Raw genomic sequence first — 56,255 nt, 5'->3', positions numbered from 1 at the left:
GGAAGAGAGCGAAGATGCGGCGCGAGCCGTGTGGTGAGTATGATTGCGGACATGCGATGCGGCTCCTGATCGTCGAGGACAATGCCGAGCTGTCGCGGCTCGTGGCCAGCGGGCTGTCGGCGGCCGGCTATGAGAGCGACATCGTGGGCAGCGCGGCCGAGGCGCGCGAGGCGGTGAGCAGCGTCAGCTATGCCGCGATGATCCTCGACCTCGGGCTGCCCGACGGCGACGGCCTGTCGGTACTGCGCGAGCTGCGTCGGCAGATGGAACCGCTGCCGGTGCTGGTGCTGACGGCGCGCGGCGGCCTGCAGGATCGCGTGAGCGGCCTGCGCAGCGGCGCCGACGACTATCTCGCAAAGCCGTTCGCGATGGAGGAGCTGGTGGCGCGGCTGGAGGCGATCCTGCGCCGGCCGGGCCAGCTGCTCGGCCGCTCGCTGCATCTGGCAAATCTCGTCTACGATACCGAAAGCCGCCAGATCTTCGTCGACGACCAGCCGCGGATCATCTCCGCGCGCGAGACCTCGGTGCTCGAAATCCTGCTGCGCCGGCAGGGGCGGGTGGTGCCGAAGAAAAACGTCGAGGACCACATCTTCGGCCTCGAAGGCGAGGTCGCCTCCAATGCGGTCGAGGTCTACGTCTCGCGGCTGCGCAAGCAGCTCGCCGAGCACGGCGCGAGGGTCGTGATCCACACCATCCGCGGCGTCGGCTATTTGATGGCCGAGGAGAAATAGCGTGTTCGCCGCCCGGTCATCCGCCAGGCCGACGTTCAAATCGCTGATCTGGCGCATCGTGTTCCTGCACATCGTCGCCGTCGCGGTGGTCGCGATCTTCCTGCCGCTGGTGCTGTTCTGGCTGCTCAACTCCGAGGTCGATCAGCTCCATCGCGACGCGATGCGTGCCCAGGCCGAAGTGCTCGCCGAGCGCATCGTCCCGCAGGCGGACGGCAGCCTGACGTTCAACCTGCCCGACAGTCTCAGGGGGCTCTATTCGGAAGCCTATGGCCGGTACCTCTACGATATCCGCGACGAGGACGGACGCGTGCTGTTCTCCTCGCGGCGAAAGAGCGGCGACTTCGCGCCGCCGCGTCTGTCCGAGACGATTTCCGGTGCCGGCGTCAGCCGCGTGATCGAGGGCAAGACGGTGCGCATCCGCGTCGCCGAGGACCTTTCGCATCGCGACGTCATCATCGACGACATCATCTCGAACTTCTTCCGCCGGGTGGGATGGATCACCATCCCGATCCTGCTGGTCCTGCTCGCCACCGACATCATCATCTTCCGCCGCGCGATCGCGCCGCTGTGGAAGGCCTCTGAGGAGGCCAGCAATATCGGCCCGGCGCGCACCGACATCCGCCTGCCGACCGAGCAGATCCCGCGCGAGATCATGCCGCTCGTCACCGCCGTCAACCAGGCGCTCGATCGCCTCGAGGACGGCTTTCGCGTGCAGCGCCAGTTCACCGCGGATGCCGCGCACCAATTGCGCACGCCGCTCGCGATCCTGCGCACGCGAATCGAGACGCTGCATGACGGCGCGGCAAGACAGGCGCTGCATGCCGACATCGAGAGCATGAGCCGCATCGTCGCTCAGCTGCTGGAGATCGCCGAGCTCGACACGCTGGTGCTCGATCCCGGCGAGACCGCCGATTTGCGCGCCGTCTGCACCGAGGTGGTCGGGTCGATCGCGCCGTTCGCGCTCGCCCAGCAGAAGGACATCGCGCTGAAGGGCGCCGATGCGCCGGTGCTGATCCACGGCAATGCCGAGATGCTCCAGCGCGCGATCTTCAACCTCGCCGAAAACGCCATCAAGTTCACCGCGAAGGACAGCTCGGTCGACGTCGAAGTCGGCGAGGACGGTTCGGTACGTGTCCGCGATTGCGGTCCGGGCATTGCCGATGCCGAGCGCGACCTGATCTTCCAGCGCTTCTGGCGCGCCGATCGCCAGCGCAGCGACGGCGCGGGCCTCGGGCTCTCGATCGTGCGCGGCGTTGCCGAAGATCACGCCGCGACGGTGGCGGTGGAGAACCTTCCGGGGGGCGGGGCGGAGTTCACGCTGCGGTTCAGATTGGCGGAGGGAGGCGGCGACGTCGCGTCGAAGATGGCGCGGCATTGACGTTGCACCCTCTCTCCTGTGGAGAGGGTGGCTCGCCGCATTAGCGGCGAGGCGGGTGAGGGGTTCTCTCCGCGAGTCCGACTGCGAGTTCATTGCGCGGAGAGAACCCCTCATCCGGCGCCATAGCCGAAGCTTCGCTTCGGCGTTCTTAAGAAGGCAGCCGTGTGCCGCCTCTGCCACCTTCTCTCACAAGGGGAGAAGGGAAGAGAGCGGCGGCGAGAGGATTATTTCACCTTGCCGTTGGACAGATCCATGATCATGCGCGTGGTCAGGTAGAGGCGCGGCACGATGGAGTCGAGCTTCACATATTCGGCATCGTTGGAATGCGCGCCGAAGCCCGAGAGGCCCATGCCTTCGACCACGGCGCCCTTGGTCTTGAGCGCGGCAAAGGCGGCGTCGGTGCCGCCGCCGGTCGCCTTCTCGTCGACCTTGAGCGACATTCCGAGCTCCTGATAGATGGTCTTGCCGTAGGCCGCCACGCGGCGCGAGGCGTCGTTGGCCTCGAGCGGTGGGCGACGCACCTCGAATTTCAGCTCGACCCTGGAATCGGGCAGCAGGCGGTTCTTGATCTTCGCCTGCAGCGCTTTTTCCAGCTCGTCGAAATCCGTGACCTTGAGCGCGCGCGCATCGGCCTGGGCCGTGGCTTCGGCCGGGATCACGTTGCGGTTGGTGCCGGCCTTGGAGACAGTCCAGTTCAGCTTCAGGCCTTGCTCGGGCTTGGACAGGTCCTTCATCTGGAGCACCTGGTGCGACAGCTCGTAGAGCGCGTTGATGCCGCCCTCGGGCCGTGAGCCCGCATGCGACGACTTGCCCTGCACCGTGAGATAGGCCGAGCCGATGCCGCTGGTGGCGAGCCGCAGCGTGCCGTCGGAGCCACCGCCTTCGAACGAGAACACCACGTCCTGATCCGAGGCGAATTTCGTGATGGTGCTGCGCCAGCCGGGCGAGGAGATCTCCTCGTCGCCATTGGTGAGCACCGTGAGCGTGCCGTACTCCCTGAAGTTCAGTTTCTGCAGCATCGCCACGGTGTGGAGAATGAGCGCGACGCCCTGCTTGTCGTCGGCAATGCCGAGGCCATAGGCCTTGTCACCGTCGATGCGGAACGGCTGGTCCTTCAGCATGCCCTTCAGGTACACCGTGTCCATGTGGGCGATCAGCATGATCTTCTTAGCTCCGGTGCCCTTGAAGGTGGCGTGCACGGCCGGACCGATCTTCTCGGGCGTGTCGTCGAGGCGATAGATGTCGGTGGGCTGCAGGATCTCCACCGTGCCGCCGAGTTGCCTGAGCTGGTCGGCCACCCGGGCGGCGATCTGGTTCAGGCCGTCGAGGTCCCTGCTGCCGGATTCGATGCCGACGAGATCGCGCAGCGTGTCGAGCAGCGGCTGCTGCTCCTTCTGTGCAAGCGCATGGAGATCGGCCACCGGCTCGGCGTGGGTGACGGTGGCGGCACATGCCAGCCACAGCGAGGCGATCAAGGGAGCAACGAGCGAGGGAACAGGGTGCGATCGGGGCATGCGCGGCAGTCCATCGATTGGAGGATGGGCCGGTATGCCCGTCTTCGCGACGCTTGTCACGCGGCGGGGAAACACCTCTCCCCCCTGTGGGAGAGGGTGGCTTCGCGATAGCGAAGCCGGGTGAGGGTTCTCTCCGCGAGTCCGACTCTCACTTGAGCTCGCGGAGACAACCCCTCATCCGGCGCATAGCCGAAGCTTTGCTTCGGCGTTCTTAAGAAAGGCGACCGAAGGCCGCCCATGCCACCTTGTCCCACAAGGGGAGAAGGAAGAAAAGCGCGCACTTACTTCTGCGGCGGGCCGAGATCCAGCGGCGGCAGCTCGATCTGCGGGACCTCGATCTTGACCTTGTCGAGGTCGACGTTGAGCGGCTTGTCGAGCAGGCCCGTGACCACGGACGGGAAGATGATCACCAGCAGCACCATGATCATCTGCAGGCCGATCCAGGGCATCGCGCCCCAATAGATGTCGGAACTCTTCACTTCCTTCGGTGCGACGCCGCGCAGGTAGAACAGCGCGAAGCCGAACGGCGGATGCAGGAACGAGGTCTGCATGTTCACGCACAGCATCACGCCGAACCAGATCAGCGCCGCGTCCGGTCCGACCACGGGCGCGAGGATCTTCTGCGCGATCGGCGCGATCATCGGCAGGATGATGAAGGCGATCTCGAAGAAATCGAGGAAGAAGGCCAGGAAGAAGATGAAGAGGTTGATGAAGATCAGGAAGCCCCAGACGCCGCCGGGCAGCGAGGTCAGGAGATGTTCGAGCCATACGCCGCCGGAGACGCCGAGGAACACCACCGAGAAGCAGGTCGAGCCGATCAGGATGAAGGTGACCATGCAGGTGAGGCGCATGGTGGACTCGTAGCCCTGCTTGATGAGGTCGCGCAGGTCAGGAATGCGCGCGGCCTGGAAGCAGATCCACGCCACCGCGAGATAAGTCACCGCGAAGGCGAGCTTGAAGATCAAATTCTCGCTGAACAGCATCGCGACGATGGTGCCGATGCCGGCGGCGATCACGCCGATGACCAGAACCTTGCGGTCGGTCGAGGTGAAGTCCTTGTGGTGGATCGCGGCGAGCACGATGGCGCCGACCGCGCCCATGGCGCCGGCTTCCGTCGGCGTCGCAAGGCCCATCATCATGGTGCCGAGCACGACGAAGATCAGCACGGCCGAGGGGATGATGCCCATCAGGCATTTCTTCCACAGCGCCCAGCCGGTCAGCGTACGCGCTTCCTTCGGCACCGCGGGCACGTGGCCCGGCTTGATCAGGCCGAGGATGAAGGTGTAGCCGGCGAACAGCATGATCTGGAACACCGACGGGCCCCAGGCACCGAGATACATGTCGCCGACCGACTTGCCGAGCTGGTCGGCGAGCACGATCAGGACCAGCGAGGGCGGCACCAGCTGCGTGATGGTGCCGGAGGCGGCCAGCACGCCGGTGATGTAGCGCATGTTGTAGCCGTAGCGGATCATCACCGGCATCGAGATCAGCGCCATGGCGATCACCTGCGCCGCCACCGTGCCGGTGATGGCGCCGAGGATGAAGCCGACGATGATCACGGAATAGCCGAGGCCGCCGCGAACCGGGCCGAACAGCTGGCCCATCGAATCCAGCATGTCTTCGGCGAGCCCGCATCGCTCCAATATCGAGCCCATGAAGGTGAAGAACGGGATCGCCAGCAGCAGCTCGTTGGAGAGCACGCTGCCGAACACACGGCCGGGAATGGCCTGCAGGAAGTTGAGGTCGAAGAAGCCGAGATGGATGGCGAGGAAGCCGAAGGAGAGGCCGACCGCGGCGAGCGTGAACGCCACCGGGAAGCCGATCAGCATCGCCAGAACCAGGCCGCCGAACATCAGCGGCGGCATCATTTCCAGCGTAATCATTGGGTCGGCCTCTCGTACTTGGCGTCGATCGTCACATAGCCCTGGAGAGCCGCGATACGCTTGATGACTTCGGAAATACCCTGGAGCGCCAGCAGGACGAAGCCGGCGGGAATCACGAACTTGATCGGCCAGCGGATCAGGCCGCCGGCGTTGCCGGACATCTCGCCGACGTCATAGGCCTGCATGAAGAACGGCCAGGACAGATAGGCGAGCAGGAGGCAGGCGGGAATGAGGAAGAACAGCGTGCCGATCAGGTCGAGCAGGAGCTGGCCGCGCTCGGACAGCAGCAGATAGAAGATCTCGACCCGGACGTGCTCGTTGCGCTTGAAGGTGTAGGAGGCGCCGAACATCACCAGGATCGCGAACATGTACCATTGCATCTCCAGCCAGCCGTTGGAGGAGTAGCTGAAGGCGTAGCGGATCATGGCGTTGGCCGCGCTGACCAGGCAGGACAGAAGCACAAGGAGGTTACAGACGTAGCCGATCTTCTCGTTGAGAAGGTCGATGGCGTTGCTCACCGCCAGCAATGGACGCATCTTACTTTTTCTCCGTCGCCGTCGCGGCCAAACACTTCACGGGAGGCTTCAGCGCGCATCGCCAGGCCGGCGTGCGAAAAGCACGCGGCCGCAGGAATCGGTTTTCCGAAAGCGATTGCGGCGTCCGTCCTCCCCTCGTGCCTTGCCGTCTTGACCGCGACCGCCAAAAGGGGCGGGGCCGGCTTATGCTGCCGGGCAAGCAAAGGCGCTGGCACCAAACCAGCGGGCCAACGCGCCGTCAATCGGAAAATGGACAAATTGACGCGCAGTCAAAAGCTTAGGTTGGCGACCGTGGCGCGAATCCGGTCAGCCTCCGGTGACGCTCATGTGCCTGGAGACGCTGGGGCGGTCGTGGCGGCGGTCGATGATGAAATCGTGCCCCTTGGGCTTCAGCCCGATGGCGCGGTCGATCGCATCCGCAAGCAGCATATCGTCGCTCGACGCACGCAGGGGTTTGCGCAAATCGGACGCATCCTCGTGCCCGAGGCAGGTGTGCAGTGTTCCGGTACAGGTGATGCGCACCCGGTTGCAGGATTCGCAGAAATTATGGGTCATCGGCGTGATGAAGCCGAGCTTGCCGCCGGTCTCGGCGACGCTGACAAAGCGCGCCGGTCCGCCGGTGCTCTCCGCTAAATCCGTCAGCGTGAATTGCTGGGCGAGCCGCGCGCGCACCAGCGACAGCGGCAGATACTGGTCGATGCGGCCCGATCCGATCTCGCCCATCGGCATCACCTCGATCAAGGTCAGGCCCATGCCCTTGCCGTGGGCCCAGCGCATCAGCGAGGGCAACTCGTCCTCGTTGAGGTTCTTCAGCGCGACCGCATTGATCTTGACGGCTAGCCCAGCGGCCCGCGCGGCCTCGATGCCTTCCAGCACCTTGTCGATCTCGCCCCAGCGGGTGATCTCGCGAAATTTTTGGGGATCGAGCGTATCGAGCGAGACATTGATGCGGCGGACGCCGCAATCGGCAAGCTCTTTTGCGTATTTCGCGAGCTGGGTGCCGTTGGTGGTCAGCGTCAGCTCGCTCAAGGCGCCGCTCGTCAGATGCCGCGACAGCGAGCGCACCAGCGTCATCACGTTGCGCCGGACCAAGGGCTCGCCGCCGGTGAGGCGCAGCTTCTTCACGCCCTTGGCGATGAAGGCCGAGCAGAGCCGGTCGAGTTCCTCCAGCGTCAGCAGGTCCGCTTTGGGCAGAAACGTCATGTCTTCCGACATGCAGTAGAAGCAGCGCAGGTCGCAGCGGTCGGTGACGGAGACACGCAGGTAGGTGATGGTCCGCCCGAACGGATCGGTCATGGCGCTCGACAGCGCTGCGCGGGGATTCGCAGAAGATCCGTTCATACCAAATGCCTTGTCACTTACGGCGGCGGGCGCACCTTTGCTTCAGCGGTGCTCTGGAAGCAATCTAAGCATCGGACGCGTCAAGGACAATCGGGTGGCATACGTAACTCAGCACCTTTGGATCAGCGTTTACCCGCGTTCGGATCGGGGAACGGCGAGCCTGCGGCGGGTGCCGCGTCGGCCGGTGCCGCGGCGGTCGCGGCCGGCTTCGGCTTTTTCGGCCGGTGCGGTTTCCTCGCTGGCTTGGGCGGCACCGCCGGCTGCAGTTCCGCAAACACCGGGTTCGGATCGGTGGTGACCGAGGCGGGCGTGGTGAAATCGCCGGGATTCTTGACCACGTTCACCGACACGCTCGCCGGCTGGTGCTTGGGCAGCGCGAAGGCGACCGTGAACGGCGCGTCAGGCGCGGGAACAGACACCGAGCAGGGGGTCTTGCAGCCCTGGCCGAGCGAGGTGGTGGCGTCAGCGCCGGGGGGATTGGATTCGAGCCGGACCTGAACGGTCGGCGGGGCTGACTTGAACATGTCCCAGGACATCGAGGAGCAGCCGCCAAGACTTGTTGCCCCCAGGAGGCTCGCTCCCGCCAGCGCAATCGCGATCACACGACGCATGAACCACCCACATTGACTGCGGCGAACCGCCACATCCCCGCGCGGACCATAGGGGCGTCGCGGGGGGCGGGCAACCGGCGCGCCGCGCATGGTTAACAGTTGATTAATGCGGGGGTAGCGTCGCCTTTTTACTGGAGTTTCAGGGCCTTGCCGAACCCCTAGGCGGTCATCAGGCTGCTGGCGGCCGCCGGCAGGTCGCGCATGTGATGGATCAGCCGGTCCGGCTTCAGCTCGGCGATGGGCACGTCCGTGTAGCCGAAGCTGACCCCGATCACGGGAACTCCGGCCCGCCGGGCAACCCCGACATCGGTTCCGGCGTCGCCGACCATGATGCTGGCCTTCACGTCGCCGCCGGCCCGGGCCACCGTCTCCCGGAAGATGGTCGGATCGGGCTTCTGGACGCCAAAGGTGTCGGCGCCGCAGATCGCCGCGAAGCGGCGGCTGAGGTCGAGCTGGTCCAGGAGCCGCTTGGACAGCCATTCCAGCTTGTTGGTGCAGACCGCGAGCCGATGGCCCTGCGCCGCAAAATGGTCGAGCGCCGCCTCGAGCCCGTCGAAGGGGCGGGATTCGACTGCAATATGCTCGGCGTAATAGGCGATGAAATCCGCCGTCATCCGGTCCATGTCCTTTGGGGTGACGGTGCGGCCCTCGGCCTCCAGCCCCCGCTCGATCAGCTTTCGGGCGCCGGCGCCGATCATGTTGCGGGCGGAAGCCATCGGGACCGGCGGCAGGCCTTCGCGGGCGAGCACGTAGTTCAGCGCGGTGATCAGGTCCGGCGCTGTATCCACAAGCGTGCCGTCGAGATCGAAAACGAGGGTGTAGGGGGAGATCGTGGAGGACGAGGTCATGGGCCAAGCGCTATCGGGCCGGCCGGATCGGCGCAAGAGGTGGCGCCATAAGATCAGCTTATGGGCCTGTTCCCGCGCGGAAAACGAGGCTACATAGGCCGCCGCAAGCGGCTATACCGGCGGCACTCTCAAGCCAGAGGCGGGCGCAAATTGAACATGGACCAGTTGAAGCGGCAGGCGGCGGCACGTGCGCTGGAAGAGGTGCGTGACGGCATGCAGCTCGGGCTCGGCACCGGCTCGACCGCAAAGCACTTCGTCGAGCTGCTCGGCGAGCGCGTGGCCGGCGGGCTCAAGGTGATCGGCGTGCCGACCTCCGAGGCGACGCGGGCCGACGCCGAGCGTTGCGGCGTAAAGCTGACCACGCTCGACGAGATCGACCATCTCGACATCACCGTTGACGGCGCGGACGAGATCGATCCCGAGCTCAACCTGATCAAGGGCGGCGGCGGGGCGCTGCTGCGCGAGAAGATCGTGGCCGCCGCCTCGGATCGCATGATCGTGATTGCCGACGACAGCAAATGGGTGCCGACGCTCGGCAAGTTTCCGCTGCCGGTCGAGGTCATCCCGTTCGGGCTCGGCGCGACGCGCCGCGCGATCGAGAAGGCATTTGCGGACTGCGGCGTTTCCGGGCAAATGGCGGTCCGCAAGGCCAAGGACGGCCACGTTTTCGTCACCGACGGCGGCCACTGGATCGTCGATGCCCAGCTAGGACGCATTGCGGATCCTGCCAGCCTTGCCAAGGCGTTGAGCGCGATTCCCGGCGTGGTCGAGCACGGATTGTTCATCGGCCTGGCCAGCTCGGCCGTTTTGGCGGGCGGCGGGGGAATCCGCGTGATTGAACGGCGAAAGCCCTAAGGAGACTAGAAATGAAGAGCGTTTTGAAATTGTTGCCGGCCGCGGCCGTTGCTGCTGGCCTCGCCGTCTCGGCGGTCCCGGCGATGGCACAGCAGGCGGCACCGGCCCAGCCCAAGGCGGCCGCCGCGCCGGCCCAGCCGAAGTCCTCGCCTGCAGCGATTGCCGCGGCCAGGGAGATCCTGCAGATCAAGAACGCCACCGGGATGTATACGGGCGCCGTGCCCGGCCTCGTCGAGAAGACCAAGATCGCGCTGATCCAGCAGAACCTGAATTACCAGAAGGACCTCAACGAGGTCGCACCGATCGTGGCCCAGCAGCTCCAGGGCCGCCAGAACGAGATCGGTGAAGGCATGGCGCAGATCTACGCCAGCGAGTTCACCGAGCAGGAGCTGAAGGACCTCGTCACCTTCTACAAGTCGCCGCTGGGCAAGAAGCTGATTGACGCCGAGCCTCGCGCCATCGGCCTCAGCATGGCCTTCATGAACTCCTGGGCCCAGAACTTCTCCGAGACCGTGATGGGTGCCTTCCGCGCCGAGATGCGCAAGCGTGGCAAGGAAATCTGACAGTACCTATCTGAGAGAGGTAGCTGATCGGAACGCCCTGGAAGAGGTCGGAGTGGACAATGGCTGAATTCGACGTCGACCTCTTCGTCATCGGTGGCGGCTCGGGCGGCGTGCGTGCCGCCCGCATCGCGGCCGGTCACGGCGCCCGCGTGATGATCGCGGAAGAGTACCGCATGGGCGGCACCTGCGTGATCCGCGGCTGCGTGCCCAAGAAGCTGTTCGTGATCGGCTCGCATGTCCGTCACGAGATCGAGGATGCCGCCGGATTCGGCTGGACCATCCCGTCGGTGAGCTTCGACTGGGCGACGCTGATCGCCAACAAGGACAAGGAGATCGCGCGTCTTGAGGCGGCCTACACGACGAATGTCGAGAAGTCGGGCGCGCAGATCGTCAAGAGCCGCGCGGTGATCGAGGACAAGCACACCGTCCGCCTGCTAGCGGACGACAAGAAGATCACGGCCAAGTACATCCTGATCGCCACCGGCGGCGCGCCCAACCACGGCGCAGCGATCCCCGGCATCGAGCACGTGATCTCGTCCAACGAGGCATTTCATCTGAAGAAGCTGCCGAAGCGGATCGTGATCCAGGGCGGCGGCTACATCGCGCTGGAGTTCGCCGGCATCTTCGCCGGCTTCGGCTCCGACGTCACCGTGATCTATCGCGGCGACAACATCTTGCGCGGCTTCGACGAGGACGTGCGCGCCCATGTCCGCAGCGAGATGGAGAAGCAGGGCATCACCATCCTCACCGGCTGCACGGTGGCGAAGGTCGATCGCCATGGCGACGAGTTCACCACGCATCTGTCGAACGGCTCGAGCGTCGCCTCGGACCAGGTGATGTTCGCGATCGGCCGCCATCCCAACGTCGCGAGTCTCGGCCTCGAGAACGCCGGCGTCGCCATCAATCCGAAGAATGGCGGCATCGCGGTCGATCATTTCTCCAAGAGCTCGGTCGACAGCATCTATGCCATCGGCGACGTCACCCACCGGTTCAACCTGACGCCGGTCGCGATTCGCGAGGGCCATGCCTTCGCCGATACCGTGTTCGGCAAGCGCGAGGTGCAGGTGGATCACGCCAACATCCCGACGGCCGTGTTCTCGCAGCCGGAGGTCGGTACGGTCGGTTTGACGGAAACCGAGGCGCGTGCTCAGTTCAGCCACGTCGACATCTACAAGACGACGTTCCGTCCGATCAAGGCGACCATGTCGGGCCGCGACACCCGCGTGCTGATGAAGCTCGTCGTGGACGGTTCGACCGATCGCGTGCTCGGCTGCCACATCGTCGGCGATTGCGCCGCCGAGGTCACCCAGGTGGTGGCGATCGCGGTGAAGATGAAGGCGACCAAGGCCGATTTCGACGCGACCATCGCGCTGCATCCGACCGCGGCCGAAGAGCTCGTCACCATGCGCACCCCGACCGCGCGCCATGTGCGGCAGGCGGCGGAATAGCGCCTACCCGTACAGGTACCCGACCGGCTTGCCTTCGGTGCGGAGGGGACGGATGTCCTTGTGGGTGATGATCTGGCCGGCGAGGCCGTCGATCTCGTCGCGCTGCGTCGGCGTCCAGCTGCGCAGCTCGTTCATGCCCTTGAGCAGGCCGAGGCGGAGGACCTGGGTGTTTTCGCCGACGCCGACCAGGCTGATGGACTCCTTGCCCGCCGTCACCACGTCGCCGGCTGAGAGCTCAAAGCTCTCGCCGGACTTCTTCTTGAACTCGGCGGTGCCGCGAATGACGCGATAGATAACGACCTCGCCCTTGGCGAAACAGGTCGCGTCCGCAGCGGCAGACGTGCTCTTCGGCAAAAGTGCGTGGCCCCGCGGGTCGGTGGCGATGATGTGGCCGGTGACGAGATGCCCGCTCGGAATTTCGATGCCGATGTCGCGGACGTAAACCGGCATGCCCGATTTGATCGAACCGTCGGTCAGTGGCTTGAACAGAGCGTCCAGTGCCAGGGGATCCTGAAGCCAGAAGCCGGCGTCGGCCGGACGATCATGCAGCGGATGGCTCCAGGCCACGCGCGGCGTTTCGTCCTCGTTGATCTGATCCGGGCCGACAATGGTGGGGTTCGGAAAGGTCGTGGGATCGGTGATGAAGGCTTCGAGGAATTTGCCCGAATAGCCCATCGAGATCGGATCGGGCACCACCGTCTGCGGCGTCTTCAGGTTCTCTTCGGTCGACAGGCCCGACCAGGTGTAGAACAGCTGCCGATGCACGATCGCGCTTTGCAGCATCACCGCGCCGGGGCCAACATTGTACCAGCGCCCGTCATAGTCGAAGGTGAACGCGCCCGAAGTGACCAGCACGAGCTGGAAGCCGCCGGGCGGAAGATGCAAATGGAAATCGGTGGGGCCGGTGTCCGGACGATAGATCGGAAGGTTGGTCGCGACCTCGTGCAGCAGGAAAGTTTCGTTATTGGCGTGAAAGCCCTCGTTGGCGCGGTTGTAGAGCGCCTGCGGCCGGTAGGTTGCCTCGAACTTTGCATTCTTGTCGCGGTCAATCGCGACGAAGTCCTGATCGTTCAGGCGAAGGGGTGCGCCATCCGGACGAGTGAGGCCGGTGAATTTGAGATCGCCCGCAGCATGCACGTTCATGGCATTCTCCGATGTGAGGCCGTCATCCCGGAGCCGGGCGCACGCATCTTGCTGCTCCTGTGGAGGGAGGGCAGGGAATTCGGCGTAACGCTGTCTTGCGAATTTTGGGCCAGTCGGCGCGAGGCGCCGCGCGCGGGCGCTCCGGCCTCGCGCGGCGAGAGAAAAATCGAGGTCGCGCCTGAGGTTAGATAGCGCGGTTCGCCGGCCGGCGGCCCCTGTTCGCAAAGCCTGCACGCCAGGTCGAGGAGCGCATTTTGTCTAATTTGTCGGCATGTCCTGCAAAGGACATGCAGGCGCGCAGGTCGCGGGGACTGGCAAACGCCGTCGGTTCAGCTACCGGGACGACTCATTCGAACGATTGACGCACGCTCCGTTCGGGCTTGCCGGACGGGCTGTCCGCCCACTTCGCCATGTCCATCGCGCGCGCGTCGATGCCTTCGCACCAGAGGCAGCTCAGCTCCGCGCGGCCCTTGGCCGTCAGCATCGGGACAAGGGGATGGCCGCAGCCGGCGCAGGACGTGATGCTATGCATGCGCTTCTCCGCGATCATCGAACTCATGGACGGCATTTTCGCTGCCGAAGCTTGCGCGGGCGCTATGACGCATAAAAACTCTCCCGTATCCATCGCTGATGACTCCTACAGATCGATCACGATGTCACCTCGCGGGCGTGAGCAGCAGATCAGCACATTGCCGTCCGCCGGCGGGTCGAGCGGATCGGGTACGTAGCTGACCTCGCCGGCGACAAGCCCGCTCTCGCAGTTGTGGCAGACCCCCGTGCGGCACGACCAGCGCACCGGGACGTCGCAAGCCTCTGCGAGCTCGAGCAGGCTGGCATAGGATGGTGCCCAGTGGACATTGAGGCCGCTGCGCGCGAACGACACCATCGGTCCCGGGCCGGGAGCTCCGGCCGGCAAATGTGCTTGCACTTTCGGCGCAGCGGCGATGCCTGGTGTTAGCGAGGGCTTGCTGCCGAACAGCTCGGTGTGGATGCGATCGGACGCGACGCCCAACTCCGACAGGCTGGCCGTGAGGTCGCTCATGAAGGCGGCCGGTCCGCAGAGATAAAAGTCGCCGTCGCGAGGTACGTTGAGCCGTTCGAGCAAGCGCCGGTCCAGATGTCCGGTGCTGTCGAAATCCGCACCCGGACGGTCGGCCGGATCGGGCGCGCTGAAGCAGATATTGGTGTGATGGTGAGCGAGCCGGGCGAGCAGCCCGCGCGCCTCGGCGGCGAACGGATGCTCGCGGCCGTTGCGAGTGCCGTGCAGCCACCAGACGTCCCGCGTCGCGCCTTCAGCGGCGAGCGCGTGCAGCATGGCTAGCACTGGCGTCACGCCGATGCCGGCGCTGAGCAGGACGACGGGCCGGGTATCCTGCCGGAGCGTAAAACTGCCGCGCGGCGCACCGAGCTCGACGACGTCGCCAGACCTGAGCTCGTCGGCGACATAACCGCTGGCCGCGCCGTGCGTCTCCCGCTTGACACTGATGCGATAGGACACGGCATCGGTGCGCCGCGACAGCGAATAGCTCCGCGTCATCGCGGATGGGCCGAGTCGCACGATGACGAACTGGCCGGGCAAGGCGGTGGCGACGGCGCCTCCGTCGGCGGGTTCGAGGATCAGCGATGTCACAGTGCTGCTCTCGGCGATTTTGTGCGCGACGCGGAACGGCCTGAAACCCCGCCAGGCCGGCGGCGGGCTTGCGGCCGGCCCGAGCCCGGCGTTCCCCGAAGCCGGTTTGTCCTTCTGCTGCTCGAGCAGCGCCGCAAAGGAATGATTCCAGCCGCGACTCAGCGCCGGAATTTTCAGCGCGCGTTCCAGGCGCTCGCGCGGATGAGGCGGCAGGTAAAGCAGCGCATTGATCTCGGACACGCTCATGCTCTCAGGACCGCTCGTGATCCGCGTGATCTCGTCGCCGGCCTCGACGTCGCCTTCCTCGATCACACGAAAATAGAAGCCGGGCCGGCCGTGCTTGACCAGCAGCGAGGGCATGTCAGGCTCGTCCATGCGAATACCGAGCCGGTAGCAGGTGACGCGCGGCTGCGTGACTTCGAACAAGGCCGAGCCGATCCTGTAGCGGTCTCCGATGCACACGTCGGTGTCGGCGAGTCCTTCGACGGTGAAATTCTCGCCGAACTGACCATGAACGAGATCCGGTCGGCCCAGTTGGCCCTGCCAATAGCGATAGGATTCGACCTGATAGACGAAGACTGCGCGATGCTCGCCGCCGTGACCCGCGGTATCGCCCTGGCCGTCGCCGTCGATGTTGAGGCGGCGTACCCTGCGTCGTCCTGAGACGGGACGCTTCCAGATGCCGGTGTGGACGGTTCTGCCTTGCCAGGCGACGTCGCGCGGCAGGCCGACATTGACGGACAGCAGACGGGCCATGAACAATTCCCCCGGGTAACCAGCGCGGCTCCGCAACCCGGCGAATTCCAGATTGCTGCAGCGTCAATCTGCATCCAGATCGGGGTTTTAGCCCGTTAGTGATTGTTAGACGTTGCTAGATTGCCTTGCGACCGGCCCGGTTCGCTCTGTCAGGTAGCAGCGGTGCTCCCGCGCACACGCCGTCATTGCGAGCGCAGCGAAGCAATCCAGAGTTTTTCCGTGGAGGGCTTCTGGATTGCTTCGCTGCGCTCGCAATGACGGTGTTGAAACAGGCATGCAGCCCCCGTGCCCCGGACGCGGCGCTTCCCCGGCGATGCGAAGCATCGTCCAGTAGCGGTGCGCTGCAGAGCCCGGGCCCATGTTGCAGCGGAACGCGTGGCTTTCCGGTGCGCAGCAGCGTTGTACGCTGCAGCGCGTCCGGGGAGCGGCGTGCGCAACTGCTTAACCAAACATGGCAACACGGAACCGATGCGGCGGCTGGTCGCAGCCGCATCGCCTTGATTCCGACAGACCCATCTTTATCTCTGGCGCGAACAAGAATCCGGGCCCCTCTGGCGAGGACGTCGACCAATGTCGGCAAACCTCGCGATGTCGGATGACCTGTCCCGCGCCAATGCGATGGATCGGCCGATCGTCGGGCCTTCTCGAGTTCCTTCCGACACGTCGTCCCATCGCAGCTCCGCGGCCATTTCGCTAGCCAAGGGTGCAACGATGTCTGACGCAAAATACTCAAATCCAATCGAGCTCGAGATCGCCGAGCCGTCAAGCCTGAACGAGCAGGCCGCGGCCGCGTTGGTCATTGCCGGCGCGCTGGTCGCGGTGGCCGACCGGCGTGTCTCGCCGGTCGAGCGCGACGAGGTGATCCGCTTCATCAGGGATCGCGGATTGGCGCCCCATATCGGCGACGAGCGGCTGTCCGCGATGTTCGACGAACTTGCGGAACGATTGGAGGAGCCGGATTTTGCCAATGTGGTGATTGATACGCTGCGGCCGGTTTCGAACATGCCGCTGTCGTCGCATCTGATCGAGCTGTCGGAGCGCGTCGCGGCCGCGGACGAGGACGTGCATCCCCATGAAGTGCAGGCGATCAAGCTGCTGCGGCTTTTGACGCTGGTACTGCCGCGGGCAAAGCAGGTTGGGCCGGGTGCGGTGAGCATCGCCCCAAAGGAGTGAACATGAGTACAGCTTCGGACGAGTCTACGACCGGGACCGAGGGCGCGGCCAGCCAGATGGCTGGCGGCGACCCGCGCCTCGACAAGCTCGTCCGCCGCCTGCCACCGCGCATGGGCGACACCGTCACCTATCTGCTCAAGCCCTCCAGCCGCTGGGTGCGCATCCCCTCGGGCGCGCTGCTCGTCGTCGGCGGCGTGTTCTCCTTCCTGCCGGTGCTCGGTGTCTGGATGCTGCCGCTTGGACTTGCGCTGCTCGCCGAGGACGTGCCGGCGCTGCGCTCCTCGCGGTCCAAGGTCCTCGACTGGGTCGAGCGCAAGAAGCCGGGATGGCTCGATCCGTCCGCAGCGAAACATGATCAATCATGACCGAATTCATCACCACTGACGCGCTGACTGCGCTGCTTCAGGTCATCCTGATCGACCTCGTGCTCGCCGGCGACAATGCCGTCGTCATTGGCCTTGCCGCCGCGGGCCTTCCGGCCGGGCAGCGCCGGCGCGCCATCATCGTCGGCATTGCCGCCGCCACCGTGCTGCGCATTGCCTTCGCCGGCGTCGCGACCCAGCTCCTGCAAGTGATCGGCCTTCTGCTCGCCGGCGGCGTGCTGCTGCTCTGGGTGTGCTGGAAGATGTGGCGTGAACTGCGCGAACAGGCGCATGCGGGCGAGCTCGCGTTCGGCCATGCCGGCGGGGCCGGTGCCGCGCCGGTGCAGCGAAAGACCTTCGGCCAGGCCGCGGTGCAGATCGTCGCCGCCGACGTCTCGATGTCGCTGGACAACGTGCTCGCGGTCGCGGGCGCCGCGCGCGAGCATCCCTACATCCTGGCCTTCGGCCTGCTGCTGTCGGTCGCGATGATGGGTGTTGCAGCGGATCTGCTCGGCCGGGTGCTGCAGAAGCAGCGCTGGATCGCCTATGTCGGTCTCGCCATCATCGTTTACGTCGCCTTCGAGATGATCTATCGCGGCTCGCTCGAGCTTGCGCCCGTGATCGCGAGTCTCTAAGCGCACGCGTCCTGCCTGCATTCCGGAGTGATCAATGAAGTCTGAACCCAAAGCACATTTGGTTGCGCCGTCGCCGCGGCCGCAAATCGGCCCATTCGCGCAGCTGATCTTCGGCTCGCGCTGGCTGCAGGTGCCGCTCTATGTCGGCCTGATCATCGCGCAGGGCGTCTACGTGCTGCTGTTCCTGAAGGAGCTCTGGCACCTCGTCGTGCATTCCTTCGACGCCAGCGAGCAGCAGATCATGCTGGTCGTGCTCGGACTGATCGACGTCGTGATGATCTCGAACCTCCTGGTGATGGTGATCGTCGGCGGTTACGAGACGTTCGTCTCGCGGCTGAACCTGAACGGCCATCCCGACGAGCCGGAATGGCTGAGCCACGTCAACGCCAGCGTGCTCAAGATCAAGCTGGCGATGGCGATCATCGGCATCTCCTCGATCTCGCTGCTCAGGACCTTCATCGAGGCCGGCAATCTCGGCACCACGCGCAGCAATTTCACCGAGAGCGGCGTGATGTGGCAGGTCCTGATCCACCTGACCTTCATCATCTCGGCGATCGGCATTGCCTGGGTCGACCGGCTCAGCGAGAACGGCCACCGCAAGCAGGCAAGCCACGGCTGAGCGCGAGCGCGCTTGACGCGATCACGAGGTCGGCGGATAGGCCGCGTTCTCCCGACGCTCGCGCTCGCCCAGTTCGCGCACCAGCTCTTGAAGAAATGACTCGGTGTAGGCGGGCAGGGTGCGCTCGGCGCGGACATAGATGCCGAGGTCGGACCAGACCGGGCTGCCGGCATTGTCGAGCGGCAGGAAGACGAGCTGGCTGTCGCGCGACAGACGGCCGATGCCGAGCTGGGTCTGGAAGGCGACGCCGACGCCGCGCGCGGCAAGCTCCCGCATCAGGTCGATCGAGTTGGCCTGGATCGCCGGCTCCGGCGTCTCCGAGAGCTGCGCGATCAGCGGCTGCAGCAGATGATAGATCGACAGCTCCGGCAGCGCGTTGATGACGGGGAAGGCGAGGCATTGCTCCAGCGTGACCGTCTTGCGGCGCGCCAGCGGATGCTCGCGCGCGACCACGGCGCCGAGACGAAACCGCTTCAAGGCGACCTGCCGCAGGTCGGGCGGATGGCGGAGCGCCATGGCGATGCCGATGTCGGCCTCGCCTCGGCTCAAGGCCTCCAGCACGTCCGCCGATCCCTTCACCTCGGTGGTGAAGCTGACGCGGCGGNNGGGCGCGGCCGCGATGGGCCGCGATCAGGTCCGGCAGCACGGATTCCGTCAGCGATTCGATGCAGGCGATGCTGACGCTGCCGTGCCAGGCGCCGGACAGGGAGGCGACGTCCGAGCGGAAGCGGTCAAGGTCCTGGAGCACGTTCATGACATGCCGGGCCAGCATCTCGCCGACCGTCGTCAGCGTCAGCCCGCGCGCATTGCGCTCGAACAGAGGTGATCCAACCTCTTGCTCGAGCTTGAGAATCTGGCGGCTGACGGCCGAGGAGGCGACGTTCAGGACGCGCGCGGCCGCCCGGATCGAGCCGGTCCGGCGGACGGCATGGAAGTACTGGATGGACGGTGAGTGAAAGCGCATGGGACCCCCGTCCCAACTATAGCCGCTGCCGAAACGGCATCAACCCGTACGAAATTCTCTGCTTTTCGAGAGCGCTCCATCACCCTAGGTTCGCCGCCGGCTTGGCCGGCCCTGCCGGGGGAGACGCCACGCCTTGCGCAACGACGCGCCAGGGGATTTGGGGTGGACGAGAACATTGTTGTTTGCGAGCCCGAGGCCGTGCCGGAGACCCGTCTGGTCGACCGCCGCCGCGCCGCGGCCTATGTCGGCGTGACCGCCGGCCGCTTCGAGCAATTGGTGCGCGACAGCGTCGTGCCGCCGCCGGTGATGGTGGACAACAAGCGGCGCTGGCCGCTGGCCTTGCTCGATGTCGCCAAGGCGGCGGTCATCAGCAGCATGCCGTGCCTGCCGGCCATCGTGGCTGACGCCGTCATTGAGGGGCGTCCTTTCGAGCGCGACCCGACGCCGCCTTCGCACGAATTGCCCGATCAGGAATGGTTCGAGCAGCGCGCGCGGTTCGTGCAGCGCGTCCGCCGCTCGCTGCTGTCGGGCAACGAGATCCGCCTGCTGCGCGAATTCAAGCTGCTGAAGCAGAACGAGATCAGCATGTTCGGCTATTACGGCAGCTTCGAAGCCCTGATGGTGCGCGGCTACATCGTCGAGACCGCGCGCAAGCCGCCGTCGAGCCGTCCGCTGGTGACCTATCGCCTGACCGAGCGCGGCGAGCAGGTGGTGGCGGCGCTGAAGGACGAGCCGCTGATCTGATCGGCCGCGTGGCGCTGCCAGGACCGTGTCGCCGTCAGAAATCGAAGCCGCGCTCCCCGGGTTCGAGACATTCCAAAAGAACCGGCTGGACCCGATCGCACGTATCGCTATATCGTATAGGATATAGCGTAACTGCGCTCCGGGGTTCTCGATGGAAATCAAGGTCAGATCGCTCACGACCTGCGAAGTGGCCGCCGATGGCGGCGCGATCTCGCTGGGCTTCGAGGACGTGACGGGGAATCCTGCGGCCGTCAGCGTCTCGCTCAACCAGGTCGGGGCCCTCATCATGACCCTGCCCGGACTGCTCGAGGCGGCGCTGAAGGCGCGCTACGGCGACCAGGGCCTGCGCTACGCCTATCCGCTGGCGTCCTGGGTGCTAGAGCAATTGACCGACACCACCCAGCGCATCATCACGCTGCAGACCGAGGACGGCTTCAAGGTGCGGTTCTCGATCCCGAAGGCGGAGCAGAGCCTGCTGGGGGAGGCGCTGACGCAGCCGATGCCGGAAGCGGCGGTAAGGCCGAACTAGCTGCCATCACGATTTGCGCGACCTGGCGATGTCGCTCCTGAGCGCTTCCAGCTCCTTGTGCACGGCGCGCGCGGCCTCGCGCTCGATCTTGCGGTAGCGCGCGACAAGCTTCTCACCGAAGGGCGTCAGCATTGCGCCGCCGCCGTTCTTGCCGCCGGCCTGCGGCTCGACCACGGCATGTCCGCAGATGCGCTTGATCTCGTCGACGAGGTCCCAGGCGCGCTTGTAGGACATGTCCATGGCGCGGCCGGCGGCCGAGATCGAGCCCTGCTCGCGGATCTGTTCCAGCAGCTCGATCTTGCCGGGCCCGATCCGGTGGTCGCTGTCGAGGTCGATGCGAAGGCTCAACTGGGGAAGCGGTTTGGCGCTCGCGCGCGACATGATTGGGATCTCTTGAACTCTGCTTGATGACATTGCCACTCTTGCCCACCGCGGACAAGGTGAGCGCGCGCCATCACCGCACGGCGTGCAGCTCCAGGAACGCCTTCACGCCGGTGACGGTGCCGGTGTCCGACGGCACGTAGCCGGGGAGGGTGGCGACGGCGGCGCGAAAATCTGCGCTGCGGATGATCTCGAGGATGCGCTGCATCGGGGCGGTATCGAGGAAGGCGCGCTTGCAGACGAAGAAATAATCCTCGGTGAGGATGCGGATGAAGTCGAGGCCGAATTGTCGCGCGGCCGCCTCGACGCCGAAGCACGCATCGGCCATGCCGCTCGCGACATAGGCGGCGACTGCGGCATGGGTAAACTCGATCTGCTGTGCGCCGTTGATCCTGCTTTCGTCGATGCCGTTTGCTGCGAGCAGCTGGTCGAACAACAGGCGCGTGCCGGAATCATGGTCGCGGTTGACGAAGCGGACGTTCGGCTTGATGAGGTCGTGAAGCGAGGCGATCCGCAGCGGATTGCCGCGGGCGACCATCAGGCCCATCTCGCGCGTGACGAAGCTGATGATGCGATGCTCGCGCGGATCGAGCCATTCGCGCGCGGCCTTGATGCCTTGCGCGCGCAATGCGCCGTGCGGCAGATGCAGGCCGGAGAGGTCGCAGGCGCCTTGTGCCAGCGAGACCAGCGAATGCTGGTTGCTGACATAGCGCAGGTCGACGCCGATGCCGGGCTCGCGGTCGAGGAATTCGCGCAGTTTTGCCACCGCAAAGCCGTGGCTGGCGTGCACGCGGATCACGGAGGGGCGCTGTTCGAGGAACGGCTTGATCTCGCTGGCGAGCTCCTGAGCGAGGTTGTCGAGCTGCGGCCCGAGCCGCGCCTGCATGCGCTCGCCGGCCCAAACCAGCCGCTCGCCGAACGGCGTGAGTTTTGAGCCCTTGCCACGCTGGGTCTCGACCAGCGGCGTGCCGAAGAACTCAGACCATTGCTCGATCAGATTCCAGACATGCCGGTAGGACAAATGCGCGTCGCTGGCGGCGCTGGTGATCTTTCCGGTCTTCCGGATTTCGTTGAGCACGCCGAGCATGATGACGGCGGTGCGCGGGCTGCCCTCGCGGCGAAACCGCCAGACGGCCTCGATCTCGATCTGAAGCATTGGCCTACCTTATGAACTCGGATTCATATGTGCGGCGCCCATTTGCACATCATATCATATTTACTCCGGCCAATAGGCGCCTAGTCTGGTATACCAGAATAGGAGGAAATATGATGTCTGTTGCATATGACTTTGCGCATTCGCCGGCGACCGAGTTCATGGCCCGGCCACAGCATCTGCTCATCGACGGCCGCCGTGTCCCCGCGAGCTCCGGCCGCACCTTCAAATCCCTCAATCCCGCGACCGGCCAGATCATCGCCACCGTCGCCGAAGGCGGCGAGGCCGATGTCGAGCATGCGGTCGCCGCGGCACGCCGGGCTTTCGAAGGCCCGTGGCGGACGATCCGCGCCTCCGAGCGCGGCCAGATCCTGCTGCGCTGGGCAGATCTGCTCAAACGTAACGCCGAGGAAATCATCGAGCTCGAGTCGATCGACGCCGGCAAGCCGATCTCGGCGACGATGCGCCAGGACTTTCCCGCAGCCGTTGACACGCTGATCTATTACGCCGGCTGGGCCGACAAGATCAGCGGCGACGTCGTCCCGGTGCGCGACGATGCGCTGACCTACACGATGCGCGAGCCGGTCGGCGTGGTCGCGGCGATCGTGCCGTGGAATTTCCCGTTGATGATCGGGATGTGGAAGCTCGCTCCTGCGCTGGCCTGCGGCTGCACCATCGTGATGAAGCCGGCCGAGCTGACCTCGCTGTCGGCGCTGCGCATCGCCGAGCTCGCGCTCGAAGCCGGCCTGCCGGCGGGCGTGTTCAATGTCGTGACGGGGCCGGGACGCATCGTCGGCGACGCGCTGGTCAACCACCCCGACGTCGACAAGGTCACCTTCACCGGCTCGCCGGGCGTGGGCCGCGGAATCATGAAGGGCGCGGCGGGCAACTTCAAGCGCGTCTCGCTCGAGCTCGGCGGCAAGTCGGCCAACGTCATTTTCGACGACGCCGACCTGGAAGCCGCGAGCAAGGCTGCGGCCTCCGGCATCTTCTTCAATGCCGGCCAGGTCTGCTCGGCCGGCTCCCGCGTGCTGGTGCAGGAGAAGGCTTACGACGAAGTCGTGGAGAGGCTGGCAGCGCGCGCGAAATCGCTCAGAATCGGCGATCCGCTCGACCGCAAGACGGCGCTCGGGCCCGTCATCTCCGAGAAGCAGATGAAGTCGATCCTCGACTATGTCGATATCGGCCGGAAGGAGGGCGCGAGCCTCGTCACCGGCGGGACACGGGTTGGCGAGCGCGGCTACTTCATCAGCCCCGCGGTGTTTGCAGGCGTCGCGCACGAGATGCGGATCTCGCAGGAGGAAATCTTCGGCCCGGTCGTCAGCGTCATCAAGTTCAAGGACGAGGCCGATGCGCTGCGGATCGCCAACGGCACCGCCTACAGCCTCGCCGCCGGCGTCTGGAGCCGCGACATCGGCAAGCTGCAGCGCTTCGCCAAGCGGGCCCGCGCCGGCACGGTCTGGATGAACACCTACGGCTATACCGATGTCCGCCTGCCCTGGGGCGGCGAGCGCGACTCCGGGCTCGGCCGCGAGCACGGCACCGCCGCGCTCGACAATTTCACCGAGCCCAAGGCTGTCTGGATGAATCTGGCCGTCTGAGTACCTCCCGATCGGCCAATCCTGGGCCCGCCTGATCGTCCGGTCAGGCGGGCTCTTTTTCGGGATCGATAAAATCGTCTGCATTCGGCTCAGCGGCCGCAAACCCTCTCGACAAGAAGCAAGGCGCCTTAAACCAGAGCTTTGGAACCGGGATGCATCCTGCCCGCAAAAGGGCAGGGCATCATCATGTCAATCTTCAGGGAGATCGTCGTGGCGGTTGCGGGAGTGTACGCACTCCTGTTCGCCTGCGACGCAGTGTTCGGGGTCGGCGAGGCGCGCTTCGACGATGCCTATTACAGCGCCAGCTTCTACGCGCCACGGCCGAAGGAGTTTCGGTTCGCGAGCGACACGCCGCCGGCGGTCCGAGTCAGCGACGCGTTTGCGCAGTTCTCTGCGACCGACGCCAAGCCGAACAGGCGCTATTCGTCGCTGACGACGATCATCCGCTGACGCCTCACTCGCCCTGAATCCACTCCGCCACCCCGCGCCACAGCGTGTCGCGGTGCTCGGGGCGGAAGAAGCCGAAATGGCCGATGGCCTTGGCGCCGACGTCGGAGGGCTTCACCGTCAGCACCTCCGGCTTGATCGCGGTGAAGCCGCCCGTGAGCAGCTCGACCGCGGGCCGTGTCGCCCAGGGATCGTCGGCGAAGCACAGCGCGCGCAGCTCGCCCTTGAAGTTCGCGAAATTGTCCAGCGCCGGCAGCTTTGAATCGAACAGATAGCGCGGGCTCCGGACCCACTCGGCCCATTGCAGGAACACGCCCTTGGGCAGATCCTCGCCGATGCCGGCCCAGCCCGGTGCATAGCCGAGCGCGTGCGCGAGCGGAACGCCGATGAGGTTCATGAAGGCGAAGACGCGGTACTTCTCCGGCGAGGTCATCAGGCGCCAGGTCGCGGCCTGCGAGGCCACGAAGGCGGCACGGGAGATCTCGCTGTTGTTGGCGATCAGGCCGAGCGCCTGGCCGCCATAGGAATGGCCGACATAGGCAAGCGGCAGCGTGTTGTACCGCTCGCGCATCCAGCGTACCGCGGCGGTGACGTCGAGCGCGGCCCAGTCCGACATCGAGGCCTTGAACCCGACCAGCGATTTCGGCTGGTTGTAGCCGACCATCGCCGGCAGCCGGGAGTCGCCGATGCCGCGATAGTCGTAGGTCAGGACAGCGCAGCCGCGATGGGCGAGGTAGGAGGCAAAGCCCCGATATATCTTGCGTGGGACGGCGGTGGCCGAGTTGATGAGGACGGCGTGGCGCTTGGCGCCGCGCGGCAGGAACAGGGTGCCGGTCAACCCATACCCATCGGTCGCCGGTAAGCTGATCTCGTCGATGAAAACGTCGTCGCGTGCCGCGTCCATGGGCGGAAAGTGTCTTGCCGGTTTCCTCGTCACCCCTAGCAAATGCGAATTCGGCTTTCCCCGCAAGGGCTTGCAATGCGAAACGGATTTACAACTGGCGATGTCGTGCCAGCCTGTGTATAAGGCGGCCCTCGCAACCCCTAGATCAGGTTGTGCTTTTTGCTTCACGGAGAGATTGCGATGTCCGAGCGGTGGACGCCCGAGTCCTGGCGCAGCAAGCCGGTGCTACAGGTGCCCGATTATCCCGACGCCAAGGCCCTGGCCGACGTCGAGGCGCAGCTTGCGACCTTTCCGCCGCTGGTGTTCGCGGGCGAGGCGCGCAATCTGAAGAAGGCGCTGGGCCGTGTCGCGGCCGGCGAGGCCTTCCTGCTCCAGGGCGGCGACTGCGCCGAGAGCTTTGCCGAGCACGGCGCCAACAACATCCGCGACTTCTTCCGCGTGCTGCTGCAGATGGCGGTGGTGCTGACCTATGCCGGCGCCGTCCCCGTGGTGAAGGTCGGCCGCATCGCTGGACAATTTGCAAAACCGCGGTCGTCGCCGACCGAGAAGGTGAACGGCGTCGAGCTGCCGAGCTATCGCGGCGACATCGTCAACGACATCGCCTTCACCAAGGAAGCGCGCGTGCCGGATCCGCAGCGCCAGCTGATGGCCTATCGCCAGTCGGCCGCGACGCTGAACCTTCTCCGCGCCTTCGCCACCGGCGGCTACGCCAATCTCGGCAGCGTGCATCAATGGATGCTCGGCTTCCTCAAGGACTCACCGCAGTCCCGCCGCTACAAGGAGCTGGCCGACCGCATCTCGGACGCGCTCAACTTCATGCGCGCCTGCGGCCTTGATCTCGAGGCCCACCCCGAGCTCCGCGCGACCGACTTCTACACCAGCCACGAGGCGCTCTTGCTCGGCTACGAGCAGGCCATGACCCGCGTCGATTCCACCACCGGCGACTGGTACGCGACCTCGGGCCACATGATCTGGATCGGTGACCGCACCCGCCAGCTCGATCACGGCCATGTCGAATATTTCCGCGGCATCAAGAACCCGATCGGCCTGAAGTGCGGGCCGTCACTGAAGCCCGACGAGCTCCTGAAGCTGATCGACGTGCTCAACCCCGACAACGAGCCGGGCCGGCTGACGCTGATCGGCCGCTTCGGCTCCGACAAGATCGCCGAGCATCTGCCGAACATGATCCGCGCCGTGAAGCGCGAGGGCAAGGTGGTGGTCTGGTCGTGCGATCCGATGCACGGCAACACCATCACCTCCACCACGGGCTACAAGACGCGGCCGTTCGACCGCATCCTGTCCGAGGTGAAGTCGTTCTTCGCGATCCACGCGGCCGAAGGCACCCATGCCGGCGGCGTGCATCTGGAGATGACCGGCAAGGATGTCACCGAATGCCTCGGCGGCGCCCGCGCGATCACGGACGAGGATCTCAACGACCGCTACCACACGGTCTGTGATCCCCGCCTCAATGCCGAGCAATCCATCGACATGGCCTTCCTGGTCGCCGAGCTGCTGAAGCAGGAGCGTGCCGGCAAGACCAAGCCGATGCCGGTCGCAGCGGGGCTCTGAAACCTTGCTGCGAATCTGGAAGGCCACGATCAATTCCCGCAACGGTCTGGCTTTTGCGTTCCGCTCGGAACAGGCCGTTCGCGAGGAGATCTTTGCGCTTCTCGTGTCGCTGCCGTTGGCCTGGTTCATCGGCGCGACGGCGATGCGGGCGGTTGAACTGGTTTGTGCGGTCGCGTTCGTGCTGACGGTCGAGCTGCTCAACACCGCCATCGAGAAGCTCGCCGACCGCCTGACCTTGGATCACGACAAGCAGATCGGCCGCGTCAAGGACATGGGCTCGGCCGCCGTCGGCGTGGCGCTTTTGATGGCGGGCGCATTCTGGATCTTCGCCATCGTCGAGCGGTTGGGTTTCGTCTAAAGCACGATCTGATTTGGATGAATCGTCATCGCGCTTTAGGTCGTTGTTTACGCATGATGTTTTCGGAAAACCGCTTCGCACTTTTCCGGATCATGCTTTAGCCACGGGAAAACGGATAAGGGCGGCCATGACCGAACGTCTCAACGCATTCGCGGTCACGCTCGCCCAACTCAATCCGACCATGGGCGATATCGAGGGCAATGCCGCCAAGGTGCGCGCCGCGCGGGCGCAGGCCGCCGGCGACGGCGCCGATCTTGTGCTGTTTCCGGAATTGTTCATCGCCGGTTATCCGCCGGAAGATCTGGTACAGAAGCCGGCCTTCCAGGCCGCCTGCCGCGCCGCGATCGAGGCGCTCGCCCGCGAGACCGCGGACGGCGGGCCGGCCATGCTGGTCGGCACGCCCTGGGTCGAGGACGGCCGGCTCTACAATGCCTGCGCGCTGCTCGACGGCGGCCGCATCGCCGCGCTTCGCTTCAAGTGCAATCTGCCGAATTACGGCGTGTTCGACGAGAAGCGGCTGTTTTCGCGCGGTCCCGCGGCCGGCCCCGTCACGGTGCGCGGCGTCCGCATCGGCGTGCCGATCTGCGAGGACATCTGGCTGGAGGAATCCGAGGACTACGAGAACGTGGTCGAGACGCTGGCGGAGACCGGCGCCGAGATCATCCTGGTGCCGAACGGCTCGCCTTACGCCCGCGACAAGAACGACATTCGGCTGTCGGTCGCGGTGGCGCGCATCACCGAGAGCGGCTTGCCACTGGTCTATCTCAACCAGGTTTGCGGCCAGGACGAATTGGTGTTCGACGGCGCGTCTTTCGCGCTCAACGGCGATCTGTCGCTCGCGGCGCAACTGCCGGCGTTCGAGGAAAGCGTCACCACACTGCGCTTTACACGTAACGGCGACGACTGGCGCTGCACGGGGCCGATTGCGCAGCAACCCGAAGGCGACAAGGCCGACTACGCCGCCTGCGTGCTGGGCCTGCGCGACTATGTCGCCAAGAACGGCTTTCCCGGTGTGCTGCTCGGCATTTCCGGTGGCATCGATTCCGCGCTGTGCGCAGCGATCGCCGTGGACGCGCTCGGCGCCGACCAGGTGCATGGCGTGATGCTGCCCTATCGCTATACGGCGGCACACTCGATCGCCGACGCAGGCGAGCTCGCCGGCCATCTCGGCATCCGCTACGAAGTGTTGCCGATCGCGGAGGCCGTGAACGGCTTTGAGACGATCCTCTCGGGCATCTTCAAGAATCTGCCGCCTGACATCACCGAGGAAAACCTGCAGGCCCGCACCCGCGGCACGCTGCTGATGGCGATCTCCAACAAGACCGGGCTCATGGTGGTGACGACCGGCAACAAGTCGGAGATGTCGGTCGGCTACGCCACGCTCTACGGCGACATGAACGGCGGCTTCAACCCGATCAAGGATATCTACAAGACGCAGGTGTTTCGCCTGGCGGCGCTGCGCAATGGCTGGAAGCCGGATGGCGCGCTCGGGCCCGCGGGCGAGGTGATCCCGCCCGACATCATCACGCGTCCGCCGACGGCGGAGCTGCGCGAGAACCAGACCGATCAGGACTCGTTGCCGCCCTACGACGTGCTCGATGCCATCCTCGAGCGGCTTGTCGAGCGCGAGGAGCCGCTTGATCAGATCATCGCCGCCGGCTTCGACCGCGACACGGTCACCCGCATCGACCATCTGCTCAACGTCGCCGAATACAAGCGCCGCCAGGCCGCGCCCGGCGTGAAGGTGACACCCAGGAATTTCGGCCGTGACCGCCGCTATCCCATCACCAACCGTTTTCGCGACAAGGGCGAGGGGCTGCCCGCGCCGGACGAGGCGCTGGTCTCGCGCGGCAGCAAAGCGTCGATCGACGCGTTCGAGGGGTGAGCCCCGGCTTGAGCGACGGCGGAGCTATGACGGGCTTGCGAAAAACAGCACCCGCAGGAAGTGCGTGTATTCGGATTCGAGCACCATGATCGATACAAATACCAATACCGCGATCGGCGGCAGCAGGATGGCGTAGGCCAGGGCCAATCGTTCCCAGGCCATGTGCATGAAGACGGCGACGATCAGACCGGCCTTCAGCATCATGAACAGCAGGATCAACGACCACCTCAGATAGCCTTGCAGGCCAAAGTAGTCGACGAGATAGGAGCCCGTGCTGAGCACGAACAACCAGCCCCAGACCACGAGGTAGAGCTTGATCGGGTGCTGTTGCCCCTTGGTGTGAACGGCTTCCGTTGCGACTGCGCCATGCGCCGGGGCGTGGAGCTGTCCTTCCATGTGTACCGCCGCGTTTGTCATGCGCCGACCTCACCAAAGATAGAAGAATGCAAAGATGAAGACCCACACGAGATCGACGAAGTGCCAGTACAGGCCCATGATCTCGACGATCTCGTAATAGCCCTTGCGGCTTGTGAAAAAGCCACGCCTCTCGACATCGAAGTCTCCCCGCCAGACTTTTCGCGCGATGGCGATCAGGAAGATCACGCCGATCGTCACGTGAGTGCCGTGGAAACCCGTTATCATGAAAAAGCTCGAGCCAAACTGCGCCGCGCCCCATGGATTGCCCCAGGGCCGGACGCCTTCCCTGATCAGCTTGGTCCATTCGAATGCCTGCATTCCGACGAAGGTTGCGCCAAATGCCGCTGTGACCAGCATTAGAATTGCGGTTCTCACGCGATCGCGGCGGTAGCCGAAATTGACCGCCATCGCCATTGTTCCGCTGCTGCTGATCAGCACGAAGGTCATGATGGCAATCAGGATCAGGGGAATGTGTTTGCCCCCGATATTGAGGGCGAAGACCTCGCTGGGATTCGGCCACGGCACGGTCGTCGACATGCGCGCCGTCATGTAGGAGAGCAGGAAGCAACTGAAGATGAAGGTGTCGCTGAGGAGGAAGATCCACATCATGGCCTTGCCCCAGGACACGTTCTTGAAGGCGCGCTGGTCCGAGGCCCAATCGGCGGCGATGCCGCGCCAGCCTTCAAGCCGCGCAGTCGGTTGGCCAGAATTTGTCAGCACGGTCTCGGCCATCTGGTCTTGCCTCCCTAGCTCAGCAACCTGCGGCAGATGTCGACGAAATCATCGGTCCAGCCGGTGAGAAGCCCGAGCAGGACAAGCCAGACCAGCAGCATGAAGTGCCAGTAGATGGCGCATAGTTCCACGCTCAATCGCATCTCGGCGATCTCGGCGCCACGCCATACCTTGGCTGAGGTTCGGCCCAAGGCCACCAGACCGCCGGTCAAATGCAGTCCATGCACCGCGGTCAACAGGTAGAAGAAGGCATTCGCCGGATTGGACGCCACGAAATATCCGGCAGCCCCGAGCCGTTGCCAGGCCAGGAGCTGTCCGGCGAGGAAGATCACGGCAGATGCTCCGCCTGCGAGCAGACCGATCATGACGCTCTCGGTGTCCTGTCGCCGAGCAGCCACGTACGACCATTGCAGCGCCACACTGCTCACGACCAGGACGCCCGTGTTGACCCACAGCAGCCGCGGTACCGGCAGCGGCCGCCAGTCCACCACGCTCATGCGCATCGAGTAGGCGCTGATGAAGAGAACGAATAATGCGCTCGCGACAGCGAGGAACACGCCAAGTCCGACCTTCGCTGCCGGCCAGGTCATGGCATCGCCGCCGGGGAAGTCGCCGACCGCGCCTTCCTCCAGCCAGGGCTTGGCCATCAGCCGCTGCTGCGACAGCCACCATCCGGCGATCACCGCAAGCACAGCCAGGAACAGGATGATGGCGCTCACGAAGCAGCTCCCTGAACGAGCTGCGTCGCGCGCGGCGGCTGGTTCTGCGGAATGAAGTCCTCCGCGGCGCCGGGCACACTGTAATCGTAAGCCCAGCGGTACACGACCGGGAGCTCCTTGCCCCAGTTGCCGTGTCCTGGAGGCGTCTCCGGTGTCTGCCACTCCAGCGTCGTCGCCCGCCAGGGATTGCCGCCCGAGGCCTCACCCTTGAACAGGCTCCAGGCAAGATTGAACAGGAACACGATCTGGCTGAAGCCGACGGTCAAGGCCACCACGGAGATGAAGGCGTTCAGCGAATAGGCCGAGGAGGGGATGAAGGAGGTGTCCCCGAGTTCGAAATACCGGCGTGGAACCCCGAGCAGTCCAAGATAGTGCATCGGGAAGAAGATCAGGTAGGCGCCGAGGAAGGTGACCCAGAAGTGAAACTTGCCGAGGGTATCGTTGAGCATCCGCCCCGTGACCTTGGGGTACCAATGATAGATCGCGCCGAGCACGACCATGATCGGCGCCACGCCCATCACCATGTGAAAGTGCGCGACCACGAACATGGTATCCGAGAGGGGCACGTCCACGACGACGTTGCCGAGGAAGAGGCCGGTGAGCCCGCCGTTCACGAAGGTAATGATAAAGCCGAGTGCGAAGAGCATCGGCACCCTGAGATGAATGTCGCCGCGCCACAGGGTCAGCACCCAATTGTAGACCTTGATCGCGGTGGGAATGGCAATGATGAGCGTCGTGGTGGCGAAGAAGTATCCGAATTGCGGGAACATGCCGCTCACATACATGTGGTGCGCCCATACGATGAAGCTGAGGGCGCCGATGGCCACGATCGCCCAGACCATCATGCGGTAACCGAAGATGTTCTTGCGCGCATGCGTGCTGATCAGATCGGAGACGATGCCGAAGGCGGGCAGGGCGACGATGTAGACCTCGGGGTGTCCGAAGAACCAGAACAGATGCTGGAAGAGCAGCGGGCTGCCGCCGCCATACTTCGACAGCTGTCCCATCTCGACGAGCGAAGGCATGAAGAAGCTGGTTCCCAGGAGACGATCGAGCAGCAGCATGACCGAGGCAACGAAGAGTGCAGGGAATGCCAAGAGCGCCATCACGGTCGCCGTGAAGATCCCCCACACCGTCAGGGGCAGGCGCATCAACGTCATGCCGCGGGTGCGTGCCTGGAGCACCGTGACCACGTAGTTCAGCCCGCCCATGGTGAAGCCGATGATGAACAGGATCAGGGACGACATCATGAGAACGATGCCCCAATCCTGTCCGGGCGTTCCGGAGAGGATTGCCTGCGGCGGGTAGAGCGTCCAGCCGGCGCCGGTGGGGCCGCCGGGCACGAAGAATGTCGAGGCCAGCACCAGGACCGCGAGCAGGTAGACCCAGTAGCTCAGCATGTTCACATAAGGGAAGACCATGTCGCGGGCGCCGACCATCAGCGGGATCAGGTAGTTGCCGAAGCCGCCGAGGAACAATGCGGTGAGCAGATAGATCACCATGATCATGCCGTGCATGGTGATGAACTGGAGATACTGGTTGGCATCGATGAAAGAGAAGGTGCCGGGGAATCCCAGTTGCAGCCGCATCAGCCACGACAGCACCAGGGCCACCAGCCCGATGGCCGTCGCCGTCAGTGAATACTGAACGGCGATCACCTTGGCGTCCTGCGAGAAGACATACCGTGTCCACCAGCTCCTCGGATGATAGAGCTCGACGTCAGGTACTTCGGCAGGCGGGATGCCTTCGATCCCTTCATATGGAATATCGACCATAGAGACCTCCTCGGTCGTTTCCATCGGAAGCACGGCGTTGCCTCATGCACCCGATCTGTTTCGCGGCGGCAGCTTGCTACTTGCCGCCGGATTGGTACGTCGCCTTCACGACGGCTCTTGCCGGCGACAATTCCGCAAACGTCTTTTGTTGCTCCAGCCAGGCGTGATATTCGCGCTCTTCGTCGACGATGACCTTGGCCCGCATCTGATAATGAGCAGCGCCACAGAGCTCTGCGCAGAGAACGTCGAACGTCCCGGTTCGGATCGGCGTTATCCAGAAATAGGTCACCATGCCTGGGACCATGTCCATCTTGGCCCGGAATTCGGGCACGTAGAAATCGTGCAGGACGTCGACCGAGCGGAGAAGAACCTTGACCGGCTTTCCCACTTGAAGGTGCAGGTCCCCGTTCTCGATCACGACGTCGTCCTGCGCGTGTGCGTCGTCACGATTGAGCCCCATCGGATTGTCGGGAGCGATGTTGCGGACGTCGGATGTGCCCAACCGCCCATCCTTGCCCGGAAGGCGGAAGCTCCACTGCCATTGCTGGCCCATGACCTCGACCTCGGTGGCATCCGCAGGCACCGTCACGAACTGGTGCCAGACCACGAGGCCGGGCGCCAGCATGGCCGCGACGCCGACGCCGGTGCCGACGCTCAGCCACCATTCGAGCCTTTTGTTTTCCGGATTGTAGTCGGCCCGTCTTCCCTCTTTGTGGTGAAAGCGGAAGACGCAGTAAGCCATGAAGGCGATGACCGCCACGAAAACAAAGCCCGTGATCCAGAACGTGATGTTGATGGTGTGGTCGATGTAGGCCCAGTTCGTGGCGATCGGCGTCCACCACCACGGGCTGTAGATGTGAAACAGCACCGAGCCGATCGCGACCAGAAGCAGTATCAGTGCGACAGCCATCCTGATCCATCCTTGCCATCGAAGGCTACGGATACGAATCCAGGGCGGAGCTCATGTCTGTCGCGATGGCTGGCCTTTCTGGGTTGGCATTCATGCCATCGCCGGCCTTTTGCCTCGCCCATTCCACTGGTCGCGATATCGAGAGAACGCGCGCGACCATCAACTGTAAGGGCGTCTGTGTCTAAAATGATACCAGCCCAATCCGGCGTCAATAGAGCAATGTAGGTGCTCCGACATGGCGTGGTTGACCTTGCCCGGCCAGTCGACAACGCATCAGGCGCGCATGTCGGATGGCGGCGTCTTGGCGATGCAACGCACAAATCGACAATTCACCGAACCGTGAGTGCAGCCATGCCCCGCGCGCGCTAAGCTTGCGAAGCAGGTCGCGACGGGTTCCGTCCGGCCAGGCTCTGTTCGCTGAACCTGGGTTGCCGTACCCGACCCATCGCGTTTCCTGCTCCTCAGGCGGACACGCGTGGCTGAAAAGCGCGTGTTATCGAAAACCGCGATTTTCAGCACGGGAGGGTCCGTTCATGGCCACTCTGTACTCCCATAATATCATCAGGCGGCACGCGTTCGGCGAAGCGGCCTCCTATCCCATTCGCAAGATCGGCTTTTCCGACCTGACCGAGGCCTTGCGCCTGGGTTGGGAGGATTTCCAGGCGATGCCGAGCCACGCGATCATCGTCTGCGTGATTTATCCCGTTCTCGGTCTCGTCCTGTTCAGGATGGTTCTCGGCTATTCGGTGCTGCCGCTGCTGTTTCCGCTGGCCGCCGGCTTTGCCTTGGTCGGGCCCTTTGCCGCGATCGGTCTCTACGAACTCAGCCGGCGTCGCGAGCGTGGCGAGGAGGTCGATGCGTGGGATGCGATCAAGGTGCTGCGCGCACCGTCGTTCGGTGCCATGGTCGAACTCGGCGTGCTCCTGCTGGTCCTGTTCGGAGCCTGGATCGGTGTCGCGAACGCAATTTATGTCACGATCTTCGGTCACGCGGCGGCCGCGAGCATTCCCGACTTCGCAACGCGCGTCCTGACGACACCGGAAGGCTGGTCACTCATCCTCGTCGGTTGCGGTGTCGGCTTCCTGTTTGCGGTTGTGGCCTTGTGCGTCAGCGTCGTGTCGTTTCCGTTGATGCTCGACCGGCATGCGACTGCGATCGACGCGATCCGCACGTCGCTCCGGGCGGTAGGGACGAATCCGGTTGCGATGGCCGGATGGGGCCTCATCGTGGCGGCGCTGCTCGTGATCGGCTCGCTGCCGCTCTTCGTTGGTCTTGCTGTTGTTCTGCCGGTGCTCGGTCACGCCACCTGGCACCTCTATCGGCGGATGGTCGAGCCCAATCCGAATCCGCCAGACGAGCTGCCGCCGCCCCCGAAGGGAAAGCGCTACGCGGCGGACTTTCCGGCTAACCTCTTTCCCTGGAGTCGCGAGGGCGAGCAGTAACGGGGAGACGGCCGCGCCTGGCGGCCGCCATCGCAACGGCACGACGGGTTAGGGCCTACTTCTGCTGCTGCGGCAGGAAGGTGGGGCCGACCGAGCGGATCGGCTTGTTCTCCGAACTGGGCGCAGCCGTGCTGGTGTCCGCCGGCGGGGGCGCTGCCGGTGCGGTGGCCGTCGTCGGCGCGGACGCTGCGCCCTTCTTGGCATTATTGGCAGGCTGCGGCGCGCCCTTGTTGAGCCGCTGCTGCTGCATCTTCCTGGCGCTCTCCTCGGTGACGATGATGTCGCCCTGCTGCTCGACGGTCGCCTTGTCGTCGGCGGATTTGAGCGCGTCCGCCCAGGTTTGTCCCGCCGCCTTGCAGGAGCAGGACGGGTTGAACTCGCTGCGGAATTTGAACGCCGTCGGCAGCGCCGTGTACGGCTGGCCGCCGATGGAGACCGCCGAGTTCATGTCCTCGCCGGGATTGCGGTGGGTGTAGAGCACGGCTTCCGCGGCCGGGCACAGCGCCTTGCAGGTCTTCTCGTCGTCGGGAAAGCGCGCGGGCACGGTCGCAAAGGAGATCGGAAAATAGGCGCCGTCGCAGGTGCGCACGCATACGGTGCGGAAGGTGCCGGATTGCGGGCCGAGATCGGAAGGCGGCACGGCTTGCGGATTGTTGGGGTTGTTGCCGCCGAACAGATTGCTCAGGAAATTGCCGCCCTGCGACTGCGCGGCGTTGGCGTATTGCGGGCCGCAATTGTTCTGGGCGAGGGCCATCAGCACCGAGCGGCGCTGGTTGTCGCGCTCCGGGCCACCGGCGCCGCCGCGCAGGCGCTCGAGATTGCCGGTGATCTGGTCCAGATTGGCGCGCATCTGCTGGATCTGGGTGTTGACCGGGCCGCATTGCGCCTGCTGGCCGTTGAACAGCGAGAAGAAGCCCGAGGAGTCGCAGCCCATGCGCTTGGCCTGCATGGTGACGCGGTCGAGCTCGGCCTGCTGCTTGGCCTGGGAATCCTGATAGCGGCGAATCTGCTCGTCACGCGCGGGGTCGCCACCGCCGCCGCCACGATCGAGCGCGGCGAGCTGGCCTTCCAGCCGCGCGCACATCGGATTGGGGCCGAGCCCGTTCTGGCCGGGTTGAGGCGGCGGGCCGGGCGGACCGGCCTGCGCGAAAGCGCCATTGGCGAGCACGACGGTGCCGAGGAGCACGGTGCAGGCAAGGAGGGAGCGGGCACGGGAGGGAGACAAAAATTCAGGCATATCCGCCATTCTAGCGAGGTCGCGGCCCAGCGTGATGAGGGGGGCCGAAGCGCGCCCTCCAATAGCCGCTTCCTGCGGCATCGTCACGTCGTTTCAGGGGCCGAAGACCGGTCCTAAGGTCCGCCAGGTCCGAGGGAATTCAGCGCTGGCAGGTGATTGCGACATATTCGTCGCAATGGCCATGGGAGCAGTTTGCGCCGGTTTTGGGGACGGAGCCGGTAATTTCGTCGGGATCGACCCGGCGATAGCTTGATGCCCGGGCAAAATCCCGTGACTGGCAGTAGGTGCGCGCGACCTGGGCGCCGCATTTGTCGCCCTTGGCCAGACACTGGTCGACGCCGTAGCCGTCGGCCTGGTTGGCGATGATGAACACGCGGGTCTCGGCGAATGCGCCGGATGACGCGACAAGGTAGGCAAAGGAGACGAGCGCGAACAGGGATCGCATGGGGGTACCGGGGGCTGGAGACCGCCCGCTCTTAATAAACTCAAAAGGTTAAGGGGAATGGAACCATTGCGGCGGGCCGGCGGGCATTGCGGGGAGAAGACGGCATTTTCGTCGCTCCCTTGACGTCAGGGGCCCTCTTAGCCCATATGTTCCCGCATGAACGGTCTCCTCGCCATTTGCATCATTTGCGAGATTACGAGCTAGCGATTCGCTGGCTGGAGCCGTCTTTTCTCAAACACATTGAGAGCACTGGACGCCCGGCCAACAGCCGACAGGTGTCCTTATGGAATTGCGCCTTTACGATACGCTGACGAAGGAGAAACGCCCCTTCGTGCCGCTCGATGCGAAGAACGTCCGCATGTATGTCTGCGGACCGACCGTCTACGACTTCGCCCATATCGGCAATGCGCGGCCGGTGATCGTGTTCGACGTGCTGTTTCGGCTGCTGCGCCACACCTACGGCGAGGCGCACGTCAAATATGTCCGCAACATCACCGACGTCGACGACAAGATCAACGACCGCGCCGCGCGCGACTTTCCCGGCCTGCCGCTGAACGAGGCGATCCGGAAGGTCACCGAGCAGACCGGCAAGCAGTTTCACGCCGACGTGGACGCGCTCGGCGCGCTCAGGCCGAGCGTCGAGCCGCGCGCGACCGAGCATATCGGCGAGATGCGCGAGATCATCGAGAAGCTCGTCGCCGGCGGCTTTGCCTATGCCGCCGAGGACCACGTGCTGTTCTCGCCGCAGGCGATGAACGCGGCCAATGCCGGCCTGCCGCGCTACGGCGCGCTGTCCAATCGCTCGCTGGACGAGATGGTCGCCGGCGCCCGCGTCGATGTCGCGCCCTACAAGAAGGGCAACACCGACTTCGTCCTGTGGAAGCCGTCCAAACCCGGCGAGCCGTCATGGCCGTCGCCGGCCGGCATCGAGGCCGAGGGACGTCCGGGCTGGCACATCGAGTGCTCGGCCATGGCCTGGAAGCATCTCGGCGAATATTTCGACATCCATGGCGGCGGCATCGATCTCGTGTTTCCGCATCACGAGAACGAGGTCGCGCAGACCTGCTGTGCCTTCCATCAGGAACGCATGGCGAACTACTGGATGCACAACGGCTTCCTGCAGGTCGAGAGCGAGAAGATGTCGAAGAGCCTCGGCAACTTCATCACGATCCACGAGCTGCTCAAGGACTGGCCGGGCGAGGCGCTGCGCCTCAACATGCTGAAGACGCATTATCGTTCGCCGATCGACTGGACCATGAAGTCGCTGGAGGAGAGCGCCAGGACGCTCGACGACTGGTATCGCGTTGCGGCCGATGTCGCGCCCGGCAAGCCGGCCGTCTCCGTCGTCGAGCCGTTGCTCGACGACCTCAACACGCCGCTGGCGATCGCGGCGCTGCACGGCTTGCGTGGCGATGCTGCTGCGTTGTCGGGATCATTGCGGCTCCTCGGTTTCCTGTCCGAGAGCGCGGCGCAGTGGGAAGCGCGCAAGCAGCGGGCGAGCGGGGTCGATGCCGGGGAAGTCGAGCGCCTGCTTGCGGAGCGGACGGCTGCGCGTGCGCGGAAAGATTTCAAGGAATCCGACCGCATCCGCGATCTGCTCGCCGCGATGGGCGTTGCGATCAAGGACTCCAAGGACGGCACGACCTGGGAGGTCGCGCGATGAAGCGGCCCGACACGCCGTTCCCGCGGCACTGGCTCTATTACATCGCGCTGAAGATCCTGCTGCTCGGCGCCGCGGTGGCGATCGTGCTGAAACTCTATGGGATGTGGTGAGGACGATGGGACAGACTTTGCCGAAGCCCGCACTCAGGCCCTTCCTGCCCGATGACGTGCCGGTGCTTGCCGCGATCTTCACCGCCAGCATCGAGCAGCTGACCGGCGACGATTACAGCGAGGCGCAGCAGCAGGCCTGGATGGAGGCTGCGGAGGACGAGGAGTTCGGCAAGCGGCTGGCATCCGACCTGACGCTGATCGCGACGCTCGAGGGCTCGCCCGTCGGCTTCGCCTCGCTGCGCGGCGCCGATCACATCCGCATGCTCTACGTGCACCCGGCCGTGGCCGGGCAGGGCATCGCGACCATGCTGGTCGACGCGCTGGAAAAGCTCGCCGGCAGCCGCGGCGCCAAGAGCCTCTCGGTCGATGCCAGCGATACCGCCGAGGGCTTCTTCGCCAAGCGCGGCTACACCGCCCAGCAGCGCAACAGCGTCACTATCAACGACGAGTGGCTCGCCAACACCACCATGAAGAAGACGCTTGGAGCGGCACCATGAGCAAGCAGCGTCTCTATCTGTTCGATACCACGCTGCGCGACGGGGCGCAGACCAATGGGGTCGATTTCACGCTGGCCGACAAGCAGATCATCGCTTCGATGCTCGATGACCTCGGCATCGACTATGTCGAGGGCGGCTATCCCGGCGCCAACCCGCTCGACACCGAGTTCTTCGGCTCCAGGCCGAAGCTCAATCATGCCCGCTTCACCGCCTTCGGCATGACGCGGCGGGCAGGGCGCTCGGTTTCCAACGATCCCGGTGTCGCGGGCCTTCTGGAAGCAAAGGCCGATGCGATCTGTTTCGTGGCGAAGTCCTCGGCCTATCAGGTGCGCGTCGCGCTGGAGACGACCAAGGAGGAAAACCTCGCCTCGATCCGCGACAGCGTCGCCGCAGCAAAGGCGGCCGGCCGCGAGGTCATGCTCGACTGCGAGCATTTTTTCGACGGCTACAAGGAGGATTCGAGCTTCGCGTTGGCTTGCGCGAAAGCTGCCTATGAAGCGGGCGCACGCTGGGTGGTGCTGTGCGACACCAATGGCGGCACCATGCCTGATGAGGTCGAGGCCATCGTCGCCGAAGTGACGAAACACATCCCCGGCGATCACGTCGGCATCCACGCCCATAACGACACCGAGCAGGCGGTGGCCAATTCGCTCGCCGCGGTGCGCGCCGGCGCGCGGCAGATCCAGGGAACGCTGAACGGCCTCGGCGAGCGCTGCGGCAACGCCAATCTCTGCTCGCTGATCCCGACGCTGAAATTGAAGAAGGGCTTTGCCGATTTTTTCGAGATCGGCGTCACGTCAGAGAAGCTGGCGACGCTCGTCAAAGTCTCGCGCACGCTCGACGACATGCTCAACCGCGTGCCGAACCGGCATGCGGCCTATGTCGGCGAAAGCGCCTTCGTCACCAAGACCGGCATTCATGCCTCCGCCGTGCTGAAGGACCCGCAGACCTACGAGCATGTGCTGCCGGAGCTGGTCGGCAACCATCGCAAGGTGCTGGTGTCCGACCAGGCCGGCCGCTCCAACGTCATCGCCGAGCTTGACCGTGCCGGCATTGCCTATGAGAAGAGCGATCCGAAGCTCACGCGCCTCGTCGAGGAGCTCAAGGAGCGGGAGGCGGCCGGCTATGCCTATGAATCCGCTAACGCCTCGTTCGATCTCCTGGCGCGCCGCACGCTCGGCAAGGTGCCGCATTATTTCGAGGTCGAGCAGTTCGACGTCAATGTCGAGCAGCGCTACAATGCGCTCGGCGAGCGCGTCACGGTGGCGTTGGCCGTGGTCAAGGTCGACGTCGCCGGCGAGCATCTGATCTCGGCCGCGGAAGGCAATGGTCCCGTCAACGCGCTCGATGTCGCGCTGCGCAAGGACCTCGGCAAGTACCAGAAATACATCGAGGGCCTGACGCTGATCGACTATCGCGTGCGTATCCTGAACGGCGGCACCGGCGCGGTGACGCGCGTCTTGATCGAGAGCGAGGACGAGAACGGCGACCGCTGGACCACGGTCGGCGTGTCCCCGAACATCATCGACGCCTCGTTCCAGGCGCTGATGGATTCGGTGATCTACAAGCTCGTGAAATCGGGCGCGCCGGCTTAGGGTTTTGTCTCGTCATTCCGGGGCGATGCGAAGCATCGAACCCGGGACCTCGAGATTCCGGGTTCCCGCTTCGCGTGCCCCGGAATGACTGTGGGAGGGGAGTGCAGGCATGATCGACCACATCTCCGTCGGCGTCAGTGATCTCGATCGCGCCGCAAGATTCTACGAGGCAACGCTTGCTGCCCTCGGCCTCACGCGCCTCGTCACGCGGCCGCGGACGATTGGCTTCGGCAAGGCCTACCCGGAGTTCTGGATCAATTTGCGCGAGGGCATGCCGCGCGTCGAGCCTTCGAGCGGGGTGCACATCTGCCTGCGGGCGAAGACCACGGCCGAGATCGATGCCTTTCACGCCGCCGCGTTGTCCGCCGGCGGCGCATCCGACGGCGCGCCGGGCATTCGCCCGCACGATCGCGTGCGTTACTATGCGGCCTTCGTCTTCGATCCCGATGGTAACAGGATCGAGGCGGTGACGTTTCCGCAGGAGTGATCAGAGTTTGCGCGCGACTTCCGGGGCGAGCTCTTTTTCCGCCTCGGCGATCTGTGCCGCGGCTGCCTTCAGCTTCGGCAGGATCTCCTCGACGCGATCGGCCTTGATGATGTCGACCGAGAGGCCGGCGCGAATGAACTCGGTCTGGCGCATGTGCGACAGCAGCGAGAACAGCGGTTCCCAGAAATTGTCGATATTGGCGAGCAGCACCGGCTTGGCATGACGGCCGAGCTGTTTCCAGGTCAGCTGCTCCACCAGCTCCTCCAGCGTGCCAACGCCGCCCGGCAGGGCCACGAAGGCGTCGGAGCGCTCGAACATCAACCGCTTGCGCTCGTGCATGTCGGGGGTGACGATCATCTCCTGCACGCGCGTCAGCGCGTTCTCGCGCTTGCGCAAGAATTCGGGAATGATGCCGGTGACGGTGCCGCCGTGATCCAGCACGGAGGTCGCGACCGAGCCCATCAGGCCAAGCGAACCGCCACCATAGACCAGGCGGATGTTGTTCTCGGCGAGGGCTTTGCCGAACGCCTTGGCGCCTTCGGTGAAGCGGGGATTGGTTCCGGGGCCGGAGCCGCAATAGACACAGACAGTTTTGATCGTGCTCATTGGTGCCATGATGCATTGCAGCGAAGAGGCGTCAAGCCCATTCGGTGATTCGGGCTGTCCGGAAATCTACCGGTAAATGGCGAGAAACAATCGAAGATTCGCCACCTGGCGGGGTGCGCGGGCATCGGGAAGGCTCTATATGAAAGGCGAAAATCGTTAATCGCAGCGACGCCCGCACCCGGCGGGCCTTCAGGCTTCTTGTTGATGGACCAACCTCAATCGTTCGGCGGCGCCGACGTTCCTGATCCTGTCGGCGGGCCGCCGCGTGCCACGCTGATGGGCACGCTGGCGCATCTGTGGCCCTATATCTGGCCCGGCGACCGCTTCGATTTGAAGATGCGGGTGGTGTGGTCGCTGGTGCTGCTGCTCGCCGCCAAGCTGATCACGCTGGCGGTGCCGTTCAGCTTCAAATGGGCGACCGATGCGTTGACCGGCGAAAATACCGCGCCGGTCGCGGCCGACAATTGGCACCTCTGGGTGATCGCTTCGCCGCTGCTGCTGACCGCGAGCTACGGCATCATGCGCATCCTGATGGCGGTGCTGACGCAGTGGCGCGACGGCATCTTCGCCCGCGTCGCCATGCATGCGGTGCGCAAGCTCGCCACCATCACCTTCATCCACATGCACGAGTTGTCGCTGCGCTTTCACCTGGAGCGCAAGACCGGCGGGCTGACGCGCGTGCTGGAGCGCGGCCGCGAGGGTATCGAGGTCATCGTGCGCATGGTGATCCTGCAGCTGATTCCGACCATCGTCGAGGTCTCGCTGTTGATGGCGGTGCTGCTCTGGCAGTTCGACTGGCGCTACGTGGTCGCAACCCTGATCACGGTCGCGGTCTACATGTACTACACCTACATCGCGACCGAGTGGCGGNATCGGCATCCGCCGCAAGATGAACGATTCCGACACCGAGGCGAACACCAAGGCGATCGACTCGCTGCTCAACTACGAGACCGTGAAATATTTCGGTGCCGAGGCGCGCGAGGCGCAGCGCTATGACCGGTCGGTGGAGCGTTACGAGGATGCGAGCATTCGCACCTACACCTCGCTCGCGGTGCTCAATACCGGCCAGGCCGTGATCTTCACGCTGGGACTGACCGCGACCATGCTGATGTGCGCGATCGGCGTGCGCAACGGCACCAATACGGTCGGCGACTTCGTGCTGGTCAATGCCATGATGATCCAGCTCTATCAGCCGCTGAATTTCATGGGCATGGTCTATCGCGAGATCAAGCAGGCGATCATCGACATCGAGAAGATGTTCGGCGTGCTCCACCGCGAGGCCGAGATCAAGGACGCGCCGGACGCGAAGCCGCTGGTCGTCTCCGCCGGCACGGTGCGGTTCGATGACGTGCGCTTTGCCTATGAGCCGGCGCGGCCGATCCTGAAGGGCATCAGCTTCGAGGTGCCCGCCGGCAAGACGGTTGCGATCGTCGGTCCTTCAGGCGCCGGCAAGTCGACCATCTCGCGCCTGTTGTTCCGCCTCTACGACGTCTCCGGCGGAAGGATCCTGATCGATGGCCAGGATATCCGTGCGGTCACGCAGGATTCGCTGCGTGCGTCGATCGGCATGGTGCCGCAGGACACCGTGCTGTTCAACGACACCATCCGCTACAACATCCGCTATGGCCGGTGGGACGCTGGCGATGCCGAGGTCGAGGAGGCGGCGCGCCTCGCGCAGATCGATCATTTCATCCGCATGGCGCCGAAGGGCTACGACACCCAGGTCGGCGAGCGCGGCCTGAAACTGTCGGGCGGCGAGAAGCAGCGCGTCGCGATCGCGCGTACCGTGCTCAAGGCGCCGCCGATCCTGGTGCTGGACGAGGCGACCTCGGCGCTCGATACCCATACGGAGCACGAGATCCAGGGCGCGCTCGACCGCGTGGCCAAGAACCGCACCTCGCTGGTGATCGCGCATCGGCTCTCGACCATCGTCGGCGCCGACGAGATCATCGTGCTGGATCAGGGCCGTATTGCCGAGCGCGGCACCCACGCAAAGCTGCTCGCGCAGGGCGGTCTCTATGCCAGCATGTGGAACAGGCAGCGCGAGGCCGAGGCGGCGCGCGAGAAACTGGCCAAGATGGCCGACAGCAGCGAGGCGCCCAACCGGGAGCCGCCGTTGGTCGACGATCCCGTGACGACGCCGGCGGCTGCGGAGTGACCTTGTCTCCGGTCCCAACTCTGTCCTAAACAAGCCCGCGCGACGACCCGCGCCATCAACCCCAGGCGGCAGATAACGATGTCCATTCTCGATTCGATCCAGCGTCAGATCCCGCCGATCCACAAGGAGGGCTATCCCTTCATCGGCGGCTTTGCGCTGGCAAGCCTGATCCTGTTCTGGCTGTGGTCGCCTTTGGGATGGATCGGCACGATCCTGACCGTGTGGTGCGCGCTGTTCTTCCGCGACCCCGTCAGGGTGACGCCGGTGCGCGAGGGGCTCGTGGTATCGCCGGCTGACGGCCGCGTCTCGATGATCACGATGGCGCTGCCGCCAGCCGAGCTCGGGCTCGGCGACCGGCCGCTGCTGCGCGTCTCGGTGTTCATGAGCGTGTTCAACTGCCATGTGAACCGCGCGCCCGTAGCTGGCAGGGTTGACCGCGTCGCCTACCGGCCCGGCCTGTTCATCAATGCCGAGCTCGACAAGGCGAGCGAGGACAACGAGCGCAACTCGCTGGTGATCTCGACGCCGACGGCGCGGATCGGCGTGGTGCAGATCGCGGGCCTCGTCGCCAAGCGCATCGTCTGCTTCGTCAGGGAAGGCCAGGCGATCGGCGCCGGCGAGCGCTTCGGCCTGATCCGCTTCGGCTCGCGGCTCGACGTCTACCTGCCCGTCGGCACCAAGGCGCTGGTGTCGGAAGGCCAGACCGCCATCGCCGGCGAAACCATTTTGGCCGATCTTGCCGGCGACGACCCGAGCCGAGCCTTCCGCGCCAATTAACCAAAGGTCGGTCCTTGGGGGGCCTTCCGCCGCAATGGCGGAGGGGGACGGGGCTTGCTATATCTCGCTTTGAGGTGAGGACCAGCAATGACGCCCTATGACTTCAAGAATCCTGACGTGCGCCGCCGGCGGTTCCGCCCGATTCCGGTGCGGATGCTGGTGCCCAACGTCATCACGCTGCTGGCGATCTGCGCCGGGCTGACGGCGATCCGGCTGTCGATCGAGGGGCGGATGACGCTCGCCGTCTACGCCATCGTGTTCGCGGCAGCGCTCGACGGCATCGACGGTCGCATCGCGCGCATGATCAAGGGCCAGTCCAAGTTCGGTGCCGAGCTCGACAGCCTCGCCGACTTCGTCAATTTCGGCGTCGCGCCCGGCTTAATGTTGTATTTCTGGCAGTTGCATGAACTCGGAAATGCCGGCTGGATCGCGGCCATGGTGTTTGCGATCTCTATGTGCCTGCGGCTCGCGCGCTTCAACGCCACGCTTGACGATCCGAACAAGCCGGCCTTTGCCGCCAATTTCTTCACCGGCGTGCCGGCGCCGGCCGGCGCTATCACCGTTATGTTGCCGATCTATGTGGCGTTCCTCGATCTGGGACGGTGGCCCGCAGCCCTGACGGCCGGCTACACGCTGCTGATTGCCTTCCTGATGGTGTCGCGCCTGCCAGTGTTCTCCGGCAAGAGCATGCGCATGCGGGTGCCGCCCGAACTGGTGCTGCCGGCGTTCGTTGCGGTGATCTTCTTCATCGCGCTTCTGATCAGCTATCCCTGGTACGTGCTCTCGATCGGCACGGTCCTGTATCTTCTCGCGTTGCCGCTCGGCTACAAATCCTATCGCGACCAGGCACGCGCGATGGAGGCCGCCGCGCCTGCGGGAGGAGAGATCTCGTCGCCGCCATCGGCGCCGACGCTGGCGAATTTGTCGGAGCCGCCGCACGACGACGACGACCGGCCGGGACGGCTGCACTGAGCGGCCGTCCTGCGCGGATATCTGCCATGAGGCCCCCTGAGTTGGGTTGAGGCCTGATCTCGGCTATATCGCCCTTTGCCGGCGGCATCGCGCCAACAGCGACCGCCAATTTGGGAGAGAACGCCGTGACTGATAAAGCGACCGGGCCGCTGCCCGCTTCCGTCCTCGAAGCTCTGGGCCGCTACGACACCCCGACGATCTGCAACGCCATGGAGATCGTGGCGCCGGAGCGCCGGCTGATCGGTTACACCACCAAGCAACTGGTCTGCCCATTTCCCGATTTGCCGCCGATCGTCGGCTATGCCCGCACGGTCGCGATCCGCTCGGTGCTGAAATCCTCGCTTGCACCTGAAGAGCAGTCGAAGCGCCGCATCGAATATTACGAGTACGTCGGAACGGGTCACGGCCCGCGCATCTCGGTGATCCAGGACATCGACGGTCCCGATGTCGGCTATGGCGCGTTCTGGGGCGAGGTGCAGAGCAACGTGCATAAGGCGCTTGGCTGCCTCGGCGTCATCACCGACGGCTCGATCCGCGACATCCCGCAATGGGCTTCCGGCTTCCAGGCGCTCGCCGGCTCGATCGGCCCGTCGCATGCCTGGGTGCATGCGGAAAGCTTTGGTGGCGAAGTCCGCGTCGCTGGCATGACCGTGAAGTCTGACGACCTCATCCACGCCGACCAGCACGGCGCCATCGTGATCCCGCTCGATGTCGCGGCGAAGCTGCCGGAAGCCGCCGAGCTCTGCGGCCGCCGCGAGACGCCGATCCTGGAGATCGCTCGCAGCCCCGACTTCTCACTGGAGAAGCTGAAGGCCGCGCTAAAGCGCTCGGCGGAGATCCACTGACGGGAGATTGGGCGATCTACGGCCGCGACGCCGGCCGTAGATCGCCTTGTTCGGTCAGAAGCAGTGCGGCCTGATCCGGCTCGCCGAGCACAGCGGCGGCGCATCCGATCAGTGTGAAGCCGCCGGCAAGATCCCACAGGGTGATGTCGTCTGCGCTGTCGGGGCCGTGAAGCAACCGCGCAGCGACCACGGCGAAGGCAGCCTCGACAAAGAGCAGGACGCTGAACGCGGGCAGCACGATCTCCGGCTCGAGCAGATGAAGCGCCAGCACCGCCGGCAATGCGGTGAGAAGACTGAACAGCGTCAACATCGCGATGGCTCCCGCGATCGAGCATGTCGGATGATCAGAAGATACCAAATGGCCGATGGCCTCGATGTGACGCAGGGCCGCAGCCGGAGCGCTGTTCCGCGCGCCTGCTTATGGTTAGCGAAGTGTTGAGATTCCCGTCGCTGGCCGGCAAAGCGGCATCCTCCGGGCGCTCTGGTCGCCACCGGCGCGCCGGCTCAACTTAACCTTTACGCGGCTTTAAGGGCGGCGCTCTAGGGTTTCCGACGCGGTTCGGGGTTGGGCCGCGCCAGCGGCCAGGACGGCCGTTGTTGCGTACGCGTTGGAGTCTCCCATGGATATCATGACGGGCGTTGGGCTCACGGCCGGCATCATCGTCATCACGGCGATGATCCTCATGGGCGGCGACCTGCACATGTTCATCTCCGAACATGCGATGATCATCATCTTCGGCGGCTCGATCTCCGCGACCATGATCCGCTTTCCGCTCTCGGCGCTGCTGCATGGCCTGCCACTCGGCGCCAAGTTCGCCTTCACCATGAGCCGCCTGTCGGCCCACGACCTCGTCGACGAGCTCGCCCGCATCGCCGAGATCGCCCGCAAGCAGGGCCCGGTGGGCCTCGAAAAGGTCGAGACCGACGAGCCCTTCCTCGCCAAGGGCATCCGCTACGTCGCCGACGGCTACGACCTCGACTTCATCCGCGACAATCTCGAGCGCGACCGCGACAACTTCCTGATGCACCTCGACGAGGGCAGCAAGATCTACCGCGCCATCGGCGACTGCGCCCCGGCCTTCGGGATGATCGGCACCCTGATCGGCATGGTGCAGATGTTCGCCAACATGACCGACCCTTCCAAGCTCGGCCCGTTCATGGCGACCGCGCTGCTCGCCACGCTCTACGGCGCGCTGGTCGCGAACCTGTTCTGTCTGCCGATCGCCGACAAGCTGCACGGCAAGCTGCTCGACGAAGAGACCAACCGCACCCTCATTATCGACGGCATCCTGATGATCCGCGACTCCAAGAGCCCGACCCTGGTGCGCGAAATGCTGCTGGCCTATCTGCCGGAGAAGCATCGCCACGCCGAGGGCGAGCCGGTGCCGGCGTAACGCCGCTCCCCGGGATCAACAGCGATGGCCAAGAAGAAGCGCGGCGATGCTCACGGCGGCGGTCACGGCTGGTTCGTGACCTTCGCCGATCTGATGGGCCTGATGATGAGCTTCTTCGTGATGCTCGTCGCGTTCTCGACCCAGGACGCCAACAAGCTGAAGATCGTCGCCGGCTCGATGCGCGACGCCTTCGGCGTGCAGAGCGAGGCGCGCTATGCCGGCATCGTCGAATCCGACGGCCTGCCGACACGCCCGCGGCTGAAGAACGTCGATCACATCCAACCCGAGGATGCCTCCAACACGCCGACGCCGGACCAGGAGGATCGCGACCGCACCTCGGGCGCCAAAATGAAGATCGACCGCAATTTCGCGCTCGCCGCGGCTTCGCTGCGGCAGGCTCTGCAGGACATGCCGGAACTGACCGAGATGTCCAAGCACATCATGTTCGAGGAGACCAAGCAGGGTCTCAATCTGGAGATCGTCGACCAGGACGGACGCTCGATGTTCGCCGACGGCTCCAAGGTGCCCTATGACCGCACGCGCCGGCTGGTCGAGAAGCTCGCCATCCCGCTCAAGGCGACGCCGCTTCGCGTCTCCATCGCCGGTCACACCGCGGCCGGATTCGTCCCGACCCGCAGCGATTACGGCGCCTTCGATCTGTCGGCCGACCGCGCCAATGCCGTGCGCCAGATCCTCGAGCGCGAGGGCCTGCCAGCCTCCCACATCTTCGCGGTCTCCGGCAAGGCGGACACACAGCCGCTGTTTCCGGACGATCCCTCGCTCGCCGCCAACCGGCGCGTGACCATCACGCTGATGCGCGAAGATCCGCCGCTGCCGCCGAATTTGAAGCCCTAATCCCCTTGCGCTACCATCTTACCTGAGGCATCTCGTCGCGCTGGCGGGATGCCTGGCCACGCCGTCGCGGCAACCGGCTCCCCAACCTGCTATGCTGTCCCGATTGACAGACGCGCAGGAAGCGTCAAAAGGCGCCGGATCAAATTCAGGGACGAAGCGTTTTTCCACCCTCATGGCGGCGAGCATCACACAGACCGAGACCCAGGAAGGGCCGGTCACCTCAGGTTTTTGGGCCCTTACGCTCGGGAGCATCGGCGTTGTCTTCGGCGACATCGGTACCTCGCCGCTCTACGCATTCCACGAGGCTGTCAGGGGCGCCGCCGGCGGTGAGCCGGTCTCGCGGGTGATCGTGCTCGGCGTGCTCTCGCTGATCCTGTGGGCGCTCCTGATCGTCGTCACCGCCAAATACGTCCTGCTGCTCTTACGCGCCGACAATAATGGGGAGGGCGGTACGCTCTCGCTGATGGCGCTCGGCCAGCGCGCGTTGGGACGGCGGAGCTGGTTCCTGCTCGCCCTCGGCGTCGTCGGCGCTTCCATGTTCATCGGCGATTCCATGATCACGCCGGCGATCTCGGTGCTGTCGGCGGTCGATGGACTGAAGCTCGCGACGCCTGCATTCGAGCACTATGTCGTGCCGCTCACGGTCCTGATCCTGGCGCTGCTGTTCGCGGTGCAGAGCAAGGGTACGGCGCTGGTGGCGTCCGCCTTCGGGCCGGTGATGGTGGTGTGGTTCACGGTCCTGGCGGTGATGGGCGCGGTCCACATCGCCGACGATCCGTCGGTGCTGGCGGCGATCAATCCCTATTACGCGCTGCAATTCCTGCTGACGCACGGCACGATCGGCCTCGTGACATTGGGAGCCGTGTTCCTCGCGGTGACCGGCGGCGAGGCGCTTTACGCCGATCTCGGCCATTTCGGCCGCAAGCCGATCCAGTCGGCGTGGATGTTCTTCGTGCTGCCCGCGCTGCTGATCAACTATTTCGGGCAAGGCGCCCTGGTGCTGTCCGATCCTAGCGCGATCGAGCACTCGTTCTACCGCATGGTGCCCGAGAAGCTCGTGCTGCCGCTGGTGGGGCTTGCGACCGCCGCGACCGTGATCGCGAGCCAGGCGGTGATCACCGGTGCCTATTCGCTGGTCTATCAGGCGGTGCAACTCGGCCTCCTGCCGCGCTTCGAGGTGCGCTACACCTCGGAGACCCATGCCGGCCAGATCTATCTGCCGCGCGTGAACCGGCTGCTGCTGATCGGCGTGATGCTGCTGGTGCTTCTGTTCCGCACGCCCAGCGGCCTCGCCTCGGCCTATGGCATTGCGGTCTCCACCACGATGGTTGCCGACGGCATCATGGGCTTCATCGTGATCTGGAAGTTGTGGAACTGGCGCGCTGCGACCGCTTCGGTCGTGATCCTGCCCTTCGTCATGGTCGACATGACCTTCTTCAGCGCCAATCTGCTCAAGCTGCTCGAGGGCGCCTGGGTGCCGCTGCTGTTCGGCGCTGCAATGGCGGGGACGATCTGGACCTGGCGGAAGGGCACCGGAATCCTGATCCAGAAGACGCGCCGGATCGAGGTGCCGCTGGATGACCTGATCCGCAGCCTGGAGAAGCGACCGCCGCACATCGTCAAGGGCACGGCGGTATTCCTGACCAGCGATCCTTCTTTCGTGCCGACCGCGCTGTTGCACAATCTCAAGCACAACAAGGTCCTGCACGAGCACAACGTGATCCTGACCATCGAGACCGCGCAGACGCCGCGGGTCGATCTGTCCGAGCGCTTCCGCATGGAGAAGGTCAGCGACAAGTTCTCCAAGGTCCGGTTGCGCTTCGGCTTCATGGAGCAGCCGAACGTGCCCAAGGCGCTGGCGATCGCGCGCAAGCAGGGTTGGCAATTCGACATCATGTCGACATCGTTCTTCGTGTCGCGAAGGTCGCTGAAGGCTTCGGCGCAGTCGGGCATGCCGCTGTGGCAGGATCATCTGTTCATCGCGCTGAGCCGGTCCGCCAACGACGCCACGGACTACTTCCAGATTCCCACCGGCCGGGTGGTTGAAGTCGGGACCCAGGTGACTATTTGAGAAGGCAACTGCCGGATCTATGCGAATTTCGCATGGCTAGGGCCCAGATTAGGGCTAGGCTATGCCGTTAGCGCAGGACTATAAGCCCGCGCTCTTCCGCCGTTGTGCAGTGAAGCATTTTTAGAGGCCATCGGGCTCTCCCATGACAAGCGACGTAGCAGTTCCCGCCCCGGAAACGGCGGCGGCCAATGGGCATGGCGAGGCCCACACCACCGCCCGTTTCGGCGCGCTGACGCTCGGCAGCATCGGTGTCGTCTACGGCGATATCGGCACCAGCCCTCTCTACGCGTTCCGCGAGGCGGTGATGGCAGCCTCGGGAGCCGAAGGCGCGCCCACATCAGCAGCCGTTCTTGGCGTGGTCTCCCTGATCCTGTGGGCGCTCATCGTGGTGGTGACGCTCAAATACGTCGTGATCCTGCTCCGCGCCGACAACAATGGCGAGGGCGGCACGCTGGCGCTGATGGCGCTGGCCCAGCGCGCGGTCGGCACCGGCGGCGCGACCATCGTCTTGCTCGGCATCATCTCCGGCGCGCTGTTCTACGGCGATGCCGTGATCACGCCGGCGCTCTCGGTGCTGTCGGCGATCGAAGGCATGAAGGACGTCACCCTGACGTTCGAGCCATACATCGTCCCGCTGACCGTGGTGATCCTGGTCTGCCTGTTCGCGGTGCAGTCACGCGGCACGGCGCGCGTTGCCGCCTTCTTCGGCCCGATCATGTGCGTCTGGTTCGCGGTGCTCGCAGTGGCGGCGATCCGCCCCATCCTCGAGCAGCCGCAGATCCTGTTCGCGCTGAACCCGCTTTACGCGGTGTCCTTCATGCTCCACCACGGCATCATCGGCTTCGTGACGCTGGGCGCTGTGTTCCTGGCCGTGACCGGCGCCGAGGCGCTCTATGCGGACCTTGGCCATTTCGGCAAGCGGCCGATCCAGACTGCCTGGCTGTTCATCGTGCTGCCGTCGCTGGCGTTGAACTATCTGGGGCAGGGGGCGCTGGTGCTCGGCGATCCCGGCGCGATCGTCAGCCCGTTCTTCCAGCTCTTTCCGCAAGGCTTGTTCCGCGGCACCATGGTCGTGCTGGCCACCGCCGCGACCGTCATCGCGAGCCAGGCCGTGATCACGGGTGCCTATTCGCTGACGCGCCAGGCGATCCAGCTCGGTCTGCTGCCGCGCTTTGAAATTCGCCATACGTCTGAAGCCCATTCCGGCCAGATCTTCATCCCGCGCATCAACCAGCTGCTGCTGGTCGCGGTGGTGCTGCTGGTGCTGCTGTTCCGCTCCTCCAGTGCGCTGGCCTCGGCCTATGGCATCTCGGTCACCGGCACCATGGTGGTCACGGCGATGATGGGCTTTGTCGTGGTCTGGAAGGTCTGGCGCTGGTCGCCGTTCGCGGCTGCTGCCCTGATCGCCCCGTTCCTGTTCCTCGACCTGACCTTCCTCGCCGCCAACCTCTTGAAGGTGTTCGAGGGCGGCTGGGTGCCGCTGGCGCTCGGCGCGGTCATGATCATCCTGATGTACACGTGGCGGCGCGGCAGCCGGCTCCTGTTCGAGAAGTCCCGCAAGCTCGAGTTCCCGCTCGCCGATCTCGTGGCAATGCTGGAGAAGCGGCCGCCGCAGCGGGTGCCCGGCACCGCCGTGTTCCTGACCTCGGATCCGCTCAGCGCGCCGACGGCGCTGATGCATAGTCTGAAACACTACAAGGTGCTGCACGAGAAGAACGTTATTCTCACCATCGAGACGGCGCAAACCCCCCGGATCGATCCGGCCGAGCGCGTCCGGCTGGAGCAGATCTCACCGACCTTCTCCAAGGTGACGCTGAAATTCGGCTTCATGGAATCGCCCAACGTGCCGAAGGCGCTGGCGATCGCCCGCAAGCTCGGCTGGCAGTTCGACATCATGTCGACCTCGTTCTTCCTGTCGCGCCGGGCACTGAAGCCTGCCGCCCATTCCGGCATGCCGCGCTGGCAGGACCGGCTGTTCATCTCGCTGAGCCGCTCCGCCAACGACGCCACCGACTATTTCCAGATCCCCTCTGGCCGCGTCGTCGAGGTCGGCACCCAGGTGACGATCTAAGGCGGAAAACCAACGCCGGACTTCAAGTCGCTGCGATTTAGCTTTAACTTGCGCCGCGCGGCTCAAGCCATTGTGGCGCTTGATTTTCGCTTCCCGAGAGGCGAGGTTGCCGCGCGCCGGGATCGCCCCGGCTTGCAGCCCGCGACGTTGGAGGATGAAGTGGCAAACCAGGTACAGGATCTGACCCCGGACGAGGTCTCCAAGGGTGTCGCGGAAGGGCGCTATCTGCTCGTCGACGTCCGAGAGCCGAACGAGGTGGAGGCCGAAGCCTACCCTTACGGCGTCGTGGTTCCGCTCTCGACCTTCGACCCCAAGGCGATCCCCGATCCGCAAGGCAAGCAGGTTGTGTTCGCCTGCCGCTCGGGCAAGCGCTCGGTGACGGCTTCGCTGGCGGCGCAGGCGGCGGGCCTGCCTTACGACAAGCATCTGGCCGGCGGCATGCTCGGCTGGAAGGCGGCGGGTCTTCCCAGCAAGGTCGGTGGCTGACCTCGCGATGACGACCAAGAGCGCTTCGCTGAACAAGGTCTTCGCCGACCTTCCCGTCACCATATTCGAGGCGATGTCGCAGGCCGCGCGCGACAACAACGCCATCAATCTCGGCCAGGGCTTCCCTGACGATCCCGGGCCTGAGGACATCCGCCGCGCCGCGGCCGAGGCCTCGCTGAACGGCTACAACCAGTACCCCTCGATGATGGGCCTGCCGGAGCTGCGCCAGGCGATTGCGACCCATTACGGCCACTGGCACGGCCTCAAGCTCGATCCGATGAGCGAGGTGATGGTGACCTCCGGCGGCACCGAAGCACTGACCTCGGCGATCCTTGCGGTGGTCCAGCCCGGCGACGAGGTGGTCTGCTTCCAGCCGGTCTATGATTCTTACTTGCCGATCATCCGCCAGGCCGGCGGCATTCCGCGCCTCGTTCGCCTCGAGCCGCCGCACTGGCGGCTGAACCAGGACATGCTGAAAAGCGTGTTCAATTCAAAGACCAAGGCGGTGCTGTTCAACAATCCCTTGAATCCGTCTGCGGTGGTCTATCCGCGCGAGGACCTCGAGCTGCTCGCGCGATACTGCCAGGAGTTCGACGTCATCGCGATCTGCGACGAGGTCTGGGAGCACGTCACCTTCGACGAGCACAAGCACATCCCGCTGATCACCATCCCCGGCATGCGCGAGCGCACCATCAAGGTCGGCTCGGCCGGCAAGATTTTTTCGCTGACGGGGTGGAAGATCGGCTTCGTTTGCGCGGCACCGCCGCTCTTGCGGGTGGCGGCCAAGGTGCACCAGTTCCTGACCTTCACCACCGCGCCGAACCTGCAGGCCGCTGTCGCCTACGGCCTCGGCAAGTCCGACGACTACTTCCTGTCGATGCGCAAGGATTTGACGCGGAGCAGGGACCGCCTGACCAAGGGACTGGAGAGCCTCGGCTTCCCCGTGCTGAAGTCGCAGGGCACCTACTTCCTCACCGTCGACCTGTCGCCGCTCGGGCTGAACGAGAGCGACACCGAGTTCTGCTGGCGCATCGTGAAGGACTACAAGGTCGCCGCGATCCCGGTCTCGGCTTTCTACGAGCAGGACCCGGTGACCTCGGTGGTGCGCTTCTGCTTTGCCAAGAAGGACCAGACGCTCGACACAGCGCTGGAGCGGCTGTCGGACGCGGTGCGTGGACGCAAGAGGTAGACAGAGATGACGAACGTCAGGCGCTCGGCTTTTGGCCTCGGTTTCGCAATCGCCGCCGCGCTGACGTTGTTCTCCGCCTCCGCAGGGGCCGAGGAGCGGGTCGTCAACTTCTACAACTGGTCCAACTACATGGCGCCGGATGTCTTGGAGGCCTTCACCAAGGAGACCGGCATCAAGGTGGTCTACGACACCTTCGACGCCAACGAGACGCTGGAGACGCGCCTGATGGCCGGCAAGTCCGGCTATGACGTCGTGGTGCCCACCGCCTATTTCCTGCAGCGCCAGATCAAGGCCAACATCTTCCAGGAGCTCGACAAGTCGAAGCTGCCGAACCTCGCCAATGCGTGGCCGGTGGTCACGCAGCGCCTTGCCACCTACGACCCCGGCAATGTCTACGCCGCCAACTACATGTGGGGCACGACGGGCATCGGCTACAACGTCGCCAAGGTGAAGCAGATCCTCGGGCCCGACGCCAAGATCGACAGCTGGGACATCGTCTTCAAGCCGGAGAACCTGGCAAAATTCAAAGACTGCGGCGTGCACATGCTCGACTCCGCCGACGACATCTTTCCGGCGGCGCTGAGCTATATCGGGCTCGATCCGAACTCGACCAAGCAGGCGGACCTCGAGAAGGCCGCCGATGCCGTTGCAAAAATCCGCCCGTCCGTGCGCAAGTTTCACTCGTCCGAATATCTGAGCGCGCTCGCGACCGGCGAGATCTGCTTCGTGGTCGGCTGGTCCGGCGACATCATGCAGGCGCGCGCCCGCGCGGCGGAGGCCAAGAGCGGCGTCGAGATCGGCTACACCATTCCGAAGGAGGGCGCGCAGATGTTCTTCGACAATCTCGCGATCCCTGCGGATGCCAAGAACGTCGCGGAAGCCTACGAGCTGATCAACTATCTCTACCGCCCGGACGTCGCTGCCAAGAACTCGGACTTCCTATCCTACGCCAACGGCAATCTCGCCAGCCAGAAGCTGGTCGATCCGAAGATTCTGAACGACAAGAACATCTATCCGGACGAGGCGACGCTTTCAAAGCTGTTCGTCATCACGGCGCGCGAGCCGGCGACCCAGCGCATCATCAACCGGCTCTGGACCAAGGTGAAGACGGGGCGGTAGGCCTTCCCGCGGCCAGCCTCGAATCCAAAACCTGAAAACAACCCCATGCACAGTAGAGCCGGGACCGAAATCATTGGGCTTTTTTTATTTCTGGAAATACGAAGTATTCGGTTGCGGCGTCGGGCAAAACAGCGGCAGAATGGCATGATGCGGTTGGCCTGTGCTGTGGCCCTAAATTCCTCCGTCATGCCCCGCGAAGGCGGGGCATCCAGTACGCCGCGGCCTCTCGGTTCAACGACAACTGTCACGGAGTACTGGATCGCCCGGTCGAGCCGGGCGATGACAGCTAACTGTGACGAGGGCGCCGCTCACCACTCATATCGCACCGTGCCCTTGCCCGTGTACGTCTGCGTGCTCTGCGAGAACTCGCCCTCGACTGTTCCAGCGAGCGAGAAGCCATTCCGCCATTTCATTTCCGCGCGGCCGCCGACCAGTGCGGAGTCGGCCGCCGGTTGCGCGCCGTTGACGGTGAAGGCCGCGCCCGGCAGCGTCTGGAAGGCGGCGCTGACGAGGCGGTTGGTGTTGGTGTCGTGCGCCCAGGCGAGCCGGCCGCGCAAGGTGAGCACGCCGTCGCTGACGAGGAAGCGCTGGTCGGTGCGGGCGCCGAGTTCGGTGCGGACATTCGTCGTGTCCTGCGCGCTGTAGGATAGCCCGAACTGGTTGCTGCCGACGATCGCGGTCTCGCCGTAGCCGGGGAGGTGGAAGGTCGTGACTTGTGCGGCCGCGTAGGGCGTGACGCCGAAGCTGGAGGCGGGGATGGGTGCGAAGCGCCAGCCGGCCTCAAAGCGGCCCGAGAAGGTGCTGGCCTTGAAATTGGCGGTGAGCTTGTCGGTGCCTGACACCGTCACGGTGCGATCTGTCGTGATCTCCTGCCAGCCATAGGCGAGGGCGGCGGAGAGATAGGCCGGTCCGAAATTGTGACGGCCATAGAAGCCGGCCTGGAACAGATCGGCGCGGCCGCTCCCGAGGCTGTCGGACAGCGAGAAATTATAGCCGGCGCCGCCGAGCGCGAAGCCGAGCAGGGTGTTCGGCGAGACGCGGTAGTCGGCGCCGACCACGGTGCCGTAGATGTGGCTGGTGGTGGTGCTCGAACCTGATGCGGCGTTGCCGTTCAACGTGCTG

The 56,255-nt window shown here is 64.8% G+C and carries 56 protein-coding genes and 1 pseudogene; 33 read left to right on the top strand and 24 right to left on the bottom strand.

Features of this window, described 5'->3' with window-relative positions; genetic code table 11:
- The first annotated feature begins 56 nt into the window (after nt 1-56).
- Nucleotides 57-731, top strand: a complete 675-nt coding sequence (locus A5906_RS26645; RefSeq protein WP_080138200.1) for a response regulator transcription factor — start codon at nt 57-59, stop codon at nt 729-731.
- Nucleotide 732: 1 nt separating this feature from the next.
- Entirely contained in the window at nt 733-2,109 is a 1,377-nt protein-coding gene (locus A5906_RS26640) for a sensor histidine kinase (protein WP_080138199.1), read from the top strand.
- 224 nt (nt 2,110-2,333) lie between these two features.
- Here A5906_RS26640 and A5906_RS26635 read toward each other — a convergent pair whose 3' ends face one another.
- The 6 genes from A5906_RS26635 to gph form a co-directional block, all read right to left on the bottom strand.
- Nucleotides 2,334-3,623 carry a M20/M25/M40 family metallo-hydrolase gene (locus A5906_RS26635; RefSeq protein WP_080138198.1) on the bottom strand — a complete coding sequence of 430 codons (1,290 nt, stop codon included), beginning with the start codon at nt 3,621-3,623 and terminating at the stop codon, nt 2,334-2,336.
- A 281-nt stretch (nt 3,624-3,904) separates the two neighbouring features.
- Nucleotides 3,905-5,506 (bottom strand): TRAP transporter large permease, encoded by a 1,602-nt coding sequence (locus A5906_RS26630; protein WP_080138197.1) that lies wholly within the window; start codon nt 5,504-5,506, stop codon nt 3,905-3,907.
- Nucleotides 5,503-6,042: a TRAP transporter small permease subunit gene (locus A5906_RS26625; RefSeq protein WP_080138196.1), complete on the bottom strand. Its 540-nt coding sequence runs from the start codon at nt 6,040-6,042 to the stop codon at nt 5,503-5,505. Before A5906_RS26625 ends, A5906_RS26630 begins: the two co-directional genes overlap by 4 nt.
- A gap of 306 nt (nt 6,043-6,348) precedes the next feature.
- Nucleotides 6,349-7,383, bottom strand: a complete 1,035-nt coding sequence (moaA, locus tag A5906_RS26620; protein ID WP_080138195.1) for a GTP 3',8-cyclase MoaA — start codon at nt 7,381-7,383, stop codon at nt 6,349-6,351.
- A gap of 122 nt (nt 7,384-7,505) precedes the next feature.
- Nucleotides 7,506-7,994 (bottom strand): hypothetical protein, encoded by a 489-nt coding sequence (locus A5906_RS26615; RefSeq protein ID WP_080138194.1) that lies wholly within the window; start codon nt 7,992-7,994, stop codon nt 7,506-7,508.
- A gap of 158 nt (nt 7,995-8,152) precedes the next feature.
- Nucleotides 8,153-8,842 carry a phosphoglycolate phosphatase gene (gene gph, locus A5906_RS26610; protein WP_080138193.1) on the bottom strand — a complete coding sequence of 230 codons (690 nt, stop codon included), beginning with the start codon at nt 8,840-8,842 and terminating at the stop codon, nt 8,153-8,155.
- Nucleotides 8,843-8,992: 150 nt separating this feature from the next.
- Here gph and rpiA point away from each other — a divergent pair, with 150 nt between their 5' ends.
- The 3 genes from rpiA to gor are packed head-to-tail and all read left to right on the top strand — an operon-like array spanning nt 8,993 to nt 11,708.
- A complete protein-coding gene (rpiA, locus tag A5906_RS26605) occupies nt 8,993-9,697 on the top strand; it encodes a ribose-5-phosphate isomerase RpiA (protein WP_136615496.1) in 705 nt (234 codons plus the stop codon).
- 11 nt (nt 9,698-9,708) lie between these two features.
- Nucleotides 9,709-10,260: a DUF2059 domain-containing protein gene (locus tag A5906_RS26600; protein ID WP_080138191.1), complete on the top strand. Its 552-nt coding sequence runs from the start codon at nt 9,709-9,711 to the stop codon at nt 10,258-10,260.
- A 59-nt stretch (nt 10,261-10,319) separates the two neighbouring features.
- Nucleotides 10,320-11,708, top strand: coding sequence for a glutathione-disulfide reductase (gene gor / locus A5906_RS26595; protein WP_080138190.1), 1,389 nt, complete (start codon nt 10,320-10,322; stop codon nt 11,706-11,708).
- Between the two features lie 3 nt (nt 11,709-11,711).
- On the opposite strand, the gene A5906_RS26590 is transcribed toward gor, so the two are convergent.
- The 3 genes from A5906_RS26590 to A5906_RS26575 all read right to left on the bottom strand — a co-directional run bounded on the left by A5906_RS26590 (nt 11,712) and on the right by A5906_RS26575 (nt 15,237).
- The gene (locus tag A5906_RS26590; protein ID WP_080138189.1) at nt 11,712-12,851 is read right to left on the bottom strand and encodes a hypothetical protein; all 1,140 of its coding nucleotides are present in this window, start codon (nt 12,849-12,851) and stop codon (nt 11,712-11,714) included.
- Nucleotides 12,852-13,197: 346 nt separating this feature from the next.
- A complete protein-coding gene (locus A5906_RS26580) occupies nt 13,198-13,383 on the bottom strand; it encodes a hypothetical protein (protein ID WP_080138287.1) in 186 nt (61 codons plus the stop codon).
- 105 nt (nt 13,384-13,488) lie between these two features.
- Nucleotides 13,489-15,237 carry an MOSC and FAD-binding oxidoreductase domain-containing protein gene (locus tag A5906_RS26575; RefSeq protein WP_080138187.1) on the bottom strand — a complete coding sequence of 583 codons (1,749 nt, stop codon included), beginning with the start codon at nt 15,235-15,237 and terminating at the stop codon, nt 13,489-13,491.
- A 711-nt stretch (nt 15,238-15,948) separates the two neighbouring features.
- Between A5906_RS26575 and A5906_RS26570 the strand changes: the two genes are divergently transcribed.
- The 4 genes from A5906_RS26570 to A5906_RS26555 are packed head-to-tail and all read left to right on the top strand — an operon-like array spanning nt 15,949 to nt 18,026.
- Complete coding sequence (locus tag A5906_RS26570; RefSeq protein ID WP_080138186.1) at nt 15,949-16,410, top strand: TerB family tellurite resistance protein; 462 nt, start codon at nt 15,949-15,951, stop codon at nt 16,408-16,410.
- A gap of 2 nt (nt 16,411-16,412) precedes the next feature.
- Nucleotides 16,413-16,775 carry a hypothetical protein gene (locus A5906_RS26565; RefSeq protein ID WP_080138185.1) on the top strand — a complete coding sequence of 121 codons (363 nt, stop codon included), beginning with the start codon at nt 16,413-16,415 and terminating at the stop codon, nt 16,773-16,775.
- On the top strand, nt 16,772-17,407 hold the full coding sequence (locus tag A5906_RS26560) for a TerC family protein (protein ID WP_080138184.1): 636 nt from the start codon (nt 16,772-16,774) through the stop codon (nt 17,405-17,407). The genes A5906_RS26565 and A5906_RS26560 overlap by 4 nt, the downstream gene beginning before the upstream one ends.
- Nucleotides 17,408-17,441: 34 nt before the next feature.
- The gene (locus tag A5906_RS26555) at nt 17,442-18,026 is read left to right on the top strand and encodes a TIGR00645 family protein (protein ID WP_080138183.1); all 585 of its coding nucleotides are present in this window, start codon (nt 17,442-17,444) and stop codon (nt 18,024-18,026) included.
- A 21-nt stretch (nt 18,027-18,047) separates the two neighbouring features.
- Here the strand turns inward: A5906_RS26555 and A5906_RS45045 are convergent, their stop codons facing one another.
- Entirely contained in the window at nt 18,048-18,587 is a 540-nt protein-coding gene (locus A5906_RS45045) for a LysR substrate-binding domain-containing protein (RefSeq protein ID WP_245326921.1), read from the bottom strand.
- A 45-nt stretch (nt 18,588-18,632) separates the two neighbouring features.
- Nucleotides 18,633-18,990 (bottom strand): LysR family transcriptional regulator (locus A5906_RS45040; RefSeq protein WP_245326906.1); only part of this gene is annotated, 358 nt, incomplete at its 3' end.
- A gap of 162 nt (nt 18,991-19,152) precedes the next feature.
- Between A5906_RS45040 and A5906_RS26545 the strand changes: the two genes are divergently transcribed.
- A complete protein-coding gene (locus A5906_RS26545; protein ID WP_080138182.1) occupies nt 19,153-19,734 on the top strand; it encodes a hypothetical protein in 582 nt (193 codons plus the stop codon).
- A gap of 151 nt (nt 19,735-19,885) precedes the next feature.
- On the top strand, nt 19,886-20,263 hold the full coding sequence (locus A5906_RS26540; protein WP_080138181.1) for a hypothetical protein: 378 nt from the start codon (nt 19,886-19,888) through the stop codon (nt 20,261-20,263).
- A gap of 6 nt (nt 20,264-20,269) precedes the next feature.
- Here the strand turns inward: A5906_RS26540 and A5906_RS26535 are convergent, their stop codons facing one another.
- Together A5906_RS26535 and A5906_RS26530 are read right to left on the bottom strand one after the other, a co-directional pair.
- Nucleotides 20,270-20,644 carry a winged helix-turn-helix domain-containing protein gene (locus tag A5906_RS26535; protein ID WP_080138180.1) on the bottom strand — a complete coding sequence of 125 codons (375 nt, stop codon included), beginning with the start codon at nt 20,642-20,644 and terminating at the stop codon, nt 20,270-20,272.
- Between the two features lie 73 nt (nt 20,645-20,717).
- Nucleotides 20,718-21,800, bottom strand: a complete 1,083-nt coding sequence (locus tag A5906_RS26530; RefSeq protein ID WP_080138179.1) for a substrate-binding domain-containing protein — start codon at nt 21,798-21,800, stop codon at nt 20,718-20,720.
- A 113-nt stretch (nt 21,801-21,913) separates the two neighbouring features.
- Between A5906_RS26530 and A5906_RS26525 the strand changes: the two genes are divergently transcribed.
- Both A5906_RS26525 and A5906_RS26520 read left to right on the top strand, forming a co-directional pair.
- Nucleotides 21,914-23,398 carry an aldehyde dehydrogenase family protein gene (locus A5906_RS26525; protein ID WP_080138286.1) on the top strand — a complete coding sequence of 495 codons (1,485 nt, stop codon included), beginning with the start codon at nt 21,914-21,916 and terminating at the stop codon, nt 23,396-23,398.
- Nucleotides 23,399-23,584: 186 nt separating this feature from the next.
- Nucleotides 23,585-23,848: a hypothetical protein gene (locus A5906_RS26520; RefSeq protein WP_080138285.1), complete on the top strand. Its 264-nt coding sequence runs from the start codon at nt 23,585-23,587 to the stop codon at nt 23,846-23,848.
- Nucleotides 23,849-23,852: 4 nt separating this feature from the next.
- Here the strand turns inward: A5906_RS26520 and A5906_RS26515 are convergent, their stop codons facing one another.
- On the bottom strand, nt 23,853-24,749 hold the full coding sequence (locus A5906_RS26515; RefSeq protein WP_080138178.1) for an alpha/beta hydrolase family protein: 897 nt from the start codon (nt 24,747-24,749) through the stop codon (nt 23,853-23,855).
- A 180-nt stretch (nt 24,750-24,929) separates the two neighbouring features.
- Between A5906_RS26515 and A5906_RS26510 the strand changes: the two genes are divergently transcribed.
- The 3 genes from A5906_RS26510 (at nt 24,930) to A5906_RS26500 (ending at nt 28,561) form a co-directional block, all read left to right on the top strand.
- Nucleotides 24,930-26,318, top strand: a complete 1,389-nt coding sequence (locus A5906_RS26510; RefSeq protein ID WP_080138177.1) for a class II 3-deoxy-7-phosphoheptulonate synthase — start codon at nt 24,930-24,932, stop codon at nt 26,316-26,318.
- Between the two features lie 4 nt (nt 26,319-26,322).
- A complete protein-coding gene (locus A5906_RS26505) occupies nt 26,323-26,676 on the top strand; it encodes a diacylglycerol kinase (protein ID WP_080138176.1) in 354 nt (117 codons plus the stop codon).
- A 127-nt stretch (nt 26,677-26,803) separates the two neighbouring features.
- Nucleotides 26,804-28,561 carry an NAD+ synthase gene (locus tag A5906_RS26500; protein WP_080138175.1) on the top strand — a complete coding sequence of 586 codons (1,758 nt, stop codon included), beginning with the start codon at nt 26,804-26,806 and terminating at the stop codon, nt 28,559-28,561.
- Nucleotides 28,562-28,585: 24 nt separating this feature from the next.
- Here the strand turns inward: A5906_RS26500 and A5906_RS26495 are convergent, their stop codons facing one another.
- The 5 genes from A5906_RS26495 to A5906_RS26475 form a co-directional block, all read right to left on the bottom strand.
- The gene (locus A5906_RS26495; protein WP_080138174.1) at nt 28,586-28,978 is read right to left on the bottom strand and encodes a cytochrome C oxidase subunit IV family protein; all 393 of its coding nucleotides are present in this window, start codon (nt 28,976-28,978) and stop codon (nt 28,586-28,588) included.
- Nucleotides 28,979-28,987: 9 nt separating this feature from the next.
- On the bottom strand, nt 28,988-29,710 hold the full coding sequence (locus A5906_RS26490) for a heme-copper oxidase subunit III family protein (protein WP_080138173.1): 723 nt from the start codon (nt 29,708-29,710) through the stop codon (nt 28,988-28,990).
- 14 nt (nt 29,711-29,724) lie between these two features.
- Nucleotides 29,725-30,429 carry a cytochrome c oxidase subunit 3 gene (locus A5906_RS26485; RefSeq protein ID WP_080138172.1) on the bottom strand — a complete coding sequence of 235 codons (705 nt, stop codon included), beginning with the start codon at nt 30,427-30,429 and terminating at the stop codon, nt 29,725-29,727.
- On the bottom strand, nt 30,426-32,204 hold the full coding sequence (locus tag A5906_RS26480; RefSeq protein ID WP_080138284.1) for a cbb3-type cytochrome c oxidase subunit I: 1,779 nt from the start codon (nt 32,202-32,204) through the stop codon (nt 30,426-30,428). The genes A5906_RS26485 and A5906_RS26480 overlap by 4 nt, the downstream gene beginning before the upstream one ends.
- 76 nt (nt 32,205-32,280) lie before the next feature.
- Nucleotides 32,281-33,114, bottom strand: coding sequence for a cytochrome c oxidase subunit II (locus A5906_RS26475; protein WP_080138171.1), 834 nt, complete (start codon nt 33,112-33,114; stop codon nt 32,281-32,283).
- 533 nt (nt 33,115-33,647) lie between these two features.
- On the opposite strand from A5906_RS26475, the gene A5906_RS26470 reads away from it, so the two are divergent.
- Nucleotides 33,648-34,556 carry a DUF2189 domain-containing protein gene (locus A5906_RS26470; protein ID WP_080138170.1) on the top strand — a complete coding sequence of 303 codons (909 nt, stop codon included), beginning with the start codon at nt 33,648-33,650 and terminating at the stop codon, nt 34,554-34,556.
- Nucleotides 34,557-34,611: 55 nt separating this feature from the next.
- On the opposite strand, the gene A5906_RS26465 is transcribed toward A5906_RS26470, so the two are convergent.
- The gene (locus tag A5906_RS26465) at nt 34,612-35,802 is read right to left on the bottom strand and encodes a DUF2865 domain-containing protein (RefSeq protein ID WP_080138169.1); all 1,191 of its coding nucleotides are present in this window, start codon (nt 35,800-35,802) and stop codon (nt 34,612-34,614) included.
- Nucleotides 35,803-35,932: 130 nt separating this feature from the next.
- Nucleotides 35,933-36,238, bottom strand: coding sequence for a hypothetical protein (locus tag A5906_RS26460; protein ID WP_080138168.1), 306 nt, complete (start codon nt 36,236-36,238; stop codon nt 35,933-35,935).
- Nucleotides 36,239-36,521: 283 nt separating this feature from the next.
- Here A5906_RS26460 and cysS point away from each other — a divergent pair, with 283 nt between their 5' ends.
- The 4 genes from cysS to A5906_RS26440 all read left to right on the top strand — a co-directional run bounded on the left by cysS (nt 36,522) and on the right by A5906_RS26440 (nt 40,590).
- Nucleotides 36,522-37,901: a cysteine--tRNA ligase gene (cysS, locus tag A5906_RS26455; protein WP_080138167.1), complete on the top strand. Its 1,380-nt coding sequence runs from the start codon at nt 36,522-36,524 to the stop codon at nt 37,899-37,901.
- A 115-nt stretch (nt 37,902-38,016) separates the two neighbouring features.
- Nucleotides 38,017-38,508, top strand: a complete 492-nt coding sequence (locus A5906_RS26450) for a GNAT family N-acetyltransferase (protein WP_080138166.1) — start codon at nt 38,017-38,019, stop codon at nt 38,506-38,508.
- Nucleotides 38,505-40,103 carry a citramalate synthase gene (gene cimA / locus A5906_RS26445; RefSeq protein ID WP_080138165.1) on the top strand — a complete coding sequence of 533 codons (1,599 nt, stop codon included), beginning with the start codon at nt 38,505-38,507 and terminating at the stop codon, nt 40,101-40,103. Before A5906_RS26450 ends, cimA begins: the two co-directional genes overlap by 4 nt.
- A 109-nt stretch (nt 40,104-40,212) precedes the next feature.
- Complete coding sequence (locus A5906_RS26440) at nt 40,213-40,590, top strand: VOC family protein (protein WP_080138164.1); 378 nt, start codon at nt 40,213-40,215, stop codon at nt 40,588-40,590.
- Here the strand turns inward: A5906_RS26440 and A5906_RS26435 are convergent, their stop codons facing one another.
- A complete protein-coding gene (locus A5906_RS26435) occupies nt 40,591-41,196 on the bottom strand; it encodes an LOG family protein (protein WP_080138163.1) in 606 nt (201 codons plus the stop codon).
- Nucleotides 41,197-41,400: 204 nt separating this feature from the next.
- Between A5906_RS26435 and A5906_RS45035 the strand changes: the two are divergent.
- From A5906_RS45035 to A5906_RS26415, 5 genes and pseudogenes are all read left to right on the top strand, one after another.
- A pseudogene (locus tag A5906_RS45035) lies at nt 41,401-42,066 on the top strand (ABC transporter transmembrane domain-containing protein); the annotation flags it as partial.
- 1 nt (nt 42,067) lies between these two features.
- The coding region (locus tag A5906_RS26430; RefSeq protein ID WP_245326905.1) for an ABCB family ABC transporter ATP-binding protein/permease at nt 42,068-43,354 on the top strand (1,287 nt) is incomplete at its 5' end.
- 54 nt (nt 43,355-43,408) lie between these two features.
- Nucleotides 43,409-44,131 (top strand): phosphatidylserine decarboxylase, encoded by a 723-nt coding sequence (locus tag A5906_RS26425; protein ID WP_283807733.1) that lies wholly within the window; start codon nt 43,409-43,411, stop codon nt 44,129-44,131.
- Nucleotides 44,132-44,218: 87 nt separating this feature from the next.
- A complete protein-coding gene (locus A5906_RS26420) occupies nt 44,219-45,103 on the top strand; it encodes a CDP-alcohol phosphatidyltransferase family protein (RefSeq protein ID WP_080138161.1) in 885 nt (294 codons plus the stop codon).
- Nucleotides 45,104-45,228: 125 nt separating this feature from the next.
- Nucleotides 45,229-45,948 (top strand): RraA family protein, encoded by a 720-nt coding sequence (locus A5906_RS26415; protein ID WP_080138283.1) that lies wholly within the window; start codon nt 45,229-45,231, stop codon nt 45,946-45,948.
- A gap of 16 nt (nt 45,949-45,964) precedes the next feature.
- Here A5906_RS26415 and A5906_RS26410 read toward each other — a convergent pair whose 3' ends face one another.
- Nucleotides 45,965-46,258 (bottom strand): hypothetical protein, encoded by a 294-nt coding sequence (locus A5906_RS26410; RefSeq protein ID WP_080138160.1) that lies wholly within the window; start codon nt 46,256-46,258, stop codon nt 45,965-45,967.
- Nucleotides 46,259-46,568: 310 nt separating this feature from the next.
- Between A5906_RS26410 and A5906_RS26405 the strand changes: the two genes are divergently transcribed.
- The 7 genes from A5906_RS26405 to A5906_RS26375 all read left to right on the top strand — a co-directional run bounded on the left by A5906_RS26405 (nt 46,569) and on the right by A5906_RS26375 (nt 55,133).
- Nucleotides 46,569-47,342, top strand: a complete 774-nt coding sequence (locus A5906_RS26405) for a motility protein A (RefSeq protein ID WP_080138159.1) — start codon at nt 46,569-46,571, stop codon at nt 47,340-47,342.
- 24 nt (nt 47,343-47,366) lie between these two features.
- Nucleotides 47,367-48,197 (top strand): OmpA/MotB family protein, encoded by an 831-nt coding sequence (locus tag A5906_RS26400; protein WP_080138158.1) that lies wholly within the window; start codon nt 47,367-47,369, stop codon nt 48,195-48,197.
- Nucleotides 48,198-48,369: 172 nt separating this feature from the next.
- Nucleotides 48,370-50,268 (top strand): potassium transporter Kup, encoded by a 1,899-nt coding sequence (locus A5906_RS26395; protein ID WP_080138157.1) that lies wholly within the window; start codon nt 48,370-48,372, stop codon nt 50,266-50,268.
- A gap of 142 nt (nt 50,269-50,410) precedes the next feature.
- A complete protein-coding gene (locus tag A5906_RS26390; protein WP_080138156.1) occupies nt 50,411-52,339 on the top strand; it encodes a potassium transporter Kup in 1,929 nt (642 codons plus the stop codon).
- A gap of 159 nt (nt 52,340-52,498) precedes the next feature.
- The gene (locus A5906_RS26385; protein WP_080138282.1) at nt 52,499-52,825 is read left to right on the top strand and encodes a rhodanese-like domain-containing protein; all 327 of its coding nucleotides are present in this window, start codon (nt 52,499-52,501) and stop codon (nt 52,823-52,825) included.
- A 7-nt stretch (nt 52,826-52,832) separates the two neighbouring features.
- A complete protein-coding gene (locus A5906_RS26380) occupies nt 52,833-54,014 on the top strand; it encodes an aminotransferase (protein WP_080138281.1) in 1,182 nt (393 codons plus the stop codon).
- Between the two features lie 6 nt (nt 54,015-54,020).
- Nucleotides 54,021-55,133 (top strand): polyamine ABC transporter substrate-binding protein, encoded by a 1,113-nt coding sequence (locus A5906_RS26375; protein ID WP_080138155.1) that lies wholly within the window; start codon nt 54,021-54,023, stop codon nt 55,131-55,133.
- Nucleotides 55,134-55,441: 308 nt separating this feature from the next.
- Here the strand turns inward: A5906_RS26375 and A5906_RS26370 are convergent.
- On the bottom strand, nt 55,442-56,255 hold an 814-nt coding region (locus A5906_RS26370), incomplete at its 5' end, for an autotransporter outer membrane beta-barrel domain-containing protein (RefSeq protein WP_161495434.1).

The sequence above is a fragment of the Bradyrhizobium sacchari genome, assembly GCF_002068095.1.
Lineage (GTDB): Bacteria > Pseudomonadota > Alphaproteobacteria > Rhizobiales > Xanthobacteraceae > Bradyrhizobium > Bradyrhizobium sacchari.
This window is presented reverse-complemented; position numbering and strand designations above follow the sequence as displayed.

Coding starts and splice junctions, on each gene's coding strand:
- A5906_RS26645 (WP_080138200.1), top strand. CDS start 57: ATGCGGCTCCTGATCGTCGAGGACAATGCCGAGCTGTCGCGGCTCGTG.
- A5906_RS26635 (WP_080138198.1), bottom strand. CDS start 3,623: ATGCCCCGATCGCACCCTGTTCCCTCGCTCGTTGCTCCCTTGATCGCC.
- A5906_RS26630 (WP_080138197.1), bottom strand. CDS start 5,506: ATGATTACGCTGGAAATGATGCCGCCGCTGATGTTCGGCGGCCTGGTT.
- A5906_RS26625 (WP_080138196.1), bottom strand. CDS start 6,042: ATGCGTCCATTGCTGGCGGTGAGCAACGCCATCGACCTTCTCAACGAG.
- moaA (WP_080138195.1), bottom strand. CDS start 7,383: ATGAACGGATCTTCTGCGAATCCCCGCGCAGCGCTGTCGAGCGCCATG.
- A5906_RS26615 (WP_080138194.1), bottom strand. CDS start 7,994: ATGCGTCGTGTGATCGCGATTGCGCTGGCGGGAGCGAGCCTCCTGGGG.
- gph (WP_080138193.1), bottom strand. CDS start 8,842: ATGACCTCGTCCTCCACGATCTCCCCCTACACCCTCGTTTTCGATCTC.
- A5906_RS26600 (WP_080138191.1), top strand. CDS start 9,709: ATGAAGAGCGTTTTGAAATTGTTGCCGGCCGCGGCCGTTGCTGCTGGC.
- gor (WP_080138190.1), top strand. CDS start 10,320: ATGGCTGAATTCGACGTCGACCTCTTCGTCATCGGTGGCGGCTCGGGC.
- A5906_RS26590 (WP_080138189.1), bottom strand. CDS start 12,851: ATGAACGTGCATGCTGCGGGCGATCTCAAATTCACCGGCCTCACTCGT.
- A5906_RS26580 (WP_080138287.1), bottom strand. CDS start 13,383: ATGCATAGCATCACGTCCTGCGCCGGCTGCGGCCATCCCCTTGTCCCG.
- A5906_RS26575 (WP_080138187.1), bottom strand. CDS start 15,237: ATGGCCCGTCTGCTGTCCGTCAATGTCGGCCTGCCGCGCGACGTCGCC.
- A5906_RS26570 (WP_080138186.1), top strand. CDS start 15,949: ATGTCTGACGCAAAATACTCAAATCCAATCGAGCTCGAGATCGCCGAG.
- A5906_RS26565 (WP_080138185.1), top strand. CDS start 16,413: ATGAGTACAGCTTCGGACGAGTCTACGACCGGGACCGAGGGCGCGGCC.
- A5906_RS26560 (WP_080138184.1), top strand. CDS start 16,772: ATGACCGAATTCATCACCACTGACGCGCTGACTGCGCTGCTTCAGGTC.
- A5906_RS26555 (WP_080138183.1), top strand. CDS start 17,442: ATGAAGTCTGAACCCAAAGCACATTTGGTTGCGCCGTCGCCGCGGCCG.
- A5906_RS26540 (WP_080138181.1), top strand. CDS start 19,886: ATGGAAATCAAGGTCAGATCGCTCACGACCTGCGAAGTGGCCGCCGAT.
- A5906_RS26535 (WP_080138180.1), bottom strand. CDS start 20,644: ATGTCGCGCGCGAGCGCCAAACCGCTTCCCCAGTTGAGCCTTCGCATC.
- A5906_RS26530 (WP_080138179.1), bottom strand. CDS start 21,800: ATGCTTCAGATCGAGATCGAGGCCGTCTGGCGGTTTCGCCGCGAGGGC.
- A5906_RS26525 (WP_080138286.1), top strand. CDS start 21,914: ATGTCTGTTGCATATGACTTTGCGCATTCGCCGGCGACCGAGTTCATG.
- A5906_RS26520 (WP_080138285.1), top strand. CDS start 23,585: ATGTCAATCTTCAGGGAGATCGTCGTGGCGGTTGCGGGAGTGTACGCA.
- A5906_RS26515 (WP_080138178.1), bottom strand. CDS start 24,749: ATGGACGCGGCACGCGACGACGTTTTCATCGACGAGATCAGCTTACCG.
- A5906_RS26510 (WP_080138177.1), top strand. CDS start 24,930: ATGTCCGAGCGGTGGACGCCCGAGTCCTGGCGCAGCAAGCCGGTGCTA.
- A5906_RS26500 (WP_080138175.1), top strand. CDS start 26,804: ATGACCGAACGTCTCAACGCATTCGCGGTCACGCTCGCCCAACTCAAT.
- A5906_RS26495 (WP_080138174.1), bottom strand. CDS start 28,978: ATGACAAACGCGGCGGTACACATGGAAGGACAGCTCCACGCCCCGGCG.
- A5906_RS26490 (WP_080138173.1), bottom strand. CDS start 29,710: ATGGCCGAGACCGTGCTGACAAATTCTGGCCAACCGACTGCGCGGCTT.
- A5906_RS26480 (WP_080138284.1), bottom strand. CDS start 32,204: ATGGTCGATATTCCATATGAAGGGATCGAAGGCATCCCGCCTGCCGAA.
- A5906_RS26475 (WP_080138171.1), bottom strand. CDS start 33,114: ATGGCTGTCGCACTGATACTGCTTCTGGTCGCGATCGGCTCGGTGCTG.
- A5906_RS26470 (WP_080138170.1), top strand. CDS start 33,648: ATGGCCACTCTGTACTCCCATAATATCATCAGGCGGCACGCGTTCGGC.
- A5906_RS26465 (WP_080138169.1), bottom strand. CDS start 35,802: ATGGCGGATATGCCTGAATTTTTGTCTCCCTCCCGTGCCCGCTCCCTC.
- A5906_RS26460 (WP_080138168.1), bottom strand. CDS start 36,238: ATGCGATCCCTGTTCGCGCTCGTCTCCTTTGCCTACCTTGTCGCGTCA.
- cysS (WP_080138167.1), top strand. CDS start 36,522: ATGGAATTGCGCCTTTACGATACGCTGACGAAGGAGAAACGCCCCTTC.
- A5906_RS26450 (WP_080138166.1), top strand. CDS start 38,017: ATGGGACAGACTTTGCCGAAGCCCGCACTCAGGCCCTTCCTGCCCGAT.
- cimA (WP_080138165.1), top strand. CDS start 38,505: ATGAGCAAGCAGCGTCTCTATCTGTTCGATACCACGCTGCGCGACGGG.
- A5906_RS26440 (WP_080138164.1), top strand. CDS start 40,213: ATGATCGACCACATCTCCGTCGGCGTCAGTGATCTCGATCGCGCCGCA.
- A5906_RS26435 (WP_080138163.1), bottom strand. CDS start 41,196: ATGAGCACGATCAAAACTGTCTGTGTCTATTGCGGCTCCGGCCCCGGA.
- A5906_RS26420 (WP_080138161.1), top strand. CDS start 44,219: ATGACGCCCTATGACTTCAAGAATCCTGACGTGCGCCGCCGGCGGTTC.
- A5906_RS26410 (WP_080138160.1), bottom strand. CDS start 46,258: ATGTTGACGCTGTTCAGTCTTCTCACCGCATTGCCGGCGGTGCTGGCG.
- A5906_RS26405 (WP_080138159.1), top strand. CDS start 46,569: ATGGATATCATGACGGGCGTTGGGCTCACGGCCGGCATCATCGTCATC.
- A5906_RS26400 (WP_080138158.1), top strand. CDS start 47,367: ATGGCCAAGAAGAAGCGCGGCGATGCTCACGGCGGCGGTCACGGCTGG.
- A5906_RS26395 (WP_080138157.1), top strand. CDS start 48,370: ATGGCGGCGAGCATCACACAGACCGAGACCCAGGAAGGGCCGGTCACC.
- A5906_RS26390 (WP_080138156.1), top strand. CDS start 50,411: ATGACAAGCGACGTAGCAGTTCCCGCCCCGGAAACGGCGGCGGCCAAT.
- A5906_RS26380 (WP_080138281.1), top strand. CDS start 52,833: ATGACGACCAAGAGCGCTTCGCTGAACAAGGTCTTCGCCGACCTTCCC.
- A5906_RS26375 (WP_080138155.1), top strand. CDS start 54,021: ATGACGAACGTCAGGCGCTCGGCTTTTGGCCTCGGTTTCGCAATCGCC.